50 protein-coding genes and 1 tRNA gene (2 of these 51 cut by a window edge) are annotated in these 57,671 nt (G+C 62.7%); 19 read left to right on the forward strand and 32 right to left on the reverse strand.

The window, feature by feature from the left end:
• The 3 genes from JQ600_RS11795 to JQ600_RS11805 form a co-directional block, all read right to left on the reverse strand.
• Positions 1 to 374 carry the 5' portion of an ATP-dependent Clp protease proteolytic subunit gene (locus tag JQ600_RS11795; protein WP_192733466.1) on the reverse strand. The gene continues 262 nt to the left of window position 1, outside the view, so 374 of the gene's 636 nt are visible here — the first part of the coding sequence; it begins with the start codon at positions 372 to 374; its stop codon lies off the left edge, out of view.
• 248 nt (positions 375 to 622) lie between these two features.
• Positions 623 to 1,984 carry a trigger factor gene (gene tig / locus JQ600_RS11800; RefSeq protein WP_212263557.1) on the reverse strand — a complete coding sequence of 454 codons (1,362 nt, stop codon included), beginning with the start codon at positions 1,982 to 1,984 and terminating at the stop codon, positions 623 to 625.
• Positions 1,985 to 2,148: 164 nt separating this feature from the next.
• Positions 2,149 to 2,233 (reverse strand) — tRNA-Leu (locus tag JQ600_RS11805).
• A gap of 137 nt (positions 2,234 to 2,370) precedes the next feature.
• On the opposite strand from JQ600_RS11805, the gene JQ600_RS11810 reads away from it, so the two are divergent.
• Positions 2,371 to 3,699 carry a multicopper oxidase family protein gene (locus JQ600_RS11810; RefSeq protein ID WP_212263558.1) on the forward strand — a complete coding sequence of 443 codons (1,329 nt, stop codon included), beginning with the start codon at positions 2,371 to 2,373 and terminating at the stop codon, positions 3,697 to 3,699.
• Positions 3,700 to 3,709: 10 nt separating this feature from the next.
• A complete protein-coding gene (locus tag JQ600_RS11815; protein ID WP_212388934.1) occupies positions 3,710 to 4,795 on the forward strand; it encodes an enolase C-terminal domain-like protein in 1,086 nt (361 codons plus the stop codon).
• A gap of 517 nt (positions 4,796 to 5,312) precedes the next feature.
• Here JQ600_RS11815 and JQ600_RS11820 read toward each other — a convergent pair.
• On the reverse strand, positions 5,313 to 6,812 hold the full coding sequence (locus tag JQ600_RS11820; RefSeq protein WP_212263560.1) for an NAD(P)H-hydrate dehydratase: 1,500 nt from the start codon (positions 6,810 to 6,812) through the stop codon (positions 5,313 to 5,315).
• Positions 6,813 to 7,177: 365 nt separating this feature from the next.
• Here JQ600_RS11820 and JQ600_RS11825 point away from each other — a divergent pair, with 365 nt between their 5' ends.
• Positions 7,178 to 7,516 (forward strand): P-II family nitrogen regulator, encoded by a 339-nt coding sequence (locus JQ600_RS11825; protein ID WP_027537227.1) that lies wholly within the window; start codon positions 7,178 to 7,180, stop codon positions 7,514 to 7,516.
• Positions 7,517 to 7,672: 156 nt separating this feature from the next.
• Entirely contained in the window at positions 7,673 to 9,082 is a 1,410-nt protein-coding gene (gene glnA / locus JQ600_RS11830; RefSeq protein WP_212263561.1) for a type I glutamate--ammonia ligase, read from the forward strand.
• A 114-nt stretch (positions 9,083 to 9,196) separates the two neighbouring features.
• Here the strand turns inward: glnA and JQ600_RS11835 are convergent, their stop codons facing one another.
• From JQ600_RS11835 to JQ600_RS11855, 5 genes are all read right to left on the reverse strand, one after another.
• Entirely contained in the window at positions 9,197 to 10,960 is a 1,764-nt protein-coding gene (locus JQ600_RS11835; protein WP_212388935.1) for a caspase family protein, read from the reverse strand.
• A 176-nt stretch (positions 10,961 to 11,136) separates the two neighbouring features.
• Positions 11,137 to 13,443: a PAS domain-containing sensor histidine kinase gene (locus JQ600_RS11840; protein WP_249135843.1), complete on the reverse strand. Its 2,307-nt coding sequence runs from the start codon at positions 13,441 to 13,443 to the stop codon at positions 11,137 to 11,139.
• 225 nt (positions 13,444 to 13,668) lie between these two features.
• Positions 13,669 to 14,736, reverse strand: a complete 1,068-nt coding sequence (locus tag JQ600_RS11845; protein WP_212388936.1) for an extracellular solute-binding protein — start codon at positions 14,734 to 14,736, stop codon at positions 13,669 to 13,671.
• A 61-nt stretch (positions 14,737 to 14,797) separates the two neighbouring features.
• Complete coding sequence (locus JQ600_RS11850) at positions 14,798 to 15,568, reverse strand: gamma-glutamyl-gamma-aminobutyrate hydrolase family protein (protein ID WP_212263564.1); 771 nt, start codon at positions 15,566 to 15,568, stop codon at positions 14,798 to 14,800.
• Positions 15,569 to 15,790: 222 nt separating this feature from the next.
• Positions 15,791 to 16,492, reverse strand: coding sequence for a hypothetical protein (locus JQ600_RS11855; protein ID WP_212388937.1), 702 nt, complete (start codon positions 16,490 to 16,492; stop codon positions 15,791 to 15,793).
• A 247-nt stretch (positions 16,493 to 16,739) separates the two neighbouring features.
• On the opposite strand from JQ600_RS11855, the gene JQ600_RS11860 reads away from it, so the two are divergent.
• Positions 16,740 to 17,846 carry an AI-2E family transporter gene (locus JQ600_RS11860; RefSeq protein ID WP_212388938.1) on the forward strand — a complete coding sequence of 369 codons (1,107 nt, stop codon included), beginning with the start codon at positions 16,740 to 16,742 and terminating at the stop codon, positions 17,844 to 17,846.
• A 2-nt stretch (positions 17,847 to 17,848) separates the two neighbouring features.
• On the opposite strand, the gene JQ600_RS11865 is transcribed toward JQ600_RS11860, so the two are convergent.
• The 6 genes from JQ600_RS11865 to JQ600_RS11890 form a co-directional block, all read right to left on the reverse strand.
• Positions 17,849 to 18,151, reverse strand: a complete 303-nt coding sequence (locus tag JQ600_RS11865) for an antibiotic biosynthesis monooxygenase (RefSeq protein ID WP_192733478.1) — start codon at positions 18,149 to 18,151, stop codon at positions 17,849 to 17,851.
• Between the two features lie 201 nt (positions 18,152 to 18,352).
• On the reverse strand, positions 18,353 to 18,589 hold the full coding sequence (locus JQ600_RS11870) for a hypothetical protein (RefSeq protein WP_192733479.1): 237 nt from the start codon (positions 18,587 to 18,589) through the stop codon (positions 18,353 to 18,355).
• Positions 18,590 to 18,767: 178 nt separating this feature from the next.
• Positions 18,768 to 19,985, reverse strand: a complete 1,218-nt coding sequence (locus JQ600_RS11875; RefSeq protein ID WP_212388939.1) for a GGDEF domain-containing protein — start codon at positions 19,983 to 19,985, stop codon at positions 18,768 to 18,770.
• 237 nt (positions 19,986 to 20,222) lie between these two features.
• Complete coding sequence (rpsI, locus tag JQ600_RS11880; RefSeq protein WP_212263568.1) at positions 20,223 to 20,699, reverse strand: 30S ribosomal protein S9; 477 nt, start codon at positions 20,697 to 20,699, stop codon at positions 20,223 to 20,225.
• Between the two features lies 1 nt (position 20,700).
• Positions 20,701 to 21,165 (reverse strand): 50S ribosomal protein L13, encoded by a 465-nt coding sequence (gene rplM, locus JQ600_RS11885; protein ID WP_212388940.1) that lies wholly within the window; start codon positions 21,163 to 21,165, stop codon positions 20,701 to 20,703.
• A gap of 154 nt (positions 21,166 to 21,319) precedes the next feature.
• Positions 21,320 to 21,748: a PaaI family thioesterase gene (locus tag JQ600_RS11890; RefSeq protein ID WP_212263570.1), complete on the reverse strand. Its 429-nt coding sequence runs from the start codon at positions 21,746 to 21,748 to the stop codon at positions 21,320 to 21,322.
• A 96-nt stretch (positions 21,749 to 21,844) separates the two neighbouring features.
• On the opposite strand from JQ600_RS11890, the gene JQ600_RS11895 reads away from it, so the two are divergent.
• The 8 genes from JQ600_RS11895 (at position 21,845) to nadC (ending at position 30,041) form a co-directional block, all read left to right on the forward strand.
• Entirely contained in the window at positions 21,845 to 22,669 is an 825-nt protein-coding gene (locus JQ600_RS11895; protein ID WP_212388941.1) for an enoyl-CoA hydratase, read from the forward strand.
• 105 nt (positions 22,670 to 22,774) lie between these two features.
• Positions 22,775 to 23,359, forward strand: a complete 585-nt coding sequence (locus JQ600_RS11900) for a CoA-binding protein (RefSeq protein ID WP_212263572.1) — start codon at positions 22,775 to 22,777, stop codon at positions 23,357 to 23,359.
• Positions 23,360 to 23,542: 183 nt separating this feature from the next.
• Positions 23,543 to 24,823: an O-acetylhomoserine aminocarboxypropyltransferase gene (locus JQ600_RS11905; RefSeq protein WP_192733486.1), complete on the forward strand. Its 1,281-nt coding sequence runs from the start codon at positions 23,543 to 23,545 to the stop codon at positions 24,821 to 24,823.
• A 236-nt stretch (positions 24,824 to 25,059) separates the two neighbouring features.
• Positions 25,060 to 25,596, forward strand: a complete 537-nt coding sequence (locus tag JQ600_RS11910) for a hypothetical protein (RefSeq protein WP_212388942.1) — start codon at positions 25,060 to 25,062, stop codon at positions 25,594 to 25,596.
• On the forward strand, positions 25,568 to 26,584 hold the full coding sequence (locus JQ600_RS11915) for an NUDIX hydrolase (protein ID WP_249135844.1): 1,017 nt from the start codon (positions 25,568 to 25,570) through the stop codon (positions 26,582 to 26,584). Before JQ600_RS11910 ends, JQ600_RS11915 begins: the two co-directional genes overlap by 29 nt.
• Positions 26,585 to 26,638: 54 nt before the next feature.
• Positions 26,639 to 27,625, forward strand: coding sequence for a quinolinate synthase NadA (gene nadA / locus JQ600_RS11920; protein WP_212388943.1), 987 nt, complete (start codon positions 26,639 to 26,641; stop codon positions 27,623 to 27,625).
• On the forward strand, positions 27,622 to 29,175 hold the full coding sequence (locus JQ600_RS11925) for an L-aspartate oxidase (protein WP_212388944.1): 1,554 nt from the start codon (positions 27,622 to 27,624) through the stop codon (positions 29,173 to 29,175). Before nadA ends, JQ600_RS11925 begins: the two co-directional genes overlap by 4 nt.
• Entirely contained in the window at positions 29,172 to 30,041 is an 870-nt protein-coding gene (gene nadC / locus JQ600_RS11930) for a carboxylating nicotinate-nucleotide diphosphorylase (protein ID WP_212388945.1), read from the forward strand. Before JQ600_RS11925 ends, nadC begins: the two co-directional genes overlap by 4 nt.
• 3 nt (positions 30,042 to 30,044) lie before the next feature.
• Here nadC and JQ600_RS11935 read toward each other — a convergent pair whose 3' ends face one another.
• Entirely contained in the window at positions 30,045 to 30,857 is an 813-nt protein-coding gene (locus tag JQ600_RS11935) for an FTR1 family protein (protein ID WP_212388946.1), read from the reverse strand.
• Between the two features lie 120 nt (positions 30,858 to 30,977).
• On the reverse strand, positions 30,978 to 32,069 hold the full coding sequence (locus tag JQ600_RS11940; protein WP_212388947.1) for a COX15/CtaA family protein: 1,092 nt from the start codon (positions 32,067 to 32,069) through the stop codon (positions 30,978 to 30,980).
• Positions 32,070 to 32,176: 107 nt separating this feature from the next.
• Between JQ600_RS11940 and JQ600_RS11945 the strand changes: the two genes are divergently transcribed.
• Positions 32,177 to 32,383: a DUF2842 domain-containing protein gene (locus JQ600_RS11945; protein WP_192733494.1), complete on the forward strand. Its 207-nt coding sequence runs from the start codon at positions 32,177 to 32,179 to the stop codon at positions 32,381 to 32,383.
• 9 nt (positions 32,384 to 32,392) lie between these two features.
• Here JQ600_RS11945 and JQ600_RS11950 read toward each other — a convergent pair whose 3' ends face one another.
• Complete coding sequence (locus JQ600_RS11950) at positions 32,393 to 33,445, reverse strand: polysaccharide deacetylase family protein (protein ID WP_409410654.1); 1,053 nt, start codon at positions 33,443 to 33,445, stop codon at positions 32,393 to 32,395.
• Positions 33,446 to 33,574: 129 nt separating this feature from the next.
• Here JQ600_RS11950 and JQ600_RS11955 point away from each other — a divergent pair, with 129 nt between their 5' ends.
• Together JQ600_RS11955 and JQ600_RS37240 are read left to right on the forward strand one after the other, a co-directional pair.
• Positions 33,575 to 34,768 carry a GNAT family N-acetyltransferase gene (locus JQ600_RS11955; RefSeq protein ID WP_212388949.1) on the forward strand — a complete coding sequence of 398 codons (1,194 nt, stop codon included), beginning with the start codon at positions 33,575 to 33,577 and terminating at the stop codon, positions 34,766 to 34,768.
• 765 nt (positions 34,769 to 35,533) lie between these two features.
• Positions 35,534 to 35,665, forward strand: a complete 132-nt coding sequence (locus tag JQ600_RS37240) for a hypothetical protein (RefSeq protein WP_283815730.1) — start codon at positions 35,534 to 35,536, stop codon at positions 35,663 to 35,665.
• Between the two features lie 54 nt (positions 35,666 to 35,719).
• Here the strand turns inward: JQ600_RS37240 and nikE are convergent, their stop codons facing one another.
• The 8 genes from nikE to hydA all read right to left on the reverse strand — a co-directional run bounded on the left by nikE (position 35,720) and on the right by hydA (position 45,701).
• A complete protein-coding gene (gene nikE, locus JQ600_RS11960; RefSeq protein ID WP_212388950.1) occupies positions 35,720 to 37,387 on the reverse strand; it encodes an ABC transporter ATP-binding protein in 1,668 nt (555 codons plus the stop codon).
• On the reverse strand, positions 37,384 to 38,232 hold the full coding sequence (locus JQ600_RS11965) for an ABC transporter permease (RefSeq protein ID WP_212263765.1): 849 nt from the start codon (positions 38,230 to 38,232) through the stop codon (positions 37,384 to 37,386). The genes nikE and JQ600_RS11965 overlap by 4 nt, the downstream gene beginning before the upstream one ends.
• Entirely contained in the window at positions 38,229 to 39,260 is a 1,032-nt protein-coding gene (locus JQ600_RS11970) for an ABC transporter permease (protein ID WP_212263764.1), read from the reverse strand. The genes JQ600_RS11965 and JQ600_RS11970 overlap by 4 nt, the downstream gene beginning before the upstream one ends.
• Positions 39,261 to 39,273: 13 nt before the next feature.
• On the reverse strand, positions 39,274 to 40,890 hold the full coding sequence (locus tag JQ600_RS11975; protein ID WP_212263763.1) for an ABC transporter substrate-binding protein: 1,617 nt from the start codon (positions 40,888 to 40,890) through the stop codon (positions 39,274 to 39,276).
• A gap of 139 nt (positions 40,891 to 41,029) precedes the next feature.
• Positions 41,030 to 42,463 carry an NAD(P)-binding domain-containing protein gene (locus JQ600_RS11980; protein ID WP_212388951.1) on the reverse strand — a complete coding sequence of 478 codons (1,434 nt, stop codon included), beginning with the start codon at positions 42,461 to 42,463 and terminating at the stop codon, positions 41,030 to 41,032.
• Positions 42,460 to 43,221 (reverse strand): SDR family oxidoreductase, encoded by a 762-nt coding sequence (locus tag JQ600_RS11985; RefSeq protein ID WP_212263761.1) that lies wholly within the window; start codon positions 43,219 to 43,221, stop codon positions 42,460 to 42,462. The genes JQ600_RS11980 and JQ600_RS11985 overlap by 4 nt, the downstream gene beginning before the upstream one ends.
• 1 nt (position 43,222) lies before the next feature.
• Positions 43,223 to 44,200 carry an NAD(P)-dependent oxidoreductase gene (locus JQ600_RS11990; RefSeq protein ID WP_212388952.1) on the reverse strand — a complete coding sequence of 326 codons (978 nt, stop codon included), beginning with the start codon at positions 44,198 to 44,200 and terminating at the stop codon, positions 43,223 to 43,225.
• A 31-nt stretch (positions 44,201 to 44,231) separates the two neighbouring features.
• Complete coding sequence (gene hydA / locus JQ600_RS11995; protein ID WP_212388953.1) at positions 44,232 to 45,701, reverse strand: dihydropyrimidinase; 1,470 nt, start codon at positions 45,699 to 45,701, stop codon at positions 44,232 to 44,234.
• A 204-nt stretch (positions 45,702 to 45,905) separates the two neighbouring features.
• On the opposite strand from hydA, the gene JQ600_RS12000 reads away from it, so the two are divergent.
• Positions 45,906 to 46,568 carry an aspartate/glutamate racemase family protein gene (locus tag JQ600_RS12000; RefSeq protein WP_212388954.1) on the forward strand — a complete coding sequence of 221 codons (663 nt, stop codon included), beginning with the start codon at positions 45,906 to 45,908 and terminating at the stop codon, positions 46,566 to 46,568.
• On the opposite strand, the gene JQ600_RS12005 is transcribed toward JQ600_RS12000, so the two are convergent.
• The 6 genes from JQ600_RS12005 to JQ600_RS12030 form a co-directional block, all read right to left on the reverse strand.
• A complete protein-coding gene (locus tag JQ600_RS12005; protein ID WP_212489930.1) occupies positions 46,562 to 47,221 on the reverse strand; it encodes a flavin reductase family protein in 660 nt (219 codons plus the stop codon). The two genes, JQ600_RS12000 and JQ600_RS12005, sit on opposite strands and share 7 nt — an antisense overlap.
• On the reverse strand, positions 47,222 to 48,154 hold the full coding sequence (locus JQ600_RS12010) for an N-carbamoyl-D-amino-acid hydrolase (RefSeq protein WP_212388956.1): 933 nt from the start codon (positions 48,152 to 48,154) through the stop codon (positions 47,222 to 47,224). It abuts the gene before it with no gap.
• 304 nt (positions 48,155 to 48,458) lie between these two features.
• Positions 48,459 to 49,781: an aminotransferase class III-fold pyridoxal phosphate-dependent enzyme gene (locus tag JQ600_RS12015; protein WP_212388957.1), complete on the reverse strand. Its 1,323-nt coding sequence runs from the start codon at positions 49,779 to 49,781 to the stop codon at positions 48,459 to 48,461.
• Positions 49,778 to 51,364, reverse strand: coding sequence for a hydantoinase B/oxoprolinase family protein (locus JQ600_RS12020; RefSeq protein WP_212489931.1), 1,587 nt, complete (start codon positions 51,362 to 51,364; stop codon positions 49,778 to 49,780). Before JQ600_RS12020 ends, JQ600_RS12015 begins: the two co-directional genes overlap by 4 nt.
• A complete protein-coding gene (locus tag JQ600_RS12025) occupies positions 51,361 to 53,370 on the reverse strand; it encodes a hydantoinase/oxoprolinase family protein (RefSeq protein WP_212388959.1) in 2,010 nt (669 codons plus the stop codon). The genes JQ600_RS12020 and JQ600_RS12025 overlap by 4 nt, the downstream gene beginning before the upstream one ends.
• 377 nt (positions 53,371 to 53,747) lie before the next feature.
• Positions 53,748 to 55,253, reverse strand: a complete 1,506-nt coding sequence (locus tag JQ600_RS12030) for a PLP-dependent aminotransferase family protein (protein ID WP_212489949.1) — start codon at positions 55,251 to 55,253, stop codon at positions 53,748 to 53,750.
• 823 nt (positions 55,254 to 56,076) lie between these two features.
• Between JQ600_RS12030 and JQ600_RS12035 the strand changes: the two genes are divergently transcribed.
• Both JQ600_RS12035 and JQ600_RS12040 read left to right on the forward strand, forming a co-directional pair.
• Entirely contained in the window at positions 56,077 to 57,036 is a 960-nt protein-coding gene (locus tag JQ600_RS12035; RefSeq protein WP_212388960.1) for a helix-turn-helix domain-containing protein, read from the forward strand.
• A gap of 275 nt (positions 57,037 to 57,311) precedes the next feature.
• A protein-coding gene (locus JQ600_RS12040) for a hydantoinase/oxoprolinase family protein (protein WP_212388961.1) crosses the window boundary here: on the forward strand, positions 57,312 to 57,671 show its start. It continues 1,665 nt past the right edge of the window; the window shows 360 of its 2,025 coding nt (coding positions 1-360); it begins with the start codon at positions 57,312 to 57,314; the stop codon falls past the right edge of the window.

Genomic DNA, 57,671 nt, shown 5'->3' on the forward strand with positions numbered 1-57,671 from the left:
TTCGGCAGCGAGAAACGCATGTCCTTGTGGCCCGCCGCCAGCAACAGCGATCCCATCGACGCTGCCTGCCCGGTGCACAACGTCGTCACCGGCGGGCGGATGAACTGCATGGTGTCGTAGATCGCCAGGCCCGATGTCACCACGCCGCCCGGCGAGTTGATGTACATCGAGATTTCCTTTTTCGGATTCTCGGCTTCCAGGAACAGCAGCTGAGCGACGATCAGCGTCGACATGCCGTCTTCGACCGGACCGGTCAGGAAGATGATGCGTTCCTTCAGAAGGCGCGAGAAAATGTCGTAGGCGCGTTCACCGCGGTTGGTCTGTTCGACCACCATCGGCACAAGGTTCATGTAGGTTTCAACGGGATCGCGCATTAGTCACCCAAAGGTTGGCTGGGGCGAACATCCATCGGCAAGCCGGCTGATTTGCCAAAAGTGGACGAACGTCCCGTGATGCAGAACTTCAAAGACAACTCACAGATATGAGCCAATTTCCCGGCCACAAGGCCGAGCAATTGCGAGCTGGATTAGACGAGTTCAAACTGATTCGCAGGCGAACTCATAGCGACGGATGCCGAAGCCCCGCCGCTTTCGCCGTTCATCATTAACATCAGGTGCCGGGATTAAGCGGCAGTTTTCTCAGCGTCCTCGTCCTTGAACAGGTCTTCGCGCGAAACCTTCTTTTCGGTCACGTTGGCGAGTTCGAGGATGAAATCGACCACCTTGTCTTCATAAATCGGCGCACGAAGCTGGGCCAGCGCATTGGCATTGTTGCGATAGTAGTCCCAGACTTCCTTCTCGCGGCCCGGCATCGACCGCGCTCGCTCGATCACGGCGCGGCTGACTTCGTCGTCGGTGACGGTGATCTTGTTCTTCTCGCCGATCTCCGACAGCACGAGGCCGAGCCGGACCCGGCGGTCGGCGATCTTCTGGTACTCTTCCTTGGCGGCGTCCTCGGTGGTGTTCTCGTCGGCAAAGGTTTTGCCGCTGGATTCCATTTCGGCCTTGATCGAGTTCCACATCAGATTGAACTCTTCAGCGATCAGTGACGGCGGCGCCTCGAATTTGTGGCTTTCGTCGAGACGGTCGAGCAGCGCGCGCTTGACGCGCTGGCGCGTCGCACCGGCAAATTCAGAGACCAGGCGCTCGCGCGCGGCTTCCTTCAGCTTGTCGAGCGATTCGAGGCCGAGCGTCTTGGCGAACTCGTCATCGACGGTGGTCTCGCCCGGGGCTTCAATGGCGGTGGCGGTGGTTTCGAACTCGGCGGGCTGGCCGGCGAGCTTTTCGCTCGCGTAGTTCTTCGGGAAGGCAACCTTCAGCGTGCGGGTCTCGCCCGCGCCGATGCCGATCAACTGCTCTTCAAAGCCCGGAATGAACTGGCCGGTGCCGATCACGACCTGGATGCCCTCGCCGGTACCACCCTCGAACGGCGTACCGTCGATACGGCCGGTGAAGTTGATGGTGACGCGATCGCCGTTCTCGGCCTTCGCGCCTTCGCTCTTGGCGTTATAGGGGCGGCTCTGGTCCGCGATCCGCTTGATGGCGTCATCGACATCGCTGTCGGACACGTCGACGACCGGCTTCTCGACGGTAAAGCTCTTGAAGTCGGCGAGCTGGATCGTCGGCACCACCTCGATCGCCACCGTGTAGGTGAGATCGCTCTTGCCGGCGAGCAGTTCCTCGACCTCTTTTTCCTCGGTCGGCATCGTGATCTTCGGTTCGGTCGCAAGGCGGAAGCCGCGATCGGTGAAGATCTGCGTGTTGGTGTCGCGGATGGTCTGGTCGATGGTCTCGGCCATGACAGAGCGGCCATAGACTTTCTTCAGATGGCTCACCGGCACCTTGCCGGGACGGAAGCCGTTGAGCTTCACCTTGTCCTTGAGGTCGATCAGCTTGGCGCCGGCCTTGGCATCGAGATCCGATGCGGGAACGCTGATCTTGAACTCGTGCTTCAATCCCTCGACGAGGGTTTCGGTGACCTGCATGGCGTCAATCTTCTTCCGTTTCGGCAGGGCGCGTGGCCCCGACATTGTCAATTGGGTCGACGCGGGGCCCTTAAAGCCTGCGCCGGTGGTTCGGCTGACCCAACTCCCCAACCGGGGAAACAGGCCCTCCAGTATTCATCATGCAAACGCTTGAATAGAGCGCTTGGTGCGGGCGGAGGGACTCGAACCCCCACAACTTTCGTCACTGGAACCTAAATCCAGCGCGTCTACCAGTTCCGCCACGCCCGCGTAAAAAGCATCCAGTCCGGCCGCGATGCCGCGAGCGGCGGGCTTATAACATGCGCCCACGTGTCCGCAGCAAAAAAATGGCCATTCCGCCCCCTCGCCCGAGGCAAGGCGTCACAGCTGGACAGGGCCGCCAGAAAATGGTCCGCATCGGTCTCATGGCAAGCCCCAAATCCCTGCTGCACCGACGCGAGCTGATGGCCGGACTGGGCGCTGCCGCCCTGCTCCCGATATGGCCCGCCACTGGCTCTGCTCAAGGCCGCGCCGCGCTGGCGCTGCAAGCCAAAGCCGATGTCGTTGCGCTTCGGCCAGGGGCGCCGGAGACGCCGGTTTGGTCACTTGCCGGTTCGGAAATGCGATTCAAACGCGGCGATACCGTTGAAGTCACGCTCGCCAATGAGCTGCCGCAGCCCGTTGCCCTCAATTGGCGGGGGCTCGACGGGGCCGCGAGCGTCGAATCGCTGACGGCCCGCCCGCCGCTCGTGGCCGGGGTGAAGGAAACCCTGCAACTGCCGCTGCGACATGCCGGAACGCTGCTGTGTGACCTGACCCTTCTCGCCGACGGCCAGGCACGGCCATCGCGGGCTCGCGCATTGGTGGTCCGGGAAAGCGAGACCGTCGCCGTCGATCGCGACGAGGTGTTTCTGGTCGAGGACTGGCGGCTGCGCCCGGACGGAACCGCGATCGCGCCCGGGTTAGACCCCAAGGACGCCACAACGGTTTTGACGGCCAACGGCCGGCTTTCGCTCGATATTACAGCGCGAACCAATGAACGGATCAGGATTCGCTTCATCAACGGCTGCCAGCGGTCTGTTATCGCCGCGAAAATCGAGAATTTCGACGTCCGCGTCATGGCTATCGACGGCCAGCCCTCCGAGCCGTTCCAGGCCCGCAACGGCGCGCTGGTGCTGCCCCCCGGCGGCCGCGTCGATGCCTTTGTCGATGTGACGGCGCCGGCCGGGACCACCGCAGCGATTCTGGTCCACGACGGCAAGGAGGCCCGCCCTATCGGCAGGCTGATCGTCTCGGGTGAACCGCCGGTTCGCGCCGCCCCGCTTTCCCCGGCGCCGCCGTTACCTTCCAACGGTCTGCCGGAGCGACTCGACCTCAAGGGCGCAACCCGGGCCGACTTGACCCTTGGCGGGCCGCAAGGCGACTGGGTGCCGCCGGCAAACTTCACTGCGACCGCCGCGCCCGCGGTCCGCACCAAAGCGGGACGCACCGTTGTGCTGGCCCTGAACAACCGCGGCGCCACCCCAACGGTGTTTCACCTTCACGGCCATCATTTCCGGCTGCTCGACCGGCTCGATGACGGCTGGAAGCCGTTCTGGCTGGATACGCTGGCCATCGAACCCGGCCAAACGCAACGCATCGCCTTTGCCGCCGAATATGCCGGACGCTGGCTGATCGAATCCGTCGCGACCGATTGGGCCTCCCCCCGGCTGGTGCGATGGTACAGTGTGGAATGAGGAGACCAGCATGAGCGTATCCGTTCCCGCCATTCGCAGCGTCACCGCCCGAAGCCTCGTGGTGCCGATCGCACGGCCGGTGAAGACAGCCTTCTCAACGATCGATGCCGCACCGATGGTGTTGATCGATGTCGCGACCGATCAAGGCGTTACCGGACGCGCTTACATCTTTGCCTACGCCCAGCTGACGCTGAAGCCGCTGGTGCACCTGATCGAGGAGATCGGGCGCGAACTCGTCGGCAAGCCGGTTGCACCGTTTGATCTGATGAAGGCGATGGATGCAAAATTCCGCCTGCTCGGCTGGCAGGGCCTGGTTGGCATGGCAGTGTCCGGCCTCGACATGGCCTATTGGGACGCGCTCGGCCAGATTGCCGGTCGGCCATTGGCCGAGCTGCTCGGTGGCGCGCCGCGGCCGATCAAGGCCTATGACAGTCATGGCGTGGTCGATCCGATCGCCGACGAGAAGGCGCTGCGCCGCTCGCTGGAGCAGGGTTTTCGCGGCATCAAGATCAAGGGCGGCGACGGCGACGCTGCCAATGACGAGCGGGTGGTCAAGGCCGTGCGCGCTTTGCTCGGCCCCGATATCGCGCTGATGATCGACTTCAACCAGTCGCTCGATCCCGCGGAAGCCAGCCGGCGCATCGCTCGCCTTGAGCCCTATGATCTGCACTGGATCGAAGAGCCGGTGCCACAGGAGAACCTGCTAGGCCACGCCAAGGTGCGCGAGACCTCGCCGACGCCGATCCAGGCCGGCGAGAACTGGTGGTTCCCGCGCGGCTTTGCCGAGGCGATCGCAGCCGGCGCCAGCGACTTCATCATGCCCGACCTGATGAAATGCGGCGGCGTCACCGGCTGGCTGCAAGTCGCAGCGCAAGCCGAAGCCGCCAACATTCCGGTGTCGAGCCATCTGTTCGCTGAGGCCAGCGCCCACATGCTGGCGGTGACGCCATCCGCGCACTGGCTCGAATTCCTCGATTTCGCCCGCGTCATCCTCGCCCACCCTGCCGAGATCATCGACGGCACGGTTACCGCGCGAGGTCCGGGCCTTGGGCTGGAATGGAACGAGACAGCGGTGGCGAAATATCAGGTGACGTAGTGGACAGTTCGGCAGTCGGCGGATTAGGCGTCCCATAGATGGGAATTCCGAAAGAACTCGGACATGCTCGAAGTCACAATTTCAATTTTATCGCGTGGATATGGGACCGAAACTGCGTAGTCATGTGGAATCCTTACAAGGGGCGGATCGTTAGAAGAATTCCTGAGATCCACAAAATATGGATCTCCTGATCCCTCCGCACACGCCCCTACTGCGAGAAATCCATAGGACAGCACTGATTTCCCGGGCTCACATTCGACGCTCTCGGACACAATCTGTTCCGGCGTTAGCCAGATAACTTCTGCTCCGATCCCAGACTCGTCGTGATCCGTGTTCAAGCTGAAGCCAACGCCCGCCAGCGCGTGCCCTCCCAAAAGGGCCATGAGCCAATCAGGTGTCAAACTGGCGGGCAATCGAGATCTCAAGAAATGTATATCGCCATCCGTCGCGCGCGTGCCGCGCAGATTTGGACTGATCGAGCGTAGGCGTAGATCGAGCGTCATGATCTGGCTCTTTGCTAATACTCAATCCCGAACTCGTCATACAGCCGCCGGAACACCGCGGGCAGCACTTCGGTCAAATCTTCCGCGATCAGGCCCGGCCCCGCCTCGCGGGCGCCCTCGCCGTGCATCCAGGCGCCGATACAGGCAGCCTCGAAGGCCGGCACGCCCTGGGCCAATAACCCTGCGATGATCCCCGCCAGCACGTCGCCGGCGCCGGCGGTGGCGAGCCAGGGCGGCGCGTTGGCGGCGATGCTGGCGCGCCCGTCGGGTGACGCCACCACCGTATCCGGCCCCTTCAGCAGCACCACGGCGCCAGAGCGCAAGGCGGCGTCACGCACCCGTTCGAGTTTGGAGCGGCCCGGATGCTTGTTGCTGATGTCGCTGAACAACCGCGGAAACTCGCCCTCGTGCGGGGTCAGCACCACCTGCGGATCGCTGGACGCCTTGATCGATTCAAACAGGCGCTCCGGTTCTTGCGCAAAGCTCGTCAGCGCGTCGGCATCGAGCACGAGGTGACGTTTCGCCGACAATGCGGTGTGGACGAGATCGCGCGTGCGCGCGCTGATTCCGGCGCCCGGTCCGATCACGCAGGCATTGAGCCGCTTGTCGTTCAGCATGTCAGCGAATTCGATCGCACTATCGACCGCGCGGATCATCACCGCGGTCAGGGCCGAAGCATTGACCGCGAGCGCCTCGCGCGGCGAGGCCAGCGTGACCAGTCCGGCGCCGGCCCGCAGCGCGGCGCGCGCCGCCAGCCGCGCCGCGCCGGTTGAGGCCATGTCGCCGGACACGACGACAGCGTGACCGCGCGCATATTTGTGGCCATCGATACGCGGCACCGGAAAGCATCTCCGCCAGGCCTGCGGAACGTTTTCCGTTGTCTGCGGGCGGATCTCGTCCAGCACTTGCGCATCGATGCCGATGTCGGCGACGCGGACGCGGCCGCAATGCATCCGTCCCGGCAGCAACAGATGCGCCGGCTTCTTGCGGAAGAACGTCACGGTCTCGACGGCGTTGATCGCGACATCCATCACGGCGCCGGTGGTGCCGTTGATGCCGCTCGGCAGATCGACGGCGAGGACCGGCGCGCCGTTGGCGTTGATCGCCTCGATCATGTCAAGCGGATCGCCCTTCACGGGACGATTGAGACCGGCGCCGAGCAGCGCGTCGATGATCAGCGCCGGCTTTCCGATCGCCTGCGGATTGAACGGCAGCACCGGGTATTTCCAGCCCTTCGCCGCGATTGCCGCGTCGCCCGTCAGACTGTCCCGCTCGCAGAGCAGGATCACCGAAACCTCGCGGCCGCGCGCGGCCAGTTCGGCCGCAGCGACAAACCCGTCGCCGCCATTGTTGCCACGGCCGGCAACCACCACGATCGCGCCCTCCTCGACCAGTTCCATCGCGGCTTCGGCAACGGCCTGGCCCGCGCTCATCATCAGCGCGAAGCCGGGCGTGCCGGCGGCAATGGTCATTCGGTCGGCGCGCTCCATCTCAGTGGTGGTCAGAACTTCCATGCCGAATCCTCGATCTATCAGCCTTTTCCGGAGGCATTTCCGATATCGGCCGTAGCCAATTTTCCAATAGCTGCATACCAATTGATCGGTTTGCCTATTTGCTAGGCTTGGGTATCATGCAGCGTCCGGTTCGACCTCTGCCGATTGCCTGTTAAAAGTCTGATAACATTCCAAAATCAGGCCCGTTAACAACTTGGCATAGACCCTGCTTTTGGGGAAGCCGGTAAGGAAGCCGGTTCAGGACCTTCGTCGTTCGCGGCAATTGCGAGCGTTTAGAGGCCTGATCAGGGATCAACGACCAGACGGCGCCACGCGCGACATCGAAACTATCTGCTCTGCAATTTGTAATGCCCGGGAGGCGCTCAGTGAAAAAAATCGAAGCCATCATCAAGCCGTTCAAGCTCGACGAGGTGAAGGAGGCGCTTCAGGAGGTCGGACTGCAGGGCATCACCGTGACCGAGGCCAAGGGTTTCGGCCGGCAAAAGGGCCACGCCGAACTGTATCGCGGTGCGGAATACATCGTGGACTTCCTGCCCAAGGTCAAAATCGAGATCGTGATATCAGACGAACTGGTCGAGAAAGCCATCGACGCGATCCGCCGCGCCGCCCAGACCGGCCGCATCGGCGACGGCAAAATCTTCGTCTCCAACATCGAAGAAGCGATCCGGATCAGAACCGGAGAATCCGGGCTGGACGCTATCTAAGCCGGGTGCTATCCCGCATTTTGCGACTGAAAAACAAGAAAAGGGCTGCTTCGGCGGCCTGATTTCGTTTGCGATATCTCACCACTCTGTCTGTGTGTGCGTGTTGTTTGCGAAAATGTCGTTGTCGCAGAGTCCTGGAAACCAAAAGGGGTATTCATGAAGACCGCCAAAGACGTCCTGAAATCGATCAAGGACAACGACGTAAAATACGTCGACCTGCGCTTCACCGACCCGCGCGGCAAGTGGCAGCACGTGACTTTCGACATCGGCATGATCGACGAGGAAATCTTTGCCGAAGGCACCATGTTCGACGGCTCGTCGATTGCCGGCTGGAAGGCGATCAACGAATCCGACATGTGCCTGATGCCCGATCCGGTCACCGCGACGATCGACCCGTTCTTCGCCGAAACCACCATGGTCATCACCTGCGACGTGCTCGAGCCGACCACCGGCGAGCCCTACAACCGCGACCCGCGCGGCATGGCCAAGAAGGCCGAGGCGATGGTCAAGTCGATGGGCATCGGCGACACCGTGTTCGTCGGACCGGAAGCCGAGTTCTTCGTATTCGACGACGTGCGCTTTTCGTCCCTGCCCTACAACACCGGCTTCAAGCTCGACTCCTCGGAATTTCCGACCAATTCGGACACCGAATATGAAGGCGGCAATCTCGGTCACCGCATCCGCACCAAGGGCGGCTACTTCCCGGTGCCGCCGCAGGACTCGGTGCAGGACATGCGCTCGGAAATGCTCGGCGCGATGGCCAAGATGGGCGTCAAGGTCGAAAAGCATCACCATGAAGTCGCTTCCGCCCAGCACGAGCTCGGCATGAAGTTCGACACGCTGACGCTGATGGCCGACCACATGCAGATCTACAAATATTGCATCCATCAGGTCGCGCACATCTACGGCAAGACCGCCACCTTCATGCCGAAGCCTATCTATGGCGACAACGGCTCGGGCATGCATGTCCACCAGTCGATCTGGAAGGACGGCAAGCCGGTGTTCGCCGGCAACAAATACGCCGACCTCTCCGAGACCTGCCTTCACTACATCGGCGGCATCATCAAGCACGCCAAGGCGATCAACGCCTTCACCAACCCGTCGACCAACTCCTACAAGCGTCTGGTCCCGGGCTATGAAGCCCCCGTGCTGCTCGCCTATTCCGCGCGCAACCGTTCGGCCTCCTGCCGTATCCCCTACACCGCCAACCCGAAGGCCAAGCGCGTCGAGGTCCGCTTCCCCGACCCGATGGCCAACCCGTATCTCGGCTTCGCTGCGATGCTGATGGCCGGCCTCGACGGCATCAAGAACAAGATCGATCCGGGTCCGGCGATGGACAAGGACCTCTACGATCTGCCGAAGGAAGAACTGAAGCAGATCCCGACGGTGTGCGGCAGCTTGCGCGAGGCCCTGGAAAACCTCGACAAGGACCGCGCGTTCCTCAAGAACGGCGGCGTGTTCGACGACGACTTCATCGACAGCTACATCGAGCTGAAGATGACCGAAGTCGAGCGCTTCGAGATGACCCCGCATCCGGTCGAATTCGACATGTACTATTCGCTGTGATTTTTCGCGGCGCTCGCGCCGCTGATGTCACGGTCCACAAATGCGAAAGGCGCTCCGAACGGGGCGCCTTTTGTTTTGTAGACGGGTTAACTCATCTGCCCCACTGGCTGAAACTCATATGCCTCCGTTGCGCGCACACGCGTCCCGCTGGGCGAAACCCTTAACCAGCTTTCGACATGCCCGATAGCGATCTTCCATAGACTGGCCGGCGACCTTGCCCTGTCGCAGATCGCTCTCTTGCGCAACCTTCGGGCCCGGGGGTTTCGGCTTGATCGTGGGCCCTGATATCGTGGATCGCCGCTCTGACGGCTCCTGTTTGGGCACTCGACCATTTTGCGGAGCCTGATCACGCTTGGCCGATGGTTCGGCATCCCCACGCCATTTTACGAGTTGCCAGATTGGGCGAAGCTCGATGCTGCCCCTATCAACGGGCTTGTCTGATTTAGCTGTGAGCAATGTGAGAACGTTCTTGTCGTCCAGTTTTACATTGATCCCCGGAACCGTCTTGATGGAAAACTTGTCGTTCACAATGTATTCGGCGAACCATTTGTACCCCGCCGCATCCCGCGTCCAGGAATGCTTCGTGGGTGGGCCCCAAACGTAATATCCACGTGCGAGGCCGGTCGCGGAAACTTCTGTAACGATCAACATGGCGTTGCGACCCTTGCCACCTCCCCAGCCGCGCTTGCTAGACCACACTCCGACAAACCTGGAATTAGCGCCGAGAGGATCGTCCTGAGCGGGCGAGATAGCGAACTTCGGCATATCGAATCGCTGAGCCACCCCAATCGCTGCCACTTTTTGACTGTCTTCGGCCAAAAACAGGTTTCGGTCGGACGGTCTCGCACCTGAATTTTCGCCTCCTTTGATCGTGCCCGCATTGTCCTCTAGTCGAGGAGAGACAGTCGTGGGAGATGCTGCAGCAACCTCTTTGGATCTGAAGTCCTTGATCCGTTGACGAGCTTCAGCGGCGTGACTGCTCTTTGGATATCTGGAGAGAAATTCCTCGTATAAGCCGGCTGCCGTTGACGTTCGCATAGCTTGCCAAAATTGCTCATCTTCCGACGGAACTGCCGCAACTTGACCAGCAGCAGGCCGTGCTGGAGCGCTGGCACCGGGAGCTCTAAGATAAATCTCCTCCTTCGACAGCGATCCGTACACAAACGGCTGCTGTTCGCGCTTGGTTGCCGCCATGACGTCATCCCGGACTCTCCGAAACAGGAATGAGATTTCGAGTCCAGGTGTCTCAATGTGTCGAAGAAGGGCTATCGTAAACGGACTGTTGCGGCCTTCGCCGTCGCTTGCTGTGGTGCCATCCCGAGCGGCATATGCAATCAGCACGTTGTCGGAGGGTTCTGTCGGAGCCAACCCGCGAGCCACCGCCCGGGTGCTGAGCGAGCGCTTCATCTTTGCAGCAAAGGGATTATTTCGACATGCATCAAGAATGACGAGACCCAGCTGCCGCGCCTTTGAAACCTGGAGACTAATCGAGCGCAGACTGACGGCCTCGCTCTCGATGTCGGCGTCGCTACGCAGTTCGGCATTGACCGGAATCAGCCAATTTTCGCCACCCACCTCCATGCCGTGTCCGGCATAGAATACGACGGCCATTTCCGCCCCTTCGGCAGCGCGGCCGAAATCGACGATGGCTTTACGCATTTCGTGCGCGGTCGCGTTTTTTGTTTGCGTGACCTTGAAATTCAATCGCTCAAGGGCACGCGCAATGTCGGCTGCGTCACGAGGCGGGTTAGGTAGCTCCGGTACCTTTTCGTAGGAGCCGTTCCCGATGACGAGCGCGATCCGATTCTCAGCAAGTGCCGGCTGAATGAGAAGCCAAATTGAAGTGACGACGAAGGTGGCTGCTCTAACGGTGCGCATCGGTACGGTCCTAACCAGCATTAAATTCGAAGCTATCATCCGGGTACCCCGACAACAGGAAAACTAGAAATTGCACATCTTGTGTGATCTAACTCACAGTTTGATGTGAAAGCCTTCGTTGTCCGAAGTGAAACTTGTTTGCGCGCGACGCCTCTCCGCGACACCTCGAATAAATTCTACCCCTCCTTCGGCGGATACTTGCGCAGGAAACGCTCGAGCTCCGGCTGCACGGAATAAGGCGTCGGTATCGGATCGCCGGCCGGATCGACCGCAATATCAAGACAACGGCGCAACGTTCGCGCCAGCTCCGCGCGCCGATACGGCTTGGTCAAAAGCGGAATCCCGTGGCCCGCGCGGTTTTTCAGCGGCAGCGCGCCGTCGCTGTAGCCGGAGGTGAAGAGCACCCGGAGCGACGGACGCCCGGCCATCAGCGTTTCAGCCAGTTGCCTGCCGTTCATGCTGCCGGGCATCACGACGTCGGTGAACAGCAGATCGAACGCGGCGCCCCGATTGACGATGGCGAGGGCCTCGTCGGCATTCGAGGCCACGATCACCTTGTAGCCGAGGCTCTCGAGCTGCATCGTCACATAGTCGCGGATCTTGCGGTCGTCCTCGACGCACAGGAGCGTTTCGCTGCCGCCCTGCACCGGCGAATCCTCGTCTTGTGTCGACGGTTGAAGCGCGCTGGTGTCGGCTTTGGGCAGATAGATCGTGAACGTCGTGCCGCTTCCCTCCTCGCTGCGCACGTCGACGCTTCCGCCCGACTGCTTGGCGAAGCCAAACACCATGCTGAGCCCGAGCCCTGTTCCCTGGCCGACCTCCTTGGTGGAAAAGAACGGTTCAAATATCTTGTCGAGAATGGGCTGCGGAATCCCGGTGCCGGTGTCGCTCACCTCGACGGCGACATAATCGCCGGCGCGTTCGACGCCGCAGGCCACGGCCTCGGGCACACCCAAGGTGATATTGCCGGTCGCAATGGTCAGCTTTCCGCCATTTGCCATGGCGTCCCGGGCATTGATGGCGAGATTGACGACCGCGGAGGAGAGTTGGCTACGATCGACGAATGCCGGCCACGCGTCGTCGTTCAAGGCGGCCTCGATTTCGATATTCTTGCCGAGACTTGGCGCGAGCAATCGAACGGCTTCGCGAATGAGATCATTGACGTCGATCTCGGCCGGCTGCAACGGCTGCTTGCGCGCGAACGCCAGCAGGCTGGCGGTGAGGTTTGCACCGCGGTCGGCGGCGTCGCTGATCAGTTTGGTGATCGAAGCCAGGTGCGGAACGTCCTTGACGCCATCGGCCAGAATTTCGATCGTGCCTGTGATCACCGTGAGCATGTTGTTGAAGTCATGGGCAATGCCACCGGTCAGTTGCCCGACCGTATCCATCTTTTGCGCCTGAATCAGTCGCTCCTCGGCGAGGCGCCGCTGGGTGACGTCCCTGACAAAGGAGTTGATGATGTAACCGTCGCCGCGGCGCAGCGCCGTGAGCGACACTTCGACGAAAAATTCGTGACCGTCCCGGTGCAGCGCCGGTGCCTCATAGCGCATGCCCATGGCGCCGCCGGCGGTCTCACGCAGGAATTTGGCGATCCGCTGCCGGTGCGCCGCGCGAAGGTGTTCGGGAAACACCAGCTCGACCAGCTTCACACCAACCGTCTCCGCCCGCGTCCACCCGGTCAAGGCTTCGGCCTGCGGACTCCATTCGAGAACGAAGCCGTTTTCGTCGGTCTGGACGAAGGCGTCGAGCGCGGTGCTCACGATGGTCTGCGCCATCTGTTCGCTGTCGACCAGAGCCTGCAGGGCGCGCCTTTGTTCGGTGACGTCGCGGAGCACGGTCACCGCCCCGCGAAGCCTGCCGCGTTCGTCGCGCAACGGCCGGGCGTTGGCGACGATGTAGGCTTTGGCGCTGGATCCTTCGGACTGCACCATGAGTTCGAAATCATCGACATGTTCGCCGCGCAGCGCCCGCGCCAGCGGCGAATCCGGGATCGGCAGCGGCGTGGTACCGTCCGAAAGGAAACAGGCGAATTTTCTTACCCCCGTCAGGCTGTCGAAGCCGCGGTCCACACCCAGCAGCTGGCGGGCTGCGCCGTTGGCAACGACGACCACCGCATTCTCGTCGGCCACGACAACGCAATCGCGGATGCTTTCGACCGTGTTTTCCAGCAGGTTTGGCTTGGCGCCAAGCTGGTCTGACAATTCGGCGAAAGCCGCTGATAGCGGGGCCATCTCCCGGCTACCTTCGGCAGGCATCGCAACCGGCTTGCCGCGCGACAGGCCTTCGACCGCCCGGGTCATTTGGGTCAGCTGTCGGGACAGCGAGCCCGCGATGGCGGCCGCAAGCACCAGCGCGACCAAGATCGCGATCACCCCGACGATGAATGCCGCGCGGCCGAAACCATCACCGAACACAGCAAGGGCGCAAATGGTGCCCACGACCAGGAACACCATCGCGAACGCAAGGCGGCTCCTCAAAGTCATGACGACCAACTGCCCAATAAAATCGCTAAGAAAACCGCCAGAGAAACCGCCCAGGAAATGATAACGACAATGGTGTGAGTATGAATGCGGGTCCGGCGCCTTGCGCCGGTTGTTCGGCGCCCTCAGCTACCCCAATGCATAGCCGAGTTCTGCGCCGCGCTCCCGCGTTTTCGGTTCCGTAGAATTACGGACAGCACCCCGGAGAAATGGATATTTCGAATCAAATTATACCCCGAATATCCTGGCGTAGCGCGCCTTGATCTCCTCGCTTTGCGCTTGCACGGCGGCGGGATCGGCCTTGAGCAATTTCAGATTCGCCAGCGGGATGTGCTCGCCCTTCTCCTTCACCAGCGCATGAAACGAGCGGTGTGCGAACACGTCGACCAGCATCTGCTGGGTTTCGGCGCTGAAAAAGAAGTTCTGAAATAATCTTGCCGCGTTGGGATTGGGCGCGCCGCGGAAGATTCCGGAGGGAACGATGATCAACGGCGCCCCCTCGGTCGGATAGACCACCTCGACCGGTTTGCCCTGGTCCTTGGCCAGCACCAGATTGTAGTCGTTGCCGTCGGCCATGATGGCACGCTCGCCGAGCAGGATCTTCTTCGGTGGATCGGCGGCCGACTGCACCTGCATGACCTTCTGCTGCGCCAGTTTCTCCAGATAGACCCAGCCGAGATCGCGCGTCAGCACGAAGGTCGCGGTCAAGATGGCGCCGCTGTAGCCGGGATGGCCCTTGACGATCTTGCCTTGCCATTTCGGGTCGAGCAAATCGGCATAGCTCTTTGGCGCTTCCTCGCGCTTGACGAGATTGGTGTTGTAGCCGATCGCCTCCAGCCAGGCGCAGGACGTCGCGTGCATGCCATCGGGGTCGATCTGGTCGGCCGGGAAATGTTTGGCGACCTCCGCCGGCAGGTAGGCCGCGAGCCAGTTGTTCTTCTTCCAGTCGAGATAATGCGCCGGGTCCGTCGAGTTGGCGACGTCAACGGCGTTGATGCCGCTGCCCTGCTCCTGCGCGATGCGCTGGAAGATCCGCTCCGCGCCGGAACGCTCCACCCGGACGCTGATGCCCGGATATTTGGCTTCGAACGTCCGCGCCATCCGCTCGGCGGTGTTGAGCTCAAGCGCCGTATAGAACGACACCTTGCCCTCTTTCTTGGCAGCCTCGATCAGCGCGGGCGTCACTTCGGAAGGCGGCGGCGCCGCGGCTTTGACCGGCTCGGCGAATAAAAGGCCGGCAACGGAAGCCGTCGACGCCTTGAGCAGGTCGCGTCTCGACCATCGGCGGTCCCGCATCGCACCCTCCCCCTTTGTCGCCCGACCGTTGTTCGGCCGCCTGTTCGTTCGAAACCGCCTGCTAGCTCGCCCGCTGATGCGCCTTCAGCGCCTCGCCGAACGCCTCAAACAGCGCACGGTTGATCGGATTGCGCTGCGGGTCGTACTCCGCATGCCATTGCACGCCGAGCGCAAAGCTCGGTGCGTCAGCAATCCGGATCGCTTCGATGGTGCCGTCTTCCGCCACGCCCTCGATGACGACGCGCTCGCCGGGATCGAGAATGCCTTGCCCATGCAGCGAGTTCACGCGAATGGTTTCGCAGCCAAGCAGCTTTGCAAAAGCGCCGTCCGGGGTGAGATGGACGTCATGCCGGTCGGCAAAGATCACCAACGGATCGGGGTGGATTTCGCCGTTCTCCAGCCGCGGCATGCGGTGATTCATGCGGCCGGGGATTTCGCGAATCTCCGGGTGCAGCGAGCCGCCAAAGGCGACGTTCATTTCCTGCAAGCCGCGGCAGATACCGAAGATCGGCACGCCGCGGGCGACGCAGGCTTCCGCCAGCGCAAGGGCGACGTCGTCGCGGTGAATATCGTAGGGCTCGTGCCTCTCATGCGGCTCGGTCTTGAAACGAGTCGGATGAACATTGGCACGGGCGCCTGTCAGCACCACCCCGTCGACGGCGTCAAGCAAGGCGCCGATATCGGTAATCTCCGGCGATCCCGCAAACATCAGCGGCAGTGCGCCCGACACGTCGGCTACAGCGCGGAGATTGCGCTCTCCGACCATCTGGGTTGTGAAACGATTTTCGATGCGATGGGCGTTCCCGATCACACCGACCACGGGCCGTCTCATCGCCAAATTTCTGCTTTCATCGTCCTGCGCAAGGATCTTCTAGGTTGAGCCATGATTTTGACCGATCATGCCTGCGAGAACGTGCCGGATCAACATGATATGCTGCCCACTTCTGCTTTGCAGCTCCGCGCGAATCCCAGGCCGTGCCGGCAAGCCGGCGTCAGAATAGGCGCAAGGCACGCGTTTTGGCTCGTGGGGAGGCCTGACGCGCGGCAAAGGCAGCTACTTCCGGGTAAAGGCTTCCCTGGCATCAACAGCCTCGACGCCGGGCAGACCGGCCGCCCGAAGCGCGGTCGCGGCGGAATTGTCGGCGCCATTCAGCCACGGCAGTTTCGCCTGGATGGCGCGGGTCACCGGCTCGCCCAGCGCGCCGCCGAAATCGAGCGGCCAGAACCCGTTAGGCACGGCCTCGGCTGATATCCCGTGGAGGCGATATCCCTTCCCCAGCATCGCCTCCGCTTGGTCAGGCTGCACGTTGCGCGCGGTCCCAGGGTTGGCCGGATCGGCAAATGTCACAAGCACCGGGATCAGCGCGCCCGTTACCGGCACGACGCCGGTCTGGCGGTTCATGTCGTTGAACGACACGCGCTTGCCGTCGCCGGCGGCGGCCGTATAGGCGCGCAAGGCTACGTAATTGATGCCCTCGAGTTCGAGTTTCTTGTCGATATGCGCCAGCAGCGCGACCAGATTTTTGCCGCCGCCGAGGTCGACGTAGACGGCATCGCCCACGGTGCGGGTTGGGCCGATGCCGCTGTAGCCGCGATACGGATGGACCGCCAAAACTCCGCTCGCCGATTTGCGTCCATCGGGGGTCTCGACTTCGACGGTCAAGCGATATTTGTGGCTGGGACGGTTGATCCTGATCTGGTCGCCGATATAGATCGCCGCCAGCAGCGCAACCGGCCCCAACCATTTGAAATTCATCTCATCCTCGCCGACGTCGCTGGAGCCTTTTCCGTTCCGATGGAATCGGAACGGAGCTCCAGATTCTTGATTTGACGCGTTTTCTTGACGCGAACCGGCGTCCACTTCGCTGGAAAACGCTTTAGTTAGCCTGCACCGCTTGGCACACCGGGCGTGGCAGCGTCAAACCGGCGCGTGCCTCGCCGCTTGATCCCGGGCGAATTTTCGCGAAAGACTGGCGCAGGATATTCTGCAGGAAGGAATCAACGTGACAGGTCCGGCTGACGATCGTCTTTTGGCCCGCAACGATCTGGCGTGGGCGATCTCGGTCGGAGGCATCGGCGTCGTGCTGTTCACGGCACTCTTGCTGTTCACCTGGTATTTCGCCGCGACCCTGTTCCTGATCTTTGCCGGCGTGCTGCTCGGCGTCGCCCTCACCGCGATGGCCAACATGCTCGGCCGTGTGGTCAAACTTCCCCATTCGCTGCGGCTAACCGTCGTGGGCCTGGTGTTGGCCGGGCTCCTGTCGGGTATTCTTTTTCTCGGCGGCGCCACCATCGCGCAACAGACCAAGGTGTTGAGCGACACGATCAAGTCGCAGTTGGTTGACCTCAAAGCCTTCCTGGACAGGAATGGGGTCGATACCAGCTTTTTCGACTTCGGCAGCCTCAATGCGGCTTCGGATGCGTCTGCGCCGGCGGCGCCAACAACGCCGCATAGCCTTCCCAGCGCCAGCACCATCGCGTCCAGCGGCGGCGCCATTTTCAGCCAGAGCCTGAAGCTGATCCTGGGCACCGTGAGCGCGGTCGGAAACTTCTTTATCGTGCTGTTTCTGGGCCTCGCCTTTGCCGTGCAGCCGAGCGTTTACCGCAACGGGCTGCTGTTCATGGCGCCGGCCAAGCACCGCGCCCGCGCCACCATCGTTATCGACCGCATCGGCTGGACGCTGGAGCGCTGGCTGATCGCGCAGATCATCACCATGGCCGCGGTGTTCTTTGTCACCTGGGTCGGACTTGCCATCATCGGCATCCCCAGCTCGTTCATCCTGGGCATCCAGGCCGGCCTGCTCGCCTTCATTCCAACCGTGGGTGCGATCCTCGGTGGACTGATCGTGGTGCTCGCGAGCCTCGCTTCGGGATGGGTCGCGGCGTTGAGCGCGTTCATCCTGTTCCTCGGCGTGCACGCGCTGGAAAGCTACGTGCTGACGCCGATCATCCAGCGTCAGGCGCTGGATATTCCGCCCGCCACGCTGTTCGCGTTCCAGATCCTGCTCGGCGTCGTGTTCGGCATCTGGGGGCTGGCGCTGGCGCTCCCCCTGATGGCGATCGCCAAGGTCATGATCGACCACTTCAAGGCCGAAAGGACGATGGCGTAAGCCTAGCCCGCCGAGGTCAGCACCGTCTCGGTGTGCTCGACCTCGGGCGGCGCCGCAAAGTACTGCCCGACCAGGCCGCGCCATGCCGTAAAATCTTCCGAGCCGCGGAAGTCGACGGTGTGATTTTCCAGCGTTTCCCATTGCGCCATCAGGCGATAGCGCTGCGGCTTCTCAATCGACTTGTGCAGCTCAAACCCCTTGCCGCCCTTGGCGCGCAGGAACAGCGGACGCGCCTTGGCCACCGCGGCCTCAAAATCCTTCTCGGTGCCGGGTTTGACGTCGATCTGTGCGATTTCGGTGATCATTGATGAAGGCCTTCTGCTGGGAACAATCGTCTCTAGAGCCTTTTCCGTTCCGATGGAATCGGAACGGGCTCTAGATTCTTGTTTTGACGCGTTTTCTTGCCGCGAACCGGTATCCACTTCGCTGGAAAACGCTCTAACCCAGCCCGGCGCAAAGAAAAAGGCGCCTCGCGGCGCCCGGCATCAGCATCCCGAAGGTCAGCCTCAGTTGAACAGCAACACTGCGCCCACAACCATCATCGCGCAACCGATGAACAGGATGGCGGGCCAGCGCGTTCTGCGCTGATCGTAACGGCCCTGCGCCCGGCGCTCGGTTATGAGCGCCGTCTCGAATTCTTCCGAGCTGGAGAACATGCAGGCGAAGCCGCCACGGGCGGAGACTGCGGCCGCTTCGAGCGACATCAGGGCAGCCTGGGGGTTTCGCGAGCGTATCGACTCCATAAGTAAATAATATGGACAGAATGGTAAACGCGAGGTTACCGCCGCGTTTTCCTGCAGCGCGTTTTCAAGCGAAAGCCTGTCCCGCACTTGATGCGGGATGGCTACCGGTTCGCGTCAAGAAAACGCGTCAAACAAGAGTCTGGAGCTTCGGTTCTGCTCAAATCAAAACCGATCAGCTCTAGGTCGCGGCAGCCTGCGCACGGGCCGGCGCCGGAAGGCCTGCGGTCTTGCGCCGCCAGTGTTCCAGCGACAGCGGCAGCTCTTCCGCGGCCTCGACGCGATTGCGGCCGCTGCGTTTGGCCTGATAGAGCGCGGTGTCGGCCGCCGCCAGCAGCACCTCGAGTTCGGTGCCCGCCGGCCCGCCGGCCACGCCGATGCTGACGGTGGTATCGACCGGCCCTTCCTCGCACACGATTCCGGACGCCTCGAACGCTTCACGCACGCGCTCGGCCACCAGCACGCCCTCTTCCAGCGCACACGGCAACAGCGCGGCGAACTCCTCGCCGCCGATGCGGCCTGACAGATCGCTGATGCGCAGATTATTGACCACGACGGTGGCAAACAGTTTGAGGATTTCATCACCCGCCGGATGACCGAAACGGTCGTTGATGCCCTTGAAATGGTCGATGTCGAAGATCATCACCGTCACCGGCCGGCCGGCGTTGGCCTCGCGTTCGATCACCCGCGCACAGGCCTCGGCAAAGCCGCGGCGGTTGAACATGCCGCTCAAGGGATCGATCGACGCTGCCGTCTTGTGCACGGTCACGGCACGATCCGACACCAGCATGAAGATGACGAACACGGTGCCGATCGCATAAAGCACGAGCTCGATCGAAAACGCCGTCACCCAGATGCTGCTGTAGAAGGTTTCGTCGTGTGGACGCAGCAGATCGCCGAGCAGGATCGGCAGCATCAGCACGCAGCCGTGCATGACAGGCACCGCAATGGTCGGCCAGCGCTTCTGCATGCTGCGCCGCCGCTCGCTCCACAATTCGGAGGCCGTCAGCGCCGCGTAGATCGCAACGATGGCCGCACCGGCGGTCAGGCGCATCGCCGGATCCAGCCACGGCAAGCCCACGGATACACCGACCCAGGCGATCGCGCCGAACACCAGTCCCGGCAGATTGGGCTTGCGGCCGAGGAATACACGGGCGGCATTCCAGACCATGCCGCAGGCGATGAAGCCGACCGCGTTCAACGCCAGCGTCAGCGGTCCGCCAAGTGCGGCGCCGCCGACGGTCCAGATCGCGACCGAGGCCGCACCGAGCAGATAGGCCGTGCCCCACCACTTCAACGCCGGGACATTTTCCTGCTTGCCGAAGAAAATGAGCATGGCCCCGAGCATGCCCGCAACCATGGTTGCGAACAGATATAGCGTGGACGTATCGAACGACATGAGCCCCACCGTAAAAGTGTGATGCAATGCTGGGAGCGTATTTGGAAATGTGATGCTGCGCCCCCGCAGTCCTGGCACGCTAGGCCGCTCGGGTTCCAATTTCGTGTGTACGCGCACGAAAGTTTTCGTGAAAATCTGCGTTAATTCATCTCTAAACTCACAACAAAAAGGGCGCTGAAAAGCGCCCTTTTTCTTCGTTTTTGAATGCAGCAATCGCTGCAAATTTTAGCGAAGCAATTAGCGCTTCGAGAACTGGAACGACTTGCGCGCCTTGGCGCGGCCGTACTTCTTGCGCTCCACGGTACGGGAGTCGCGGGTCAGGAAGCCGCCCTTCTTCAACACGCCGCGCAGATCCGGCTCGAAGCAGGTCAGCGCCTTGGAGATGCCGTGACGCACGGCACCCGCCTGGCCCGACAGACCGCCGCCGGCGACCGTGCAGATGACATCGTACTGGCCGGCACGGGCAGCTGCGACCAGCGGCTGCTGGATCAGCATGCGCAGAACGGGACGCGCGAAATAGACTTCGACTTCGCGGGTATTGACCACGATCTTGCCGGCGCCCGGCTTGATCCAGACGCGGGCGACCGCGTCCTTGCGCTTGCCGGTGGCGTAGGCTCGGCCGAACTTGTCGACCTTCTTGACGTATTTCGGCGCGTCGGGCGAAGCCGTCTTCAGGGACGACAACTGGTCGAGCGACTGCATGGTATCGGACATCTTATGCGGCCCTCATGTTCTTGCGGTTCATCGAAGCGATATCAACCGTCTCGGGCTGCTGGGCTTCATGCGGATGTTCGGCGCCGGCGTAAACGCGCAGATTGCCCATCTGCACGCGGCCGAGCGGTCCGCGGGGGATCATGCGCTCGATGGCCTTCTCGACGACGCGCTCGGGGAAGCGACCCTCGAGGATCGACTTCGCGGTGCGTTCCTTGATGCCGCCGATGAAGCCGGTGTGCTTGTAGTAGACCTTCTGGTCGCGCTTGCGACCGGTCAGAACGACATGCGCCGCATTGATGATGACGACGTGATCGCCGCAATCGACGTGGGGCGTGTAGGTAGGCAGGTGTTTGCCGCGCAGGCGCATGGCGACCAGGGTAGCGAGCCGTCCGACCACCAGACCTTTGGCGTCGATCAGCACCCACTTCTTCGTCACCTCGGCGGGCTTAGCCGAAAAGGTTTTCATGTGAGGAAATCCGTGAAAGGGGACTGCGGCGCAGGCTGCGCCGAACTGCGCGGTTTCTAGAGAACCGCGCGCGGCGCGTCAATGCCAAATGGCGATAATTACAATAGCAAAAACAATGCCTTAGAAATATGGTGTTATATTACCGTATAAAAGCCTATTTGTTTGGAATGGAATAGGTCGACGTCACGTGTGCGATCGGATCGGGCGACGTGCCCGACAGCAGATTGACCTCCCCCACCGCCAGGCGCTTGCCGAGCTTCAACAGCCGCGCTGCGGCCAGCACGTCCTGTCCGGGCTGGCCCTTGCGCAGGAAATTGATGTTGAGATTGGTGGTCACCGCGAGCCCAACCGGTCCGATCGCCGACAGCAGCACCACATACATTGCGAAATCGGCCATCGCCATCAGGGTTGGGCCCGACACCGTGCCGCCCGGGCGGAGCATGTTCTCGTTGTAGCGCTGGCGCAGCAGGCAGGTTTCGCCATCCGCGCTTTCGATGGTGATATCGCCGCCTTTGAACGCCTGCGGGAATTCCTCGTGGAGGAACTTCTCCAGTTCAGCCACGCTCATTTTCGCTGCCGCCATGCTGACCCCTGCCCTCGCTTCAGATCGCCTGTTACATTAAGTTGTCATCAAAGCCCAAACAAAACCCAAGAAAACCATTGAGCGGAAATTTTTGAGATGTCGCCCCAGACCGCCCGCGCGCCTGCCCCTCAATCGCCGATCCTGCTGCGCGAGCGGGTCGGCAGCGTCGCCGTGCTTACCTTGAACCGGCCCGCGGCGCGCAACAGCCTGTCGGAGGGCTTGATCGCCGAACTGCATGCGGCGCTGAAGGACATTCACAGCGACAAGAATGTGCGCGCACTCGTCATCGCCGCCAGCGGCCCGGCGTTTTCGGCCGGCCACGACATGAAGGAACTGACCGCGCGCCGAAGCGACGCCGATAGCGGCCGCGCCTATTTCGCAGAGATCATGAATGCCTGCAGCGCGATGATGCAGGCGATCGTGCAATTGCCGAAGCCGGTGGTCGCCGCGGTTCAGGGCGTCGCCACCGCCGCCGGTTGCCAGCTGGTCGCGAGCTGCGATCTGGCGATCGCCTCCGAAGCCGCAAGCTTCGCCACGCCCGGCGTCGACATCGGGCTGTTCTGTTCGACGCCGATGGTGGCGCTGTCGCGCAACGTGCCGCGCAAGCAGGCGATGGAAATGCTGCTCACCGGCGAGCCGGTGGACGCCACGACGGCGCAAAACCTCGGCCTCGTCAATCGCGTGGTTCCACCCGGCACCGAACGCGATGCGGCGATTGCACTGGCGCAAAAGGTTGCGCTGAAATCCGCCTACACCGTCAAGCTCGGCAAGGAGGCCTTCTATCGCCAGGCCGAAATGAGCCTCGCCGACGCCTATCGCTACGCGGCAGAGGTGATGACCGAAAACATGATGGCGCGCGACGCCGAGGAAGGCATCGGCGCCTTCATCGAGAAACGCGAGCCGAAATGGCAGGATAGATAGCTTTTCCGTCATTGCGAGCGCAGCGAAGCAATCCATCGATACCAAGCAAAGAAAGAATGGATTGCTTCGTCGCTTCGCTTCTCGCAATGACGCAGGGAATCATAAATGAACCACGACGCCTACGACGACAATTACATCCGCGCGATCCTCAACAGCGTGAAATCGATCGCGATGGTCGGCGCCTCGCCGGTCAACGTGCGGCCGAGTTACTTCGCGTTCAAATATCTGGCACAGCGCGGCTACGACATGATCCCGGTCAATCCCGGCCATGTCGGCAAGAGCCTGCTCGGCAAACCCTTCGTCGCTTCGCTCGGGGATATCGACCGCCCGATCGACATGATCGACATCTTCCGCAATTCCAGCCACATCATGCCTGTGGTCGATGAAGCCCTGAAATTGTCGCCGCTGCCGAAGGTGATCTGGATGCAGCTCGGCGCGCGCGACGACGCCGCTGCGGAAAAAGCCGAAGCCGCCGGCATCCAGGTCGTGATGAACCGCTGCCCGAAGATCGAATATGGACGGCTGTCATCAGAGATTTCCTGGATGGGTGTCAATTCGCGAACGCTCAGCTCCAAGCGCGCGCCGATCCCGACGCAGGGCATGCGTCTGTCGCTGAACCGGATGAGCGTCGGCGGCGGTGAAACCGCTGCATCCGACCGCGCCGCGAAAAACAAGAGCGAACTGTCGTAACGCAGATGCGAAACGATTGTTTCGAAAACGTGGCCAACGGCGCGGAGCGCCGCCTAGCTACAGGCTCCCGTGAAGCACGTCCGTTCCTAATCCACGATATGTGAAACGGTCGCCTTGACGGCGGACGCGGCTTGCGATCAGCATGCCGCGCATTTTCGACGAACCAAAAACAGGATGCATAGAATGACCGATCGCCACCCGGGATTTTCGACCCTTGCCGTGCATGCGGGCGCGCAGCCTGATCCGACCACCGGCGCGCGGGCGACGCCGATCTATCAAACCACGTCCTTTGTTTTCAACGACGCCGATCACGCTGCGTCGCTGTTCGGCCTGCAGGCCTTCGGCAACATCTATACCCGCATCGGCAATCCGACCAACGCCGTGCTGGAAGAACGCGTCGCCGCGCTCGAAGGCGGCACCGCCGCGCTTGCAGTCGCGTCCGGACACGCCGCCCAGGTGGTGGTGTTCCAGCAATTGCTGATGCCCGGCGACGAGATCATTGCCGCGCGCAAACTCTATGGTGGATCGATCAACCAGTTCACGCATGCATTCAAGAGCTTTGGCTGGAACGTCGCATGGGCGGATTCCGATGATATTGCAAGCTTCGAACGCGCGGTGACGCCGCACACCAAGGCGATCTTCATCGAGTCGATCGCCAATCCCTCGGGCAGCATCACCGATATCGAGGCGATCGCCGCCGTCGCCCGCAAGGCCGGCGTGCCATTGATCGTCGACAACACGCTTGCCACCCCCTACCTGATCCGCCCGATCGACCACGGCGCCGACATCGTCGTCCATTCGCTGACGAAATTTCTGGGCGGCCACGGCAATTCGCTCGGCGGAATCATCGTCGATGCCGGCACCTTCGACTGGTCGAAGGACAACAAGTATCCGATGCTGAGCGAGCCGCGCCCCGAATATCACGGCATCAAGCTGCAGGAAACTTTTGGCAATTTCGCCTTTGCGATCGCCTGTCGCGTGCTCGGCCTGCGCGACCTCGGCCCGGCGCTGTCGCCGTTCAACGCCTTCATGATCCTCACCGGCATCGAGACGCTGCCGCTGCGCATGCAGAAGCATTGCGAGAACGCCAAGGCCGTCGCGGAATTTCTCGCCGGCCATCCGAAGGTCGCCGCGGTGAACTATGCGGGTCTCGCCAGCGACAGGTACAACAACCTCGCGCGCAAATACGCACCGAAGGGTGCCGGCGCGGTGTTCACCTTCAGCCTCAAGGACGGTTATGACGCCGGCGTCAACCTGGTGTCGAACCTGAAACTGTTCTCGCATCTGGCCAATGTCGGGGACACCCGGTCGCTGGTGATCCACCCGGCCTCGACCACGCACAGCCAGCTCGATGACGCCGCCAAGGTGAAATCGGGCGCCGCCCCCGACGTGGTCCGGCTGTCGATCGGCATCGAGGACAAGGAAGACCTGATCGCGGATCTGGAGCAGGCGCTGACGGCCTGAGGGCCATCGCACGTCGCATCACCACGACTCGTGGTACCCCGCGAAAGCGGGGTACCAGTACGCCGCGGCCTATCGGTTTACCCGCCCCCGTGAGCATTGCGCATTCTGGCGGGGTGACGACAGCTGGTGACCGCCGCCTCCCAGCCGGCCATTTGGCCTGAAATCACAAGCCTCTCATTAACGGTCATTCCGGCATAAAGTGGCGCTGAGCCGCCCTTGATGATTCGGAGCAAACGATGCTGCGCTGGATGACGCCATTTCTGGTCGCTATTTTCGCGATCGGAACTGCTGCCGCGGACGAGAGCCCCGGCACCGCCAAGGCCACCGATGGCACCGCAGCAGCAAAGCCTGCCGACAGCCCGGCCGCTACCACGTCAGCCAAAAGCCCAACCGCGACCAAGCGCGCCAATAACGTCGCCGCCTCCAGGCGCGCCGCGGTTCGCGCCACAAAACAATTGCCGCCAGGCCTGCCCCGCGCGCACTACAATTACCGGACCACGGTTGCTCCTGCCGCAGCGCCGCTCTACGTGCGGCGCGGCCGGCAATTGGTGGTGGTCGAGGAAGCCGATCCCGACGTGCTGTTCACGCCGGTCGGGGTTGTCCCCTATGCGCCGCGTGTCTACGGTGTGCCGTTGCTGCCGGGCTCCAACACGCTTCCGGGCTATTACGGCACCAGCCATTCCTACAGCTATGATGGCCCCTATTACGGCGGCCCCTACACGCCCTATTGGAGCCGCCTGCCTTATGCTGGCGGCGTCTACGGCTATCGCTAGCCGCGACTGCAACAGAAACGGACTTTTGGACGTGGCAGGGCCACCGCGAAAAACCAAAACACCGGATTCCGCGCGCGCGATCACCGCCGACCTCGTCGCCGTGCTGGTCGCGGTGACCGACGGCCAACCCAAGATCATGACGATCGCCAATGCGGGTGCGCTGCCGAGCGGGCCGTTCGAGTTCAAGCACCGCTCGCTGCAATCAGGTTTGCGGGCGTGGGTCGAAGCGCAAACCGGCCATCCACTCGGCTATGTCGAGCAGTTGTACACTTTCGCCGATCGCGGACGGACCGGCGATGCCCGGTCGCCGCATAGCATCTCGATCAGCTATTTGGGATTGACCCGCGAGGATGAGATTGGCGAGGGGGCGGAGGCCCATTGGTCCGGCTGGTATGATTATTTCCCCTGGGAAGATCATCGGGAAGGGCCGCCTTCTCTGCTGGCGAAACTGCTGACGCCGCGACTGCGCGCATGGGCGAAATCCGCCCCCTCCACAGCGCTGCAGCGGGAGCGCTGGCAGCGTGCCGCGATCACCTTCGGGTTCGAAGACCGCGAGTGGAATGAAGAACTCGTGCTGCAACGCTACGAGTTGCTCTTTGAGGCAGCACTAATTCCCGAAGCGGTTCGCGAAGGCGGCAACGCGGCCACGCTGGTGCCCGGCCGACCGATGACGGCCGATCACCGCCGTATTCTCGCGACCGGCATCGCCAGGCTGCGGGCCAAGATCAAATACCGCCCCGTGGTATTCGAACTGATGCCGGCGGAATTCACCCTGCTGCAACTGCAACGCAGTGTTGAAGCGCTTGCAGGACGACTGGTGCACAAGCAGAACTTCCGCCGCCTGATGGAACAACAGCAACTCGTTGAGGAAACTGGCGCAATCGCCGCCGACACCGTCGGCCGCCCCGCCAAGCTGTTCCGCTTCCGCCACGCGGTCCTGGCCGAACGGGCCGTCGCCGGAACCAAGCTGCCGCTCTCGCGCACTTGACTTAGGTTATGCTCAGGATAAGTATAAGCCATGATATGCTCATGGAGAGTATAAATGGCCAGCCTCAGTTTCGACGCCCTCGCCCGCACCGCGCCGCTCTATGAGAGGGTCAAGCGCGTGATCCCGCCACCCGAATGGGCGACCTTCGCCGGCGATGTGGACGCCATCCTCGACCTCAAGAGGAAGCGCAACGCGGTCATCCTGGCGCACAACTACCAGACGCCGGAAATCTTCCACGGCGTCGCCGACATCGTCGGCGATAGCCTGCTGCTCGCGCGCGAAGCCACCAAGGTTGACGCCGATATCATCGTGCTCGCCGGCGTGCACTTCATGGCCGAGACGGCCAAGCTGCTCAATCCGCAGAAGATCGTCCTGATCCCTGATCTTGCGGCCGGCTGTTCGCTCGCGGATTCGATCACCCCGGCGGACGTGCGGCTGATGCGGCAACGCTACCCCGGCGCGCCCGTCGTCACCTATGTCAACACATCGGCCGCCGTGAAGGCGGAATCCGACATCTGCTGCACCTCGGGCAACGCGCTCAAGGTCGTGGAGTCGCTCGGCGTCGAGCGCGTCATCATGCTGCCGGACGAATATCTGGCGCAGAACATCGCCAGGCAGACCGACGTGAAGATCATCGCGTGGAAGGGCCACTGCGAAGTGCATGAACTCTTCACGCCTGACGACATCAGGCAGATCCGGGAGAACCACCCCGGCGTCACTGTTCTGGCGCATCCGGAATGCCCGCCCGAGGTGGTGGCGGAAGCTGACTTCTACGGCTCGACGGCGGCGATGTCCGGCTATGTCGAACAGCAGCGCCCGCCGCGCGTCGTGCTGCTGACCGAGTGCTCGATGAGCGACAACGTCGCGGTGCTGCATCCCGATGTCGAGTTCATCCGGCCCTGCAATCTGTGCCCGCATATGAAGCGGATCACGCTGAAAAATATCCGCCATGCGCTGGAGACCAATCAGCACCAGGTGACGATCGATCCCGCGATCGCCGCCCCCGCGCGGCGCGCCGTCGAGAGGATGCTGGCGATATGAGCACGGATATTTCAGCGCTGGCCAACCGTCCCGTGATCATCGGCGGCGGCGCCGCAGGATTGATGACGGCGCTGCAACTGGCGCCGGAGCCGGTGCTGGTGATGTCGAAGGCCCCATTGGGGGCGGAGGCCTCCAGCCTGTGGGCGCAAGGTGGGCTCGCCGCGGCGATGGGTGCGGACGACGACCCTGCGCTGCATCTCGCCGACACCCTCGCTGTCGGCGCCGGCCTTTGCGATGAGACCACCGCAAGCCGGATCGTCCACGCAGCGCCCGCGGCGGTCGAACATCTCGCGCAACTCGGCGTCGCCTTCGACCGGCGGCCGGACGGGCGCTGGCGGCTTGGCCTCGAAGCCGCCCACAGCCGCAACCGGATCGTTCACGCCACCGGCGACGGCACCGGCCGCGAGATCATGCGGGCATTGATCGCCGCGGTACGCCGCTGCCCAACAATCACCCTGCTGGAGGGTGTCGAGGCGCGCCGGCTGATCGTCGAGGACAACGCCGTCAAGGGCGTGCTCGGCGTCAACGCGCACGGCCCGCTGGTCATCGATAGCGGCCGCGTCGTGATCGCGACCGGCGGGATCGGCGGACTGTTTCTCGACAGCACCAATCCGGCCGGCTGCTTCGGCCAAGGCCTCGCGCTGGCAGCGCACGCGGGCGCGAGGCTTTCGGACCTGGAGTTTGTCCAGTTTCATCCAACCGCGTTCGATGGACCGTCGCGGCCGATGCCGCTGCTCACCGAGGCTATCAGAGGCGACGGCGCAACCCTGATCGACGAGACCGGCGAGCGTTTCATGGCGAACGAGCCCGGCGCCGAGCTCGCAGCCCGAGACATCGTCGCCCGCGCCGTGTGGCGCCGCCGCGCTGAGGGACATCGGGTATTCCTCGATGCACGGAAGCATCCGGGGAAGGATTTTGCCAAGCGCTATCCCGTCATCTCCGCGTTCTGCAAGATGGCCGGGATCGATCCTGCGACCGATCCGATTCCGGTCCGGCCCGCCGTGCACTACCACATGGGCGGCATCGCTGTTGATCTTGAGGGCCGCAGCACGGTTGGCGGCCTCTGGGCCTGCGGCGAGGTCGCCCGCACCGGCTTGCACGGCGCCAACCGCCTTGCCAGCAATTCGCTGATGGAAGCCATCGTCTGCGCCGAGTGGGTTGCCGGAAGCGTCAGCAGAGCAAGCCGCGGGCCATTGAAGGCGCGTGCGCCCCTTACGCCCCTGCCCGCCTCCGATCCATCCACCTTACGGCCAATGATGTCGCAAGGCCTCGGCGTGCTCCGCGACCGCAGCGCAATCGGTCGGCTGGTTCATAGCCTCTTGCCGATCGCCCACAGAGATGGCGCGGCATCCGACCCGGCGCTGGTGGGATTGATGATCGCCGTCGCCGCATACCAGCGCGAGGAGAGCCGCGGCGGGCACTTTCGTACCGATTATCCCGACACGCTGCCGTTGGCCACGCCGTCATCGATCTCGCTTTCCGAGGCGCTGGACGCCGCTCGCGAGATTGTGGAATCCGACACCCTGTCTCTTGGGAGTGCCCAATCATGACCCTCAATCCCCTCCTGCCCATCATGTACGAGCCGATCGTGCGAACCGCCCTCCTGGAGGATATCGGTCGCGCCGGCGACATCACGGCTGACGCGATCGTTCCCGCCGACCAGCAGGCCGCGCTGGTGCTGCGCGCGCGGCAGCCCGGCGTCGTGGCTGGCCTCGACATCGCGCGCTGCGCCTTCCAGTTCGCGTCGCCAGCCATCACGCTCCGTGCGGAGCAGCCCGACGGCAGCGTCGTCGCGCCGGGCGAAATCATCGCGACCATCGAAGGCCCCGCACGCGGTTTGCTGACCGGCGAGCGGACGGCGCTGAACTTCCTGTGTCACCTCAGCGGCGTTGCAACGGCCACCGCCTCGCTGGTATCCGCCGCGAAGGGGACGAAGGCGCAGATCGTCTGCACGCGCAAGACGACGCCGGGGCTGCGCGCGCTGGAAAAATATGCGGTGCGCGCCGGCGGCGGCGGCAATCATCGTTTTGGCCTCGACGACGCCATCCTGATCAAGGACAACCACATCGCGCTGGCCGGCGACATCCGCACCGCCATTGAGCGCGCGAAGGCCCATGCCGGTCACCTCGTCAAGATCGAGGTCGAGGTCGACACGCTGGCGCAGCTCGAACAGGTGCTGGCACTCGGCGTCGACGCGGTGCTGCTCGACAACATGTCGAACGAGGAGCTCAAGCAGGCCGTGGCCATGACCGGCGGCAGGGCGATCACCGAGGCGTCCGGCCGCATCACCGCCGCCACCGCCAAGGCGATCGCGGCGACCGGCGTCGACCTGATTTCGGCCGGCTGGATCACGCACAGCTCGGCCGCGCTCGATATCGGGCTCGACTATCTCGATCTCAAGCGGCAGGCCGCTTGAGGATCACTCGGCCGCGCGCACCGAGGCTTTTTCCTCGCGCATCAGGCGAGCATTGCGCTGGAACACCGAAAAGGTCGCGAGCGCAAACAGAATGACCAGCAGCTGGATCGACAGCGCTTCCATGCTCGGATTGAGTCCGATCGCGGTGAAAAACGCGCTGCCCTTGACCTCGGTCACCGTAATGATCGCCTGCTCCTGGAATTCCTGCACGGCTTCGCCGATGAACTTGATCGCCATCGCGAACAGGAAGGCGGACGTGATGACGAACAGAGGCCGCAGCGGAAGCTTTTGCGCGATCATATTGATGAAATAGAACAGCACGGCAAGCCCGACCGTCGCCGCCGCAAGGCCTCCGAACAGCCCGGCACTCCATCCGCCTTCGGTCTTCGCCAGCGCATTGATGAACAGCACGGTTTCGGCGCCCTCGCGGAACACCGCGAGGAAGGCCAGCGCGCCGACCGCCCACACCGTGTCCTGCGCCAGCGCGCTGTCGGCCTTGTGCGCCAGATAATCCTGCCAGCCGCGCGGATCCTGCTTCACCATCAGCCAGCCGCTGACATAGAGCATCAACGCGGCGGCGAACAGGATGATGACGCCTTCGAGGACGTCGCTGTGGTCGCCGGAATTGAGTACCGCAAACAGCCAGGCGGCGATGAAGCTGGCGCCAACCGCGGCCAGCGCACCACCATACAGCGCGCCGACACGGTGCGCGGAGCCGACCTTTTTCAGATAGCCGGCAAGCGCCGCGATCACCAGCATGGCTTCAAGCCCCTCGCGGAGCAGGATGACGGCGGCCTGGATGAATGCTGAAGACATAATGGAAACCCTGATTTCCGGCTCGTTTTATCGTCCGGATGATTCAAGTAAAGCGCAACGTCCGACACAAGCGCGTCAAGCGCTCACGACAGCTTAGAATAGCTTTAGAATTCTCCCATCTCAGCCGGGCTGCCCCACCGGCTGAACCAATCTCTCCGGGCCGGGCTCGGTGCGGCGCGCGACCAGCCGCTCGGTCTGAAAAATCGCCAGCGTCAGGACGACCATCGCAACCGCCTGATGGGCCAGGGCCAGATCAATCGGCACCTGGTGCAGCAGCGTGAGGATACCGAGGACCGCCTGCACGACGATCGCGGCGACCAGCCACCAGGCGCCGCGGACCACGGCCGTCCCGGTGCGCGAGGCGACCGCATCGATCGCGTGCAGCACCGCCAGCGCCAGCAGCGCATAGGCGGTCATGCGATGCTCGAACTGCACCGTGAGCGTATTGTCGAACAGATTGCGCCACCATGGATCTTCGAAGAACAGCCGCGCCGCGGAGGGAATGAAGGCGCCGTCGATCTGCGGCCAGGTGTTGTACACCCTGCCCGCACGCAGGCCCGCGACCAGCGCGCCGAAATAGATCTGCACGAAGGTCAGCGCCAGCAACGCCACGCCGGTGACCTTCAGTCGCGACGACGCCGCGGCTTGCTGCCGATCCGTCAGCCGCAGCAATGTCCAGACGATCGCCGCAAAAATCACCAGCGCCAGCATCAGATGCGCCGCCAGCCGATATTGCGAGACTTCGACCCGCTGCGTGAGGCCCGAGGCCACCATCCACCAGCCGACCGCGCCCTGCAGCGCGCCGAGGCCAAAGATCACCCACAACCGCCGCTTCAGCTCGGTGCCGAGCATGCCGCGCCAGAGGAAGAACAGGAACGGCAGCAGATAGACCGCGCCGATCACGCGCCCGAGCAGCCGGTGGCTCCATTCCCACCAGAAGATGGTCTTGAACTCGGCCAGGGTCATGCCGGCGTTGAGTTCGCGGTATTGCGGAATGGTCTTGTAGCCCTCGAACGCCTGCGCCCATTGCGCATCGGTCAACGGCGGCAAGGTTCCAGTGACGGGTTTCCACTCGACGATCGATAATCCGGACTCAGTCAGCCGCGTGGCGCCGCCGACCAGCACCATGATCGCGATCAGGGCCGCGACCGCAAACAGCCACCATCTGACAGCGCGGTTTGGAGGCCCCTCGTTGGCGGAAATACCGGTCATTGAACCCGTTCGATGCCCATGCTTGATTGAATTGCTGCGCCCCTTATAGTCCGCCCCTTCCCGCGCGCAACAGGCTCTAAGCTCGTTAAAGGCTTCACATATCCGCCATGACAATCCGTACCCGCAAATTCGTCGGAACCATCTTCTTGCTGGTGCTCGTCGTGGTCTGGTCTCTGCTCGGCATGACCATCGCGCAGACGCCTTGGCTCGCCAATTCCGGGCTGTTGCAATCGATTTTCTACGTCGTGGCGGGCCTTGGATGGGTGCTGCCGGCGATGCCGATCATCAGCTGGATGTCGCGGCCCGACGCCTGAATTTTGCACTCACCCCCAATTGGTTCGTTTCGCCTTTACCTGCGGAAGAAACGCCCCCGACAGCATCACCCGCATCATGCGCAGCGAACGCTGCCGTCCGTCCCAGGCGACGCGCGGCAACGCGCGCAGATTGGTATATCCCTTCGAAGCGACCACGCCCGGCAACACGGTTGCCGCACTGGCGAGACCCATCTCCTGCGCCATCGCCACGTGCGCCCGGCGAAAGGCGTCGCGATCGCCGAACGGATAGGCGAAATGCTTGATGGTGCAGTGGAAGGCCGCTTCCGCCACCGCCTTGCCCATCGCCATCTCGCGCTGGGCGTCGGCGTCTTTCAGGTTCGACAGAACCGGATAGTTCACCGTGGCGCTGCCGATCGTCACGTTCGGATCGGCCGCGAGCTTGGTCAGGTCGTCCCAGTCCATCGACGCGCCGCGCGACAGGCCCGCAAGGTCGACCGAATAGCGCTTGCAGAGATCGTTGATGGCGAATGAAAGATCCGGCGGCGACAGCGTCCGCATCCAGCTCGCAAAAAATTCGAACGCCTGATATTTATCGGAAGCGCTTCGCGTCGCGAAATGCCGCTCTTTGCGATCGATCACGAGGCTGATGCGGTTTTCCCGCGCGATCATTTCTTCCAGCGCCAGCCACCATGCCTCGCCGAGCCCGTCCGGAAACGCCGTCGGGAGGTAAACGGTGAAGGGAACAGCGTGCTTCGCCAGCACCGGATAGGCCGCCGTCATCACGTCCTTGTAGCCGCCGTCAAATGTCAGCGCGACAAACCGATTGGCCGTCGGCAGCGTGACCGCACGCCGGCATACCTCGTCCATCGAGACGATGTCATATTTCCAGCGCTTCACAGCCCGGATCATCCGGTCCAGAAATTGCGGGGTGATCTCGCTCGCCTTGAGCGGCTGGAACCGTCGCGGCTGCCGCCCGCGCACGCGTTCGAACCGCAGCACGACACCGGCGCCGCCGCTTCCGCGCTGCTTCAGCCGCGCGTAGCCGCTGAAATAAGCGAGCTCCATTTGGGCCCGCTTCAAAAACCCGACGTCCTGACCCAACGTCCCGCCCCCAAACACGGTCGCGCGGTGCCCCGCCGCGCCCGCATTGTTATTACTCTTTGTTGACATTTCCCTGCGAAGGTCGCGCCAAAGCCGAAAATTGTAAACAATTTCCTACAGGGTTCTGCGATGACCATGGCTGCCGCGATTGAAAACGGAACGGCGGATACGCAAACCTGGTCGAAACCGGGGCGCATCGCCGGCATCGACATCATCCGCGATCTCACAGGCGCCGAAGCGATCTGGCGCGGCTTGGAAAACGCGCAGCAGCAATCCTCCACGCCCTTTCAGCGCTTCGACTTCGTCAGCGCCTGGCAGCGCAATGTCGGCGCGCGCGAAGGCCTCACCCCCTTCATCGTGATCGCCTACGACGCGGAGCGCCGGCCGCTGATGCTGCTGCCGCTCGCGGTCAGGCATGTCTATGGCGCGCGCTGCGCCAGCTTCATGGGCGGCAAGCACTCGACCTTCAACATGGCGCTGTGGGACATGGATTTTGCCGCGACCGCAACGCGGGCCGATATCGAGGGCCTGATCGCGGCCATCTCGCAACGTTCCGAGGCCGACGTGCTGGCGCTGCATCAACAGCCGCTGCGCTGGCGCGATCTGCCGAACCCGATCGCACTGCTGCCGCATCAACCCTCCGCCAACGACTGCCCGGTGCTGAAGATGGAGCCCGGTGCGGCGCCGACGGCGCTGGTCAGCAAGTCGTTCCGGCAGCGGTTGAAGGGCAAGGAGCGCAAGCTGCAGGCCCTGCCCGGCTTTCGCTATCACGTTGCCACCACCGACGCCGACATCACGCGATTGCTCGACTGGTTCTTCCGCATCAAGCCGCTGCGGATGGCCGAGCAGAAACTGCCTGACGTATTCGCCGAGCCCGGCATCGAGGATTTCATCCGCAGCGCCTGCGCAGCGCACGTGGAGGGCGCCAACCGCGTCATCGACATCCACGCGCTCGAATGCGACGAGGAAGTGATCGCGATCTTCACCGGCGTCGCCGACGGTCATCGTTTCTCGATGATGTTCAACACCTACACGATGTCGGCCAATTCGAAATACAGCCCCGGCCTGATCCTGATGCGCGACATCATCGATCACTTCGCAGCCAAAGATTATCGCGCCTTCGATCTCGGCATCGGATCGGACGATTACAAGCGGCTGTTCTGCAAGGACGACGAGCCGATCTTCGACAGCTTCATCCCGCTGAGCCAGCGCGGCAAGCTCGCCGCGGGCGTGATGTCGGGGCTGAACCGTACCAAGCGCATGGTGAAGCATAATCCGGCCCTGCTCGAGATGGCGCAGAAGCTGCGGAATGCGTTTAGTTGAGGCGGGGCAAGAGAACGAGTTGCGAGAATGTCGGCGCTTCTCTTTCGTCGTCCCGGCGAACGCCGGGACCCATACCGCGGGATCTCTCAATAGAAGCTCGGTAACAGAGACCTTTCGCAAAACTGCTTCCTGTGGTTATGGGTCCCGGCTCAAGGCCGGGACGACGGCGGAATTTGTTGCCGCACTGTGCACTGAACACGCCTTCGCCTTCTCGCGACGCATTGCGCCCGAGCTTTGCCAGAAACTTCCCGCCCTCTCATCAAGAGGGCGCAGGGAAGACCGGGTGCGCGCTGCACCCGCGGTCCCGTGTGCGGTTTGCACTAAGTAGGCTGCACACGAGCATACAGGGCAGCGGAGAACACCCGGCCTTCCCTGCGCAATGGCTTTACGGCTTATGCCGTGATCTCCCCGGAGACGAGTTCTTGGTTGACTCCGTCACCACCGGTTCAGCTCACGCTTCTCCGACAGCTTGACGCCGGCAACGGGCGCCAGGACCACACGGTTTTGCCGTACGCCCGTCCACGCCGTCGTCTCAGCGCAAACAAGCGTCCACCGCAACCCGCCCAACGTCCGTGACGACGGCCGACGCCCTTCTGAGTAGGACGGGATGGCTCACATATAAACTGATTTGACCTTCTGTAAAACAGAAATATTTTTTATCTTGGGACGACTTGACACGAATTCCGTAAATCAGAACTGATTTGCCCGTCGGGTTGATTTGCCGCACTCCGCCGTCATTGCGCATCGAAAAAGAGGACCTACGGGATGGAACGCCAAAGCCTGAAACGCCAAAGCCTGAAACGCCAAAGCCTGAAACGTCAAAGCCTGAAACGTCAAAGCCCCGCCGATCTCGCCCGTGCGCTCTATGCCGCGCTGGCCGCCGGGGGCCGGACTTGACGGCCTATCGGTGGTCGGCGAAAGCGGCTTTTGCGGCTGTCGCGCCCGTCAATATCAGGTTACGGATGCAACCAGTTCCGGCTCGATATGCGGCACGGCTTCAACCAGCTCACGTGTGTAAGCGGTTTTCGGATTGTCGAACATCGCCCGGCTCTCGCCCTGTTCGACGATGCGGCCATTTTGCAGCACGATGGTCCGGTCGCACATCATGCGAACGACGTTGAGGTCGTGGCTGACGAAGAGGAAGGCCAAGTCATCCTCACGTCGCAGCCGGTCGAGCAGTTGCAGCACCACCGCCTGTACCGATACATCCAACGCCGCCGTCGGCTCGTCCAGCACCAGGAGGCGCGGCCGGCAGGCGATGGCGCGGGCAATGCCGACACGAGCCTTCTGGCCGCCCGAAAGCTGATGCGGGAAGCGCGTCAGCAATTCGACCCCCAATCCGACCCGTCGTGCACACTCCTCCACTCGCTGCCGCAGCGCGTCGCCGGCGCGCATGCCACCCAGCCGCAACAGCGGATGGGCGATGCAGTCAAAGGCGGTGAAGCGCGGGTTGAGGCTGTCGTTCGGATCCTGAAAGACGATCTGGATATCCTTGCGAAACGGCGAGCGGTGAAAATCGCGGGCCGGGATATGGCCGATCGACTGTCCTTCGAACGCGATCTCGCCCTCGCTCGGATCGATCAACCGGCAGATGATGCGCGATGTCGTGCTCTTGCCGGAACCCGACTCGCCGACCAAGCCTACGCTCTCGCCGGCATTGATCATCATCGAAAAGTCCGCGACCGCCGGGGCCCCCTGATCGAACCGCTTTGCGAGTTTCTGCACCTCCAGCAGCGGCGGCGTGCCCGGAGCAGCCGGCGATTTGGGTGCGACCTGGATCGCCACTTCTCGACCCCTCTCCTCTTCCGGCACCAAATCCGCGATCCGGGACGTCGCCGTGGGCGAAGCAGCAACAAGGCGCTTGGTGTAGGAATGCTGCGGCGCTCGGAACAGTGTCAGCGGTTCGGCCTCCTCGACCAGCCGGCCTTGCTCCATCACCACGACGCGACGACAGTAACGGGCGGCGAGACCGAGGTCATGGGTGATCAGAATGGTCGCCATGCCGCGCTCGGCCGCAATCCCGGTCAACAAATCCATCACGACCTTTTGCGTCGTAACGTCGAGGCCGGTAGTGGGCTCGTCGGCGATCAGCAGTGCGGGATTACAGGAAATCGCCATCGCGATCATCACACGCTGGCACATACCGCCGGAGAGTTCGTGCGGATAAGCGGACATCCGCTTTTCGGGATCGCGGATTTGCACGGCGCGCAACAGTTCCAGCGCCTGCGCGCGCGCCTGATCCCGCGGCATTCGCTTATGAGCCGTGATGGCATCGGCGATCTGGTCGCCGACGGCACGGATTGGATTGAGCGCTGCGCGAGGATTTTGAAAGATCATCGCCATCGCCGCGCCGTGCAGATGACGGAAATCACTCCCTGATATCCGCGTGATGTCCTGCCCGCGAAACCGGATATTGCCTGCCGTGATACGGCCGGCCGCATCCAGCAGCCGCGTGATCGCAAAACCCGTCACGGACTTGCCCGAACCGCTCTCGCCGACCAGGCCGAGCATCTCGCCCTCGCCGAGCGACAGCGTGACGCCACGCACCGCCTCGACAAGGCCACGCCGTGTCGAGAAAGTGACGTGCAGGTCGTTTAATGCCAGCAGCGATGGGGTCATGTGCGCATGCGGGGGTCGAGAATATCGCGCACCCCGTCGCCGAGGAGGTTGAAGCACAGCACAGTCAGCATCAGCGCCAACCCGGGGAATGCAACCAGCCACCATTTGCCTGTCGAAATGAAGCGCGCGCCTTCGGCAACCATGATGCCCCATTCCGGCGTCGGCGGCTTGACGCCGAGACCGATAAAGGACAGTCCGGCCGCATTGAGGATCGCCCAGCCGAGATTGAGCGATATCTGCACCGCCATGGCCGGCAGCACGTTCGGCAGCAGGAAGCGCAGCACGACCGAGATGTGGCTGTCGCCGCAGGCGCGCGCCGCCTCGACCCAGCCGACATTGCGGCGGACGTTCACCTCCGCCCGCGCAAAGCGGATGTAGAACGGCAGATTGATGATGGCGGTCGCGATGATGATGTTCTCGACCCGGTTGCCGAGGGCCGCGACCATCGCCATCGCCAGCACGAAAAGCGGAAAGGCCATCACGACGTCGACGAAGCGGCCGACGCCGCGATCGAGACGGCCGCCGGTATAGCCGCAGATCGCGCCGATGACGGCGCCGATGGCAAAGGAGATCCCGACCGCCGAGACGGCGATGGCAAGGTCGAGTCGTGCGGCGACGATGAGGCGGCTGAATACGTCGCGGCCGAGCTGATCGGTGCCTGCGATGTGCGCCGCGCTCGGCGGCTGCAGCGCCTGCGATACATTCGAGACGATCGGATCGTACGGCACGATCCAGGGCCCGAAGATCGCAATCAACACCAGCAGGAAAACGCCGGTCGCGGCGACACCGGTGAGCGGATTGCCGCGCAGGATCCAGCCGGCATGGCGTAATGTCGCACTGGTCATCCGATTGTCACCCTGGGATCGGCGATACCATAGAGGATGTCCACCAACAAATTGACGATCACGAACACGGTCGCCATCAGCAGCACGAAGCCTTGCACCGGCGCATAATCGGAAGACAGCAACGCATCGAGCGCGTAGGAAGCGACGCCCGGCCACGAGAATACCTTTTCCACCAGCACATTGGCGCCGAGCATGGTCGAGAACACGATGCCGGCGATGGTGATGACCGGTAGGATGGCGTTGCGCAGTGCATAGGTGACGACGATTTTCCACCACGGAAGGCCCATGGAGCGCGCGGTGCGCACGAAATCACTGCCCAGCGAGACCAGCATCGAGGCGCGCGTGATGCGCGCCAGCGGCGCCACCACGAACAGCGCCATGCTGAGCGCCGGCAGGATCAGTTGCCGGAAGGCGGCCCACCAGCCATCGAAATCGCCGGCGATCAGGAAATCGATCAACAGGAAACCGGTTCGCCTCGGCGGCAGCGATGCGAAGATATCGACCCGGCCGGTCGGATCAGGCGCAAGCCCGAGCAGGTAATAGAAAACATAGATCAGCAACAGGCCCGAGACGAATGTCGGGACACAGACACCGAGCGCGCAGAAAAATCGCACGCCGTGGTCGATGATGGAGCCCGGTCTGAGCGCTGCCAGCACACCGAGGGGCACCGCCGACACCAGCGCGATCAGCAGCGCCGTAAGCGTCAGTTCCAGCGAGGCCGGCAGCCGCTCGCGCAGATCCTTCGTGACCATTTGGCCGGTCATCATCGACCGACCGAGATTGCCGCTGCCGACGTCATAGAGATAGAGCATCAGTTGTTCGGGCATCGGCTTGTCGAGGCCCATCTGCTTGCGGATGACCTCGATCTCCTCCTTGCCGGAGTTCGGCCCGGAGGCGAAGAACACCGCCGGATCGCCCGGCAGCACCCGCATCAGCAGGAAGGTGAACACGAGCACGCCAAACAGCGCCGGCAGCGAGGACAGGAAACGCCTGCCCGCCCGTATCACCGTTGCTCCAAAGGCCGCCATCGTACCCGCCGGGTTACTTGCGACTGAGATCGCGATAATCGACCTGCCGGTGGAACTGGTAGGTGTAGCCTTCGACCGAGGCCGCCATGACCGCGTCCTGGCTGGGCTGCCAGAGCGGAATCTGCGGCATCTCGGTGAAATGGATGGCGTTGAGCTTCCTGCCGTCTTCCTCATACTTGGCCGCATCGGGTTCGAAGCGGGCCTTCTGCGCGATCTCCACCAGTTCGGCATTGTTGATCGACGAGTAGTTCCAGCGCTGATTGCCGGTGTAGAAGTTGCGGTAGAAATAGTCTGGCGAAGGCAACCAGGCGACGATGCCCTCGGTAAAGAAAGGCAGCTTCTTCTCGTTGATCTGCGTCGACATCTGCGCATCCGGCAGCTTCTGGATATCGACCTTGATGCCGATCTTGGCGAGCGACTCCTTCACTAGCGCAGCCATAGGCTCGGCGGTGGAAGCCTGACCGACGTTAAAGCTGAACGTGGTCGAGAAGCCGTCCGGCATGCCGGCCGCCTTCAGATATTCCCTGGCCTTATCGAGGTCGAGTTTCACCGGCTGCGGTACAGGATAGGCGCCGCTCGATGGCTTGCCATCAGCCCATGTTGCGCCAAACAGCGGCGACCCGCGGCTGAACAGCGCCGCCTTGAACATGTCGTCATAGGGCAGCGCAAAAGCGACGGCGCGGCGCACATTGACGTTGTCGAAGGGCGGGATTTGATTGTTCATCGAAACGAAGGTGACGGAATTGTATTGCGGCGTCGAGATCACCTTCAGCTTGGCTTTGGCTTCGAGCGACTGGACGTCGCTCGCCTGCAGATCGACGACGATATCGGCGTCGCCACGCTCGACCAGATTGGCGCGCGTCGCCGGCTCCGGCACCGACTGCACGATGACGCGTTTGAAGAACGCCGACTTGTCGGTCGTGCCGCGGTTCCAGGCCTCGTTGCGCACCATGATCACCTGTTCACCCGGCTTGAACGTCTCGATCCTGTAGGCGCCGCTGCCGGCCGTGTTCTCCTTCAACCACGCCGTTGCCCAGGGATCCTCTGCCGTCGCATGCGACTTGGCGACCTTGGAGTTGATGATGATCGGGTAGACGGTGGCGAGATTCGGTAAGGCCAGCTTGTCCGGCTTCGGCAGCGTCACCTCGATGGTCAAGGGGTCGACGACCTTGAACTGATCGGCTGATGTCAACGATCCCGTGAGAAGCTGCGCCTTGCCGAGGATCGGCGCCGTGACGACGCGGTCGAGCGACCACTTGACGTCATCAGCGGTGACCGGTGTACCGTCCTGGAATTTCGCGTCCTTGCGCAGGCGAAAAGTCATCTTCAGCCCGTCCGGGCTGACCTCGTAGGATTCCGCCAGCTCTCCGGTGATCTTGCTGAGGTCAAACACCCATTTGCCATTGAGTTGCTTGCGGCCAAATGACACGAGCCGGTCGTAGGTGCTGAGACTCACCGCAAAGGCTTCGCGGGTCGAACCCGGAACATTCGGCTCGAGCGTATTGACCGATGCGCCGGTGACGTAGCGCAGCGTTTCCGCGCGCGTTTGTGCCTGCACCGATCCGGCGGCCAGTGAAAACGCGACAAAGGCTACCGCCGAAAGCAGACGCCTGGATCCTGTAACGCCCATCGAACTTATTCCCTATATTGTCAGGTTTATTTTCTGAATGAGAACATCAACTTAAAGCAAGGGATATGCCAACCGGAACCGCCAGAGGCAGGAGCATAGTAGGTATGAGCCGAGCTTCCCAAACGCGGTTGAAAACCGTTCACCGTTCCTCACCCGTCGTGGATGCTTGCCGCACGACGACAGCCTGGGGCACGTCATACGCCTTGAACGAAGCCCAGTGCCGCTCGATGTCCGCGCGAAACAGGCCGCGTGTCAACCCGTGCACCAGCTTCGGCACGGCCGTGGTCATCGCATTGATCGATGAGCCCGAAGCACCGAAGCTCATGGTGGAGGCGATCGCGAAGACATGAATGTTCGCGATCCATGGTGTTTCACCGGCGACCCGCTCCATCAGCGCATAGTCGTCAGCGAGATAGGGAAAACGCCCGAGCCGCGGGCTGCGCTCGTCCGGCGGCGGCTGGTAGCGGTCGGCCCAGGTCGCGATGTTGGCGGCGCTGCTTCGCAGTTCGGGCCGGCCGGCAAAATTCATGTCGATCCCTGTGCCGCAGATCACGAAGTCGGCCGCGAACACGCCCCGCGGCGTCTGCAAGTCGACGCCGCAAGCCGTTTGCGTGGCGGCTTCGATCGGTGCCCCCTCCTGCAGGCGAAAATTGGGATGACGCGCGCAGCGGTCGTAGGTTGCTTGCGGAAAACCTTCCCGCATCTCCAGAACAGCGCGCATGAAGCGCCAGCGCCAGGCATCATCCAGATCACAGAAGTGACGCAGGAAGCCGCGGAACGTGAGCCAGCGGTAGGGCTGGATCACCTGGATCTCCGCCCTGCGGCAAAACAGATCCACCTCGGCCGCGCCTGCCTCCAGTGCGGTCGCTGCATTGTCGAAGGCCGAGGCGCCGGCGCCGATCACCGCAACATTCTTGCCGCGCAAGCGGGCGAAGTCGATCGGCTGGGCCGCATGCGCGCAAACCGACGACGGCAGATGGCGTAGCGGCTCCGGAATGGTCCAGTCGCCCATGCCTTCCTGCCCCGTCGCCAGCACAATCTTGCGCGCAAAGACAGTATCGAAACCATCAGCCGTTTGCACCTTGGCCGCGAGCAATCCTCCGGTCGCAGGCGATATCTCGACGACCTCGCAACCATTCCGCACCGGCAGGTCCAGGATGCGCCTGAACCAGAGCAGATACTCCGCCCACAGCGCGCGTGAAATCAGGTCGAGATTGCGCCAGTCCTCTTCGCCGAACCGCGCCTCGTGCCAGGACTGATAAGTCAGGCTGGGAATATCAAGATCGGGCCCGGTGAAATGCTTCGGACTGCGCAGCGTATGCATGCGGGCGTAAGTGAGCCACGGTCCTTCCTGCCCCTCCTCGGATTTGTCGAGCACGAGGATGTTGCTCACCTGCGAGCGCATCAGCCCAAACGCCGTCGCGAGCCCAGATTGCCCGGCGCCCACCACGAGCACGTCCAGCGCCGGTCTGCCGTCGGGCCCGAGCTTCGGCGTCAGCCACGCAGCATCCGGATGCGCGGTCTTGGCAAGATCGGCGCGAACCTGGGCTTCGAGAGCGAGCAAGCTATTCATGCCGCGAGCCATCCGCCATCCACCACCATCACGGTGCCGGTCGTAAAGGAAGACGCATCGCTGGCGAGGTGGAGCGCGGCCTGGGCCACCTCCTCCGCCTGGCCAAATCGCTTCATGGCATGGCGGTTGCGGGACGCTTCACGCACTGGTTCAGGGTCGGCATGGCGAGCAAAACTGCGTCGCAGCATCGGCGTGTCGATGGCGCCCGGCGCGATCGCGTTGACCCGGATTCCGTCCGTGGCGAAATCCACCGCCATCGTCCGGGTAAGGCTGATGATCGCGCCCTTGGCCGCGATATAGGCGCTGTTGCCCTTGCCGCCGGCTATCGCCAGTTGCGAGGCGAGCGCAATGATCGAGCCGCTGCCTTGCCGCTGCATCTCGGGCACTGCCGCGCGTGCCCAGAGCCAGGTGCCGCCGACATTGGTGCGGAACACCGCATCCCAATCGGCGGGATCGGTGGTCAGCACCGTGCCGCCGCAGGAAAAGCCCGCCGCGGCCATCAGCACATCGAGGCGGCCGCGCCGCGCTATGACATCGCCAACCACAGTTTGCGCGAAATCCGCCTCGCCGACATCGCCGACATGGAATGAAGCTTCACCCTTCACGCCGTCGATCGCCGCCAGCGTCTCCTGCAAACCCGCACTGTCGCGATCGACCAACGCGATAAAGGCGCCCTCCTTCGCAAACAGCGCCGCACTGGCGCGGCCGATGCCGGAGCCAGCGCCGGTTATGATCGCCGTCCGCCCTGTCAGTCTCATGTCAGGCTTTCCCTCGATGTTCTTTCCACCAGTTGCTCAGTTCGACGACGGAATCGGCGCAGCCGAACCGCGCGCGCCAGCCGAACTCTTCCGCCATGCGCGTGACCGAAAGCGGCGCCCGGTCGGCTGGACTATGCAGGTCGATCGTCGCCGCTTCACCGGCATCGGTCAGCCTGCAAATGAAACCGGGGCGCAGCGCGGCCAATTCCTGCCCCCATTGGAGCGCCGGCCATTCCACGCCGGTCGAAATATTGTAGAGCTGATGCTTGGGCCGCTCCGCCTCGATCAGCAACGTCACGGCTTCCGCGACATCCACGGCATAGATCCAGTCCCTGATGCCCGGACGTGACAGAACGGCCTCGCGTTTCTCCTGCATCGCAGCCAGAATCTGCACCTGCGGGCTTGGCGTGTCGCGCACCTCGTTGCTCCGCTCCCACGGGCCGAATACGGCGCTCAGCCGTACGCTGACGATTTGGCATTGCCATAGGGTGGAAAGGCGCGCGGCCACTTTCTCCGACGCGAGTTTGGTAATGGCGTAGAGTGAAACCGGATCGCAAGGCGTCTCCTCATCAAGCACCGCATTCCCAAATGCGCTGGCGCCGTAGGCAGCCGCGGACGACAGATTGATGATGCGCTTGACGCCAGTGCGCTGCGCCGCGATCAGGACCGGCGTCTGAGCCAGCAGATTGACCCGCAGAATGGTCTCGGGATCCTTTGCCTCGCGCTCCGGACCGGCCGTGATTGCGGCTCCGAGAATGATCGCCTCATAGCTGGCTGCGATCGCCTGCCCGACGGCATTCTGATCGGTGATATCGCCCTGGATGACGGTCAGCCGATCCGCGTGAGAGGCAAGATACCTGGCTGCGTCAGACGGCAAGCCCGCGCGGTCGAACAACGTCACCGCATGACCGCGCGCCAGCAATGTCGCGGCGATATTGAGCCCAACAAAACCGGTGCCGCCGAAAACAAGGATTCTCATTTCTCAATCCGAACTCGTCGCGGCGGACAGATCACAGGAGCCTCGCCCCGAAATTCTGTTCCGGGTCCATATCCGATACCAGCCGGCCGGTCGGTTTCGCCGCCTCTCCTCCCGTGCGTGCGAGGAAACGCCCTGAGCCTGCTTCGACCGAACGTTTGCCGTCCGACACGATCACGCGCCCGCGCGATAGCACGGTCACCGGCCAGCCGCGCAGCTTGCGGCCGGCAAAGGGCGTATAGCCCGTGAGGTCATGCATCATCTCATCGCTCAGCGTCACCTCTCGCGCCGGGTCCCAGATCGCGATATCCGCATCGGCGCCAACCGCAATCGAGCCTTTCCGCGGATGCAGATTGTAGATCTTTGCAGGTGCCGTCGCGGTCAGTTCGACGAACTTTTCGATTCCGAGGCGCCCCTTGGAAACCATGGCGTCGAACAGCAGCGGCAACCGGACTTCAAGGCCCGGCAAACCGTTCGCCACCTGCTTGAAATTAGGATTGGGGCCGGCCCGCAGTTTACCGGTTTCGTCGAATCGGTACGGCGCGTGGTCGGACGACACGGTCTGGAGATCGCCGAGCGCCAACGCCTGCCACAGCGCTTCCTGGTCGGCGGCGCGCCGCGGCGGCGGGCTGCACATCCATTTGGCGCCTTCCACGCCGGGCTTGTCGAGATCATCGGCCGTGAGAAACAGATATTGCGGGCAGGTCTCCGCGAACACCTTCAGCCCCTGCCCGCGCGCATCGCGGATCACCCTGGCGCCTTCCGCCGTCGAGACGTGGAAGATCATGATCGGTTGGTCGATCAGCGCAGCCATGCCAATCAACCGCGTGAACGCCTCCGCTTCCGAAACGCGGGCGTGGCTGATAGCGTGATATTTCGGATGGGTATAACCGCGCGCGAGCAGCCGCTTCACCATCCAGGAAATGATCCCGTGATTCTCGGCATGGGCGCAGAGCATCGCGCCGCCGTCACGCGCCGTCAGCAGAATGTCGAGCAGCGGCTCGTCATCGATCTTCAGGCGATCATAGGTCATGAAGATCTTGATCGAGCCATGGCCCTGCTTGATCAATGCCGGCAGATCCGTCTCCAGCGTTTCCTTTGTCGGATCGGCGATGATCATGTGAAAGGCGTAGTCGATCACCGCGCCCTTTTTTGCCAGCGCATGATAGTCCTCCAGCACCTGCGGCAGTTTCATGCCGACGTGCTGGGCCGCGAACGAGATCACGCTCGTGGTGCCACCGAAGGCCGCCGAGACCGTCGCGCTCTCGAACGTATCGGCGTTCATGATACCCGCGGCCGATAGCTGTTCGATGTGGGCGTGGCTGTCGACGCCGCCGGGCAGCACCAGCTTGCCGCGCGCATCGATCTCGCGTCGCCCGGCCGGCAAGCCGCGGCCGACAGCAACAATCGTCTCGCCGGAAATGGCGACATCGGCCTCGAACACGTCGCTGACGGTCGCGACGCGTCCGCCGCGAATGAGAAGGTCGTAGGCGGGTTCGGTCATGGCAAACTCTCCAAGTCAGGTCCTGAATCGCAAGTCGGGCGTCCGCTGCATAAAAGCACAGATCGTGTCGCTACACTCCCTTGCGCTTTGGGAGCAGACAGTGGACCATGCATCGCTCGATGGCATGGTCATTGCTTCCATCGAAATCTCTTTGCGCCTCGGCCCCACGGCATCGGCCGATGCACCGTCCAGCAGGAAAACATGATGTCCAGGCAACGCATTCTCGTCATCAATCCCAATTCAAATCGCCTCGTGACGCAAGGGCTGGAAGAGGCACTCAAGCCGCTCGGCTTTGAGGGCGGACCGGAGATCGTCTGCGAAACTTTGGCTGAAGGGCCTTACGGGATCGAAAGCCAGGCCGACGTCGATGGCGTGGCGATGCCGCTGCGCCGTCTTGTCGAAGGCGACAACAGTTCGGCCGCCTTTGTCATTGCCTGCTACAGCGATCCGGGCCTGCATGTCTGCCGCGAAGCGACGGACCGGCCCGTTTTCGGCATCGCCGAATGCGGCGTGCTGACGGCGCTTGCGCGCGCCGAAAGCTTCGGCGTCATTGCGATCGCACAGCGCTCGATTCGCCGCCACGTCCGTTACCTCAGGCAGATGGGATTGATGGATCGCCTGACGCGGGAGCGCCCGCTCAACATGAGCGTGGCGGAGACGGCGTCGGGCGAAGGAACGCTCGCGAAGATGATCGAGGTCGGGCGCGCGCTCAAGGACGAAGACGGATCCGGCGCCATCGTGATGGGCTGTGCCGGCATGGCGCGTCACCGAAGGCCGCTGGAACAGGCGCTCGGGATTCCCGTGATCGACCCGACGCAGGCGGCCGTGACCATGGCTTTGGGTGCGGTACAGTTCGCCCATCACTGACTTTCGCCGGACGGTTCACGCGCACCGCTGCGTGCAAGCCACTGGGCGTGGCTTTCGCGCGTCAGCGCGAAGGTATCGCGCTGGGTAGCGTAGAGATTGCCGAACAGGCGTCCGATCGGACGATAGACGTCGAAATCGACGTACATCCTCTCCCGGTCGACCAAGCCGTCGCGCGCGTGCAGGCGCAGCACCTCACCAACCAGGAGTTCGCGCCCGGGTCCGAAAGCGAGGGCGACATGTTGCCTGCACTCCAGCGCGAAGGGAGCTGCCGCCAGCCGCGGCACGGCGATATCGACTGACGGCAATGTCGCCAGGCCCGTCGCCTCCACCTCGCTGTTGCCGGAGGGAAAGTCGATCGCGCAGTCGTTCATGGTGGTCGCCAACGCCTCGTCCACCATATGCACGACGAACTCTCCGCTGCGGTGGATGTTGCGGGTGGTGTCCTTGGGGCTGTGATCGGCCTTGTGTTGTAAGCCGAGCACCACGAGCGGAGGATCTTCGGAGAACACATTGAAGAAGCTGAACGGTGCCGCGTTGACCTTGTTGTTCTCGTCGAGCGTGGTGACCAGCGCGATCGGCCGTGGCACCACGACCCCGCACAGCAACTTGTATCGGTCGTGCGGATCAAGTTCGCGGAAGGAGATGCCGGACATCTAGTTTTCCGGAGGCGGCACCGCGCCGGTGCGGCTGGTGATCAGGCCATAATGCTCGATGCGGCGGTGGTTGGCGAAGTTGAAGATGGTTTTCTTGCCGAAATCGGTGGCGTCGAGGTCGCACGGGTAAACCAGCAACTCGTCCTCTTCGGTTTTCGCCTCGACGACGATCTCGCCGTCCGGATTGACGATCAGGCTGCCGCCTATCAAGGGGTGGCCATCCTCGACGCCGGCCTTGGCAACGCACACGACCCAGGTAGAGTTCTGGTAGGCGCCGGCCTGTGCGGACAGCCGGTTGTGGAACAGCCGCTTCTCGGGCCCCTCCTCGCTCTTCTCGGCATTGACCGAAGGCGTGTTGTAGCCGATCAGCACCATCTCGACGCCTTGCAGCCCCATCACGCGGTAGGTCTCCGGCCAGCGCCGGTCGTTGCAGACGGCCATGCCGAAGATTCCGCCGAGTGCACGCCAGACGTTGAAACCGAGATCACCGGGTTCGAAGTAGCGCTTCTCCAGATGCTGGAACGCGCGTTTCGTGTCGAACTCCGAATGACCGGGCAGATGGATCTTGCGATAGGTCCCGACAATTCTGGCGGACTTATCGGTGAGAATACAGGTGTTGAAGTGATGTCCGTCCGCTGTCAGTTCGGCATAGCCGAAGCTCATCGCCATCTGGTGCCGGGCGGCGCGCTCAAACAGCGGCATGGCCGCAGCATTCGGCATCTCGCGTTCGAACCACGTGTCGACCTCAGCCTGGCCCTCCATGTACCAGCGAGGAAAGAACGTGGTGAGGGCGAGCTCTGGATAGACGATCAGATCGGCGCCCCTCGCCTTGGCTTCATCCATCAGTGCGATCATGCGCCTGACGACGGTTTCGCGACTGTCGGCTTTCTGAATCGGACCCAACTGGGCGGCGGCAACATTGATGACGCGCATGGATACCTTTCTGGGCGCTTCCATTTAAGGCGGCGCTTGCATGAAAATGAAGCAGCCTGTGAAGCTCGGAGTCTTATCCGGCTCAATCGAGCCAGCAGTTAAAGTTTTGGTTCACACGAAGTCAATTCCGGAGACAGTCCTCGTGATGCACGTCAGTTCTGCGTTTCCGCTCGCCGCCCCCGCGGCGCGCGCCAGCGCATGGTCGAGCGTGCCGTCAGGCATCGGCAGGTACCAGGGTTCGCCAACCGGCCAAGCGAGAAACGCAGCTCACTGGCGGTATCCTTGATGACTCAGTCCAGCCCTCCTATCGGCCGTGGCCAGGGGCAGCATGGCGTTCGTGCTCTTCATCCGCAACCTGCAGACCGTGATCAAGCGCATCGAGCAACCGACGGGATTCATCCGCGGAGATCACCAAAGGCGGCGCAAGGAACAGCGAGGTCTGTTCACCGCTGGTTCCGATCACCGCGCCCGCCTCAAGGGCGCGCAACGCGACGCGGGAAGCGATGGGATCCTCAAGGCTGTCCGCGCGCCACGTCCGCCAGTCCGGCCCGTGCAGCTCGATGGTCCAATGCAGGCCTTGTCCCGCCACGCGTCTTACGCTGGGATGCCGCCGCGCGATCTCGAGCAGACGCTTTGCGAACAGTCCCTCGAGCTGGCGTACCCGCGACAGGATGTCTTCGCTGGTGACCACGCCGAGGTAGGCGCTGATGGCGGCCATGCTGATCGGGTGCCCGCGCAACGTTCCGTAGTTCTGCCAACTCTTGCCCTTGAGCTGCTCGACGATCGCTTTCGACACCACGACCGCCGCGACCGCCGCGGCGCCGCCCCCCAACGATTTGCCGAGCGTCACGATGTCCGGGCGGCTCTCGCCACCTTGAAACGCAAACCATCGCCCCGCCCGCCCCGCGCCGGTCACCACTTCGTCGGCGATCCAGACCGATCCAGCCTCGCGGGCGTGCAGCGCCAGCTCGTCCTGATAGTCGGCGTCGTAGTAGATGCCGCCTTGCGTATAGTCGATGATGGTTGCGGCGGTGTCCGACAGGGTGCTTGCGGCATCGGCGAGATACTGTTTCGCCGACGGATTGTTCGGTGGTGCGCCGTAGATCGCGCCATCGGGCGCGGGCAGAATGCGGACCGGCGCCATCACGGCCGGCAGTTGCGAGCCACCGGCATGCACCGCGAGGCCGCCATGCCATTGCGGCTGCACGGTCATGCTGCGGGACAGACCGACAAGGCCGTGATAGGCGCGTTCGCGGGTCGCGAGCGCCGTGCGCTGCGTTAGTGCCTGGCAAAGCGAGAGCGCCATGTCATTCGCTTCGCTTCCGCTGATGCAAAAGCGAACGGCGCCGACCCAGTCCGCTTCGCCTTCGAAGGCGACCCTGATCAGATCGTCAGCGGCTTGCTCGCGCCCGATCCAGGTCCAACCTTCATTCACGACGGGCGTATCCGCAGCGCGACGGATCGCTTCCACCATCGCCGGATGACGATGGCCAAGGCCGCCGCCAGTATTGCTTCCGTCGATCAGGCGACGGCCATCCTCGAGATGGAAATAGACGCCCTCACCCCCGACGACGGTAAGCGGTGCGCTGTCGCCTGCGTTCAGGCCGGTTCGCAAGAGCCTACTCATCGAGAAACCTCATTCGCCGCTCCATAACCGCCGCCGCCGCAGCTCTCGATGGTGACAAGATCGTCGCGCTGCAGCACCAGATTCGATTTGCCGTCGATTTCGACATTGGCGCCGTTTCTGACCAGCGATATCAGGCAGGTCTGGCCGGGTTGGCCGCCCTGCATGCCGAATGGCGGGATCACCATTCGCTCGATACATGTGGTCAGATGCATGGACGGCGCGAGAATCCGGTAGGAACGCACCACGCCGTCGCCGCCGCGATACTGTCCGGCGCCACCGGACTCGCGGCGAATGGATTGCTGCTCGACCCGGATCTTGTAGTTGGCCTCGATCACTTCGGCCGGAGTATTGGACGTATTGGCCAGGTGCACGCGCGTCGCCGAAACGCCGTCACGATCATGGCGCGCGCCCTCGCCGCCGCCATGGACCTCGTACAGCATCTTCCAGGAGCCGTCCGAGCGCGGCTCGGCGAAAAAGAGCACGCTGGCTGTCGTCGTCCCGCCGGCGGACAAGCGTTCCGGAATCGCGTCCTGCATCGCATGGAAGATGGCATCGACGATGCGCATTGAGGTTTCGTGATTTCCCGCCGCGACGGCCGCCGTCCACCCCGGCTCCAGAATCGAACCCTGGCGCGTGATGATCGTGAGCGGCCGCAAGGCGCCGGCATTTTGCTGCATCTCACGCCCGCTCATGATGCGTGCCGAATAGGCAACCGCGGAACGCGCGATGAACGGCGTGGTGTTGCAGAAATTCGAGGCCCGGTCGGCGCTGCCGGACAGATCGAACGTGGCCTCATCACCAGCGATGGTGATCTTGACGTGAATGCGGGCGGGTTCCCCGCCCGCGCCGCCATCGTCCAGGTAATCTTCCCCTTGATAGACGCCATCAGGCAATTCGCGGATCGCCTCCCGCATCTCGATCTCCGACAGATCATGCAGACGCGCCAATGCCGCGGTGAACACATCCCTGCCGTGGTGCCGGCAAAGCTCGACGATGCGTTTTTCGCCCGCCTTGGTTGCCGCGATCTGTCCGAGCAGATCGCCCTCGCACGCTTCGGGATCGCGTACATTGGCCTTCAGAAGCTGCATGATGGGCGTATTCACACCGCCCGCTGTCGCAATCAGAACCGGCGGAATGCGCATCGCCTCCTGAAACGTATCGATGGCCTTGGCGAAGTAGCTGCCCGGCCATGTTCCGCCGATATCGGGCCAATGCGCGAGGCTGATCGCGAATGCGACGATATCACCGTCGACAAAAACCGGCCGGACCACTTTGACGTCGTTGAGATGGTTGCCGCCCAGCGCGCCAAGATTATAGATCAGCACGTCGCCGTCGTTCAGGCTGCCTACGGGCACAACTTTCAGCAGTTCCGGGACGGTGTAAGCCATGGCCCCGAGGTGGATCGGGATGTCCCGGCCCTGACCGACCAGATCGCCCTTCGCATCGGTGATCGCAGATGAAAGATCGCCGGCTTCGCGCAACAGTGGCGAGCGTGCCGAACGCGTCATCACCAGACTCATTTCCTCGGCTGCCGCCGACAATCCATGCCGGATCACCTCAACGGTAAACGGATCGAGCGTCATGGCCTCACCTTCGTCAGAAAGAGATGACCGACCGTGTCCGGTTTGGCCTGCCAGCCCGGGGGGACCACAATTGTGGACCACGCATCTTCAATGATCGCGGGCCCGAGGACCGGCTCCTTCATCGAGGCGCGGTCCACGATCACCGTCGCCACGTCATGGCCGCCATCGAACGTGCATCGACGCGAAGCCACCTGCAACTTGCGAACGGCGGTCGTGGGGCGATCGACGATGGTGGTCGATGGCCGCCGCGCCTGCACGCGCACCGATTCGATGACGCAACTCTCCTGCGTCGCGTAGCCGAACAGTTCGTGGTGACGAACGAGAAAATCTTCCCGCAGGCGCGTGGTATTCAGAGGCAGGGAGAACGGCACGGCAATGGCGTCGTTCTGCGCGGCATAGCGCATCAGGGCGACCAGTTCGACGTCGATCTCTGCGCGCGCAACGCCGTTGGCAATCAATGGTTCCGACGCCTGCCCGATCAAGGTCTCGATCCGCTCCAACACCCGAGCGAGATCGATACCATCCAATGCGACACGGAAGGTCTGCTGCTGCAGAAAGCTGAAATCGGCAGTGAGACAGCCAAGCGCAGAAAATGCACTCGATGCGTTGGGCACCACGATCGAACCGATGCCGTAGAGATCCGCCATTCCCGCCGCATGCATCGGACCGCCGCCGCCGAAGGCAAGGAGCGTACAGTCGCGGCCGTCGATGCCGCGTTCCACCGTCACCCGGCGCAGCGCCCTTGCCATGGTTGCATTGGCGACCTTGACGATGCCGAGTGCGGTCTCCTCGAGGCCCAGTTTCAACGCTTGTGCTATGGGCGCAATGGCGCGCCGGGCAGCCTCGATGTCGAGGCTGATACGGTCCCCGAGCCGCGTTTCGGGATTGAGATAGCCGAGCACCGCGTTGGCATCGGTGATCGTCGCCGCCGTGCCGCCGCGGCCATAGCAGGCCGGGCCGGGTTCCGACCCCGCGCTTTGGGGTCCTACGGTCAAGCCGCCCGGCCCATTGCGCACGATCGAACCACCTCCAGCCCCGATCGAGTGAACCGCCAGCATCGGCTGGCGCAGCGGCCGATCCCCGAGCATTCGGCCGTCCGCCATCTCCGCCTGCCCGTCGATGATCAGACAGACGTCGGTGGTGGTACCACCCATGTCGAAGGTGAGCATTCTCGGCGTGCCGAGCTGGCGCGCGATGCTGACCGACGCTGACACACCGGCCGCGGGCCCGGACATCGCCATCACCAGAGGACGCCGCTTGACCGCAGCAATCGGAACCATGGCTCCGGCGGAATGGAACACCTGCAGGCCAGGTCCAATCGGCAAGCGCTGCTCCAGCTCACTCAAATATTCGACGGCAATCGGCATCGCTGCCGCATTGAACACCGTCGACGACGTGCGCTCGTATTCGCGTGCTTCCGGATTGACCTCATGTGACAGCGAGACATGCGGCACGATCGCCTTGAGCCGCTCGGCCAGAATCCTCTCATGTACCGGATTGGCGTAGGCATGCAGCAAGGCCACCGCGACGCTTTGCACACCGGTCTGCTTCAGCCATGTCACGAGACGGTCGATCTCGCGATCCTGCAACGGCTTCAGCACGTTCCCTTCGTGATCGAGCCGCTCAACCAGACCGAAGCAAAGCTCGCGCGGCACCAATGATGGCGATTTCGGCGGGATATCGAGGCGGTACAGATCACGGCGCCGGTAGCGGGCGATATCCAGCACATCCTCGAATCCAGCGGTGGCGATCAGCGCAACCTTTGGGAGGCGTTCCTCGACGATCGCATTGGTTACCCGTGTGGTGCCATGGACGAAGCGTTTGACCTGATCCTTCTGCAGTCCAACGGCCTCAAGGGCTTCGAGCATCGCATCGACCGGCGCATGCGGACGCGACGGAACCTTGGCGATCCGGGTTTCGGCGGGGTCACGCCGGATGGCAATGATGTCGGTGAAGGTGCCCCCGATATCGGTACCGACCTCCCATTCCCTGTTTAAGCCGCTCATTTCATTCCTTGTTCAGCCATTGCCTTCCTTCTCAGCGCACCGAACAAGGCCGGGGGCGACGACAGAAGCCACGTTGCGACTCAAATCGCGAAAGTCGAGCTAGAGATAGGCCGCGCCGATCAGTAGTTTCAACGAGACTCCACGATCCGTCATCATCACCCTGCTTCCCCTGTGAAGGCCACCCAGGCGAATTTGTGACAGACCGGTCGAGCCATCGCATAGAGCCAGACTTGCCGCAAACAGGTAGGCCAGCCGCTAAAGCGCGCTGCCGCTCTTCCAAAGTCTTCTGCATTAATCCGGGCATTGATGCTCACGGAAGATGCACACTCGCCGCCCCCGGAGCCGCGACTCCGATGGCTCAAGCTGATCTGCTGCCGCTATGAAGCACTGAGGCAGGCGGCCATTTTGGATATCAACCGGCGTGCATCCTCTGTCTGCAGCCGCCCATATCCGAACACCAATCCCTGTCGCGTGGGTTCGCCGAGATAGTTCTGCGACAGCGGCTGCACGTGAATGCCGCTTTGCAGCAGGAGCCTTGCCGCCTCTGCGTCGCTCATCCGTGCCCGCATTCGCTCGGTGAAGAAGGCGACCAGATGGAGCCCGGTCGCCGCGGACGACACGGTCAGCTCATCAGGCATCAACGTGGTGATCGCGTTAATCAAGGCAGCCCGCCGCGCGGCATAAACCTTCCGCATTCGTCGCAGATGTCTCACCAGGTGGCCTTCCCGCATGAATTCCGCCAGCGCCACCTGCCCGATTCCCGATGTGTGGACATCGATCCGGGCGCGACCTTTCGAGAACGCCCTGATGAGACGTTCGTCGGCGATCATGTAGCCGATACGCAAGCTCGGCATCATCAGCTTCGAGAAAGTCCCGAGGTAGATCACGCGTCCGTCACGATCGAGCGACCGCAGCGAGGCAATCATGCTGTCCTGGTGCCTGAACTCCGAATTGTAATCATCTTCGATGATCCAGGCGTCATTCTTGTTCGCCCAGTCCAAAAGCTCAAGCCGCCGCTCAAGCCCCATGCTGACGCCGATCGGATATTGATGCGACGGCGTCACGACCACCAGCTTGGCATGCGGCGCCAGCCGAATTCCCTCGCAAACGCAGAGGCCCTTGTCGTCGACAGGCACCGGAATGAGTCTCGCGCCTGCCGCGGTCAGCGTCCACCGGGCTTCGACGAACCCGGGCTCCTCGACCCAGACCTCGTCGCCCTGATCGAGGATCATGCGGCTGCAAAAATCCAGTGCACCTGACGTGCCGGAGGTCACGGCCACGTTGCCCGGCGTGCAGACCAGACCGCGCACCGATCCGAGGAAATTGGCGATTTCGCTCCGCAACGCCGGATGCCCCTCAGGCGGAAGGTCAAGACAGTCGGAGTTTTTGGGATTCTGCCAGGCCTGCCGCAGCAGCCTCGCCCATTCCTTGAATGGAAAGCTGGAAACATCCGGCGCACCGGGGCTGAATTCGGACTTCCAATTGGTGTCGTATTCGAATGCCAGCAGGGATCGCCATCGATCAGAGACCGGGCCAATCTCGATAGCAGTCGAATCCTCTCCTGACGAGGACACCGCCGCTGGCGCCGGGCTCGCTTGCGCCTGCTTGACCGACGCGACGGTGACGCCTCCACGCGGGGTCGATTCCAGGTAACCTTCGGCATAGAGCAAATCCCACGCTGTCAGAATCACGGTTCGTGAACAGCCCAGTTCGCGCGCGATCTCCCGCGAGCCGAGGAACTTCGTGCCGGCCGAAAGCCTCCCCTGCAGAATGCCGTTCCGGAGATGCGCGGCGATCTGCAGGTGGATCGGGACCGCTGAAGCGCGATCGATATGCATGCCGGCGATCGACACGCGCCTCTTTTGGGGGCGGGATTTTTCCATAGACGAAGGATTTAACTTGAGCGCGGCCAACCAGCAAACCGCAGTCTTCATATACACGTTCTTGAAACGATCGACCCGCCACTGATACCCCAGCACGTTCAGGTCGGCTTGCGCACGCTGGATGTTGCTCGATTTTCTCTGATCTCTCGGCGCAACCATCGTGCGCATGCCGCCTTCTCGATCCAATCCATCAAGGGGGCGATGGAAAAGAGATAGTCTCGGTATTTCAGCGGCTTATCTTACGCCCTCAATGCGACTAACCACGGTTGGATTATCTGCGTGATCACGAATACTTGCGCGGCCTGCCGCCGGCGTCGATACCGACGCCGTTTAAGGCGGCGGCTAGTTCATGATTGGCATGGTGAACGCAGCCGACATCGACCTGATCGGCCAGCTTCAGCCGAACACAGCGGTCAGGTTCGTCAAGGTCAGGATGGCACTGGACGCGCGTCAGGCTCGCGCGGGGCTTTTGGCCAGACTACGCAGTTGACGTAATCGCCGGAACGCTCCGACAATGGGCAACCTCTTCGGACGGACTCCGGCCGGGAGGTTGTTGTTGATCGCCGCCTCCATCCTTCGGTTGTCCTGATCGAAATTGAGCACGCGGCCTAAAATATCGGCTTCCCCTTCCATTGGACTTGACGTCATCCTGCCGTCCTCGCCAAGCTGACGTCGATGACGGCACGGGAGTGCGTATGAGTGCGGCCATCAACGATCGAGATGACGATACCTATCGCGTTCGCCGCCACATCGGCGCGACAGATGGTCCCCGCCAGGAGAGACGATCAGATCCCAGCAGTCGACGGCAGTGACGGAGCGTAAGATGCAGACCACTTTCGCGACCAACGACATTCCTACCCATCACCGCCGCCAGTTCTGGCAGAAGGTCGTCTCCGACATCTACTACTCGTTGGATCTTCGCTTTCTCGGAGGTCATGACTTCCACGGCAATTTGGGCGCCTGGTCGCTCGGGCCGGTTTCGATCTCCCGCAACGTCTGCGACGGCCTGCTTTACAAGCGGCACGAACGCCACCTCGTCAATGAACGCGAGGAATGCTTCCTGATCACCGTGCCCGAGCTCGCCGAGATCCGCTTTGAGCAGGACGGCAAGGACATCCGCTGCCGACCGGGCGCCTTCCTGATCGAGCGCAGCCATTTACCCTATGAGTTCAGCCACCACGATCCCGCCGCGCTCTGGGTGCTGAAAATCCCAAGCGCCGTGCTGCGCGGGCGGATCTCCCGCCCCGAACGCCTCGCAACCTTGCAATTCGACGCCAGCCGCAGCGTCGGCGCGCTCTTCGTCGATACGCTACGCCTGTCCGGCGAGCGCATCGAGGAAATGGACGAGACTGCCCGAACCATGATGGGCAAGCATCTCATCGATTTGCTGGCGATGGCGGTCGAGTCCGACGAGCGCGTGCTGGCGGGTCACTCGTCCACGATCCGCAATGCGCATCTGCATCGCTGCGAGCATTTTATCCGTACACACCTCGACGACATGCGGCTGACGCCGCAGACGGTGGCGGACGGTTGCGGCATTTCTCTCAGATATCTGCACCAGATATTCGAAGGCGAAGGCGTCACCGTGAGCACCTATATCCGCGCCCAGCGCCTGCTGATGTGCGATGCCATGCTGCGCGATCCGCACTGCCGCAAGAGCATCTCCGAAATTGCCTACCATTGGGGATTCGGCGACCAGGCGCAGTTCAGCCGCAACTACCGCGGCCGGTTCGGCTGCACGCCGAGCGAGGCGCGGGCGGCGTCGCGCGCAGCCAATACATGAAGCAATGACGGCTCCAGTACTCTTCCTGATCCGACCCTTGATTGCTTCCGGGGCAGGCTGGAGCAGGCGCGACGGCTGAGCCGTTCGTGCTCTCTGGCACAAATCTTCCTGCGCTCAGCGTCAAGAAGCCTCACCGAAGGCCTGCCTATAATCCTCGCGACATCTACGAAATCCGCCGGTCGAACGGGCCGTCTGCGGCAGCCGGATCATCGATCCGGCGCGCCTGAACCGTCGTCCCGACCTCGCCCGGCACGCGTTGGAAAGGAAGCCGTATCGTGCAAAATCTTCGCGTGGCCGTCGACGTCGGCGGCACCTTTACCGACATATGCATCATGGACGAGGCCACCGGCCTCATCCGCATCGAGAAAACATCCACGACCCGGGATCCCATCGAGGGGATCATGGGCGGCGTCTCCAAGGCCGGCATCGATCTGTCCAGGGTGGCGCTGTTCTCGCACGGCACCACGGTTGCGACCAACGCACTGATCACGCGCCGCCTTCCGCGCACCGCCGTGGTGACGACCGAAGGCTTCCGCGACGTCATCGAGATCCGGCGCGCCAACAAGGAAGACCTCTGGGACACCTACAAGGACGTCGTCAAACCCTATGTGCCGCGACGCGACCGGCTGACCGTA

The sequence above is a fragment of the Bradyrhizobium sp. AUGA SZCCT0176 genome, from assembly GCF_018130145.1.
Lineage (GTDB): Bacteria > Pseudomonadota > Alphaproteobacteria > Rhizobiales > Xanthobacteraceae > Bradyrhizobium.

Bases quoted from the DNA above. Each gene is read 5' to 3' on its own strand.
- JQ600_RS11905 (WP_192733486.1), top strand. From the start codon at position 23,543: ATGACCGATCGCCACCCGGGATTTTCGACCCTTGCCGTGCATGCGGGC.
- JQ600_RS11815 (WP_212388934.1), top strand. From the start codon at position 3,710: ATGAGCGTATCCGTTCCCGCCATTCGCAGCGTCACCGCCCGAAGCCTC.
- hydA (WP_212388953.1), bottom strand. From the start codon at position 45,701: ATGACCGAACCCGCCTACGACCTTCTCATTCGCGGCGGACGCGTCGCG.
- JQ600_RS11955 (WP_212388949.1), top strand. From the start codon at position 33,575: ATGACCATGGCTGCCGCGATTGAAAACGGAACGGCGGATACGCAAACC.
- JQ600_RS11975 (WP_212263763.1), bottom strand. From the start codon at position 40,890: ATGGGCGTTACAGGATCCAGGCGTCTGCTTTCGGCGGTAGCCTTTGTC.
- JQ600_RS11890 (WP_212263570.1), bottom strand. From the start codon at position 21,748: ATGGCGGCAGCGAAAATGAGCGTGGCTGAACTGGAGAAGTTCCTCCAC.
- JQ600_RS12035 (WP_212388960.1), top strand. From the start codon at position 56,077: ATGCAGACCACTTTCGCGACCAACGACATTCCTACCCATCACCGCCGC.
- JQ600_RS11845 (WP_212388936.1), bottom strand. From the start codon at position 14,736: ATGCGGGACCGCCGATGGTCGAGACGCGACCTGCTCAAGGCGTCGACG.
- JQ600_RS11870 (WP_192733479.1), bottom strand. From the start codon at position 18,589: ATGGAGTCGATACGCTCGCGAAACCCCCAGGCTGCCCTGATGTCGCTC.
- JQ600_RS11915 (WP_249135844.1), top strand. From the start codon at position 25,568: ATGCTGGCGGCGTCTACGGCTATCGCTAGCCGCGACTGCAACAGAAAC.
- JQ600_RS12030 (WP_212489949.1), bottom strand. From the start codon at position 55,253: ATGGAAAAATCCCGCCCCCAAAAGAGGCGCGTGTCGATCGCCGGCATG.
- tig (WP_212263557.1), bottom strand. From the start codon at position 1,984: ATGCAGGTCACCGAAACCCTCGTCGAGGGATTGAAGCACGAGTTCAAG.
- JQ600_RS12000 (WP_212388954.1), top strand. From the start codon at position 45,906: ATGTCCAGGCAACGCATTCTCGTCATCAATCCCAATTCAAATCGCCTC.
- JQ600_RS37240 (WP_283815730.1), top strand. From the start codon at position 35,534: ATGGAACGCCAAAGCCTGAAACGCCAAAGCCTGAAACGCCAAAGCCTG.
- JQ600_RS11835 (WP_212388935.1), bottom strand. From the start codon at position 10,960: ATGCGCACCGTTAGAGCAGCCACCTTCGTCGTCACTTCAATTTGGCTT.
- nikE (WP_212388950.1), bottom strand. From the start codon at position 37,387: ATGACCCCATCGCTGCTGGCATTAAACGACCTGCACGTCACTTTCTCG.
- JQ600_RS11820 (WP_212263560.1), bottom strand. From the start codon at position 6,812: ATGGAAGTTCTGACCACCACTGAGATGGAGCGCGCCGACCGAATGACC.
- JQ600_RS12010 (WP_212388956.1), bottom strand. From the start codon at position 48,154: ATGCGCGTCATCAATGTTGCCGCCGCCCAGTTGGGTCCGATTCAGAAA.
- JQ600_RS11840 (WP_249135843.1), bottom strand. From the start codon at position 13,443: ATGACTTTGAGGAGCCGCCTTGCGTTCGCGATGGTGTTCCTGGTCGTG.
- rpsI (WP_212263568.1), bottom strand. From the start codon at position 20,699: ATGTCCGATACCATGCAGTCGCTCGACCAGTTGTCGTCCCTGAAGACG.
- JQ600_RS11940 (WP_212388947.1), bottom strand. From the start codon at position 32,069: ATGACCGGTATTTCCGCCAACGAGGGGCCTCCAAACCGCGCTGTCAGA.
- JQ600_RS11935 (WP_212388946.1), bottom strand. From the start codon at position 30,857: ATGTCTTCAGCATTCATCCAGGCCGCCGTCATCCTGCTCCGCGAGGGG.
- rplM (WP_212388940.1), bottom strand. From the start codon at position 21,165: ATGAAAACCTTTTCGGCTAAGCCCGCCGAGGTGACGAAGAAGTGGGTG.
- JQ600_RS11855 (WP_212388937.1), bottom strand. From the start codon at position 16,492: ATGAATTTCAAATGGTTGGGGCCGGTTGCGCTGCTGGCGGCGATCTAT.
- JQ600_RS12025 (WP_212388959.1), bottom strand. From the start codon at position 53,370: ATGAGCGGCTTAAACAGGGAATGGGAGGTCGGTACCGATATCGGGGGC.
- JQ600_RS12005 (WP_212489930.1), bottom strand. From the start codon at position 47,221: ATGTCCGGCATCTCCTTCCGCGAACTTGATCCGCACGACCGATACAAG.
- JQ600_RS11985 (WP_212263761.1), bottom strand. From the start codon at position 43,221: ATGAGACTGACAGGGCGGACGGCGATCATAACCGGCGCTGGCTCCGGC.
- JQ600_RS11910 (WP_212388942.1), top strand. From the start codon at position 25,060: ATGCTGCGCTGGATGACGCCATTTCTGGTCGCTATTTTCGCGATCGGA.
- glnA (WP_212263561.1), top strand. From the start codon at position 7,673: ATGAAGACCGCCAAAGACGTCCTGAAATCGATCAAGGACAACGACGTA.
- nadC (WP_212388945.1), top strand. From the start codon at position 29,172: ATGACCCTCAATCCCCTCCTGCCCATCATGTACGAGCCGATCGTGCGA.
- JQ600_RS11900 (WP_212263572.1), top strand. From the start codon at position 22,775: ATGAACCACGACGCCTACGACGACAATTACATCCGCGCGATCCTCAAC.
- JQ600_RS12020 (WP_212489931.1), bottom strand. From the start codon at position 51,364: ATGACGCTCGATCCGTTTACCGTTGAGGTGATCCGGCATGGATTGTCG.
- JQ600_RS11990 (WP_212388952.1), bottom strand. From the start codon at position 44,200: ATGAGAATCCTTGTTTTCGGCGGCACCGGTTTTGTTGGGCTCAATATC.
- JQ600_RS12015 (WP_212388957.1), bottom strand. From the start codon at position 49,781: ATGAGTAGGCTCTTGCGAACCGGCCTGAACGCAGGCGACAGCGCACCG.
- JQ600_RS11980 (WP_212388951.1), bottom strand. From the start codon at position 42,463: ATGAATAGCTTGCTCGCTCTCGAAGCCCAGGTTCGCGCCGATCTTGCC.
- JQ600_RS11965 (WP_212263765.1), bottom strand. From the start codon at position 38,232: ATGACCAGTGCGACATTACGCCATGCCGGCTGGATCCTGCGCGGCAAT.
- JQ600_RS11945 (WP_192733494.1), top strand. From the start codon at position 32,177: ATGACAATCCGTACCCGCAAATTCGTCGGAACCATCTTCTTGCTGGTG.
- JQ600_RS11895 (WP_212388941.1), top strand. From the start codon at position 21,845: ATGTCGCCCCAGACCGCCCGCGCGCCTGCCCCTCAATCGCCGATCCTG.
- JQ600_RS11850 (WP_212263564.1), bottom strand. From the start codon at position 15,568: ATGAGACGGCCCGTGGTCGGTGTGATCGGGAACGCCCATCGCATCGAA.
- JQ600_RS11865 (WP_192733478.1), bottom strand. From the start codon at position 18,151: ATGATCACCGAAATCGCACAGATCGACGTCAAACCCGGCACCGAGAAG.
- JQ600_RS11970 (WP_212263764.1), bottom strand. From the start codon at position 39,260: ATGGCGGCCTTTGGAGCAACGGTGATACGGGCGGGCAGGCGTTTCCTG.
- JQ600_RS11875 (WP_212388939.1), bottom strand. From the start codon at position 19,985: ATGTCGTTCGATACGTCCACGCTATATCTGTTCGCAACCATGGTTGCG.
- nadA (WP_212388943.1), top strand. From the start codon at position 26,639: ATGGCCAGCCTCAGTTTCGACGCCCTCGCCCGCACCGCGCCGCTCTAT.
- JQ600_RS11810 (WP_212263558.1), top strand. From the start codon at position 2,371: ATGGTCCGCATCGGTCTCATGGCAAGCCCCAAATCCCTGCTGCACCGA.
- JQ600_RS11925 (WP_212388944.1), top strand. From the start codon at position 27,622: ATGAGCACGGATATTTCAGCGCTGGCCAACCGTCCCGTGATCATCGGC.